At 34.3% G+C, this 57,671-nt stretch carries 63 protein-coding genes and 1 riboswitch (2 of these 64 only partly in view); of the genes, 62 read left to right on the top strand and 1 reads right to left on the bottom strand.

The genetic code is table 11. The annotated features are described in order from the left end of the window. The 20 genes from cobT to H1220_05360 form a co-directional block, all read left to right on the top strand. Positions 1–1,053: the 3' portion of a nicotinate-nucleotide--dimethylbenzimidazole phosphoribosyltransferase gene (gene cobT, locus H1220_05455; GenBank protein QMI86664.1), read on the top strand. 12 nt of this gene lie to the left of the window's left edge; the window shows 1,053 of its 1,065 coding nt (coding positions 13–1,065); its start codon lies off the left edge, out of view; the stop codon is at positions 1,051–1,053. Positions 1,054–1,130: 77 nt separating this feature from the next. Then, on the top strand, positions 1,131–1,739 hold the full coding sequence (locus H1220_05450; protein QMI85176.1) for a cob(I)yrinic acid a,c-diamide adenosyltransferase: 609 nt from the start codon (positions 1,131–1,133) through the stop codon (positions 1,737–1,739). Positions 1,740–2,047: 308 nt separating this feature from the next. Next, positions 2,048–2,177, bottom strand: a riboswitch (cobalamin riboswitch). Positions 2,178–2,531: 354 nt separating this feature from the next. Further along, positions 2,532–3,668 carry an iron-containing alcohol dehydrogenase gene (locus tag H1220_05445; GenBank protein ID QMI85175.1) on the top strand — a complete coding sequence of 379 codons (1,137 nt, stop codon included), beginning with the start codon at positions 2,532–2,534 and terminating at the stop codon, positions 3,666–3,668. A 71-nt stretch (positions 3,669–3,739) separates the two neighbouring features. Beyond that, positions 3,740–4,084 carry a BMC domain-containing protein gene (locus H1220_05440; GenBank protein ID QMI85174.1) on the top strand — a complete coding sequence of 115 codons (345 nt, stop codon included), beginning with the start codon at positions 3,740–3,742 and terminating at the stop codon, positions 4,082–4,084. 26 nt (positions 4,085–4,110) lie between these two features. Further along, on the top strand, positions 4,111–4,686 hold the full coding sequence (locus H1220_05435) for a response regulator (protein QMI85173.1): 576 nt from the start codon (positions 4,111–4,113) through the stop codon (positions 4,684–4,686). After that, positions 4,676–6,112, top strand: coding sequence for a sensor histidine kinase (locus H1220_05430; protein QMI85172.1), 1,437 nt, complete (start codon positions 4,676–4,678; stop codon positions 6,110–6,112). Before H1220_05435 ends, H1220_05430 begins: the two co-directional genes overlap by 11 nt. A gap of 108 nt (positions 6,113–6,220) precedes the next feature. Then, positions 6,221–7,648, top strand: a complete 1,428-nt coding sequence (gene eutA / locus H1220_05425) for an ethanolamine ammonia-lyase reactivating factor EutA (protein QMI85171.1) — start codon at positions 6,221–6,223, stop codon at positions 7,646–7,648. A gap of 27 nt (positions 7,649–7,675) precedes the next feature. Beyond that, positions 7,676–9,052 (top strand): ethanolamine ammonia-lyase subunit EutB, encoded by a 1,377-nt coding sequence (locus H1220_05420; protein ID QMI85170.1) that lies wholly within the window; start codon positions 7,676–7,678, stop codon positions 9,050–9,052. A gap of 12 nt (positions 9,053–9,064) precedes the next feature. Beyond that, on the top strand, positions 9,065–9,994 hold the full coding sequence (gene eutC, locus H1220_05415; protein QMI85169.1) for an ethanolamine ammonia-lyase subunit EutC: 930 nt from the start codon (positions 9,065–9,067) through the stop codon (positions 9,992–9,994). A gap of 19 nt (positions 9,995–10,013) precedes the next feature. Then, positions 10,014–10,667, top strand: a complete 654-nt coding sequence (gene eutL / locus H1220_05410; GenBank protein QMI85168.1) for an ethanolamine utilization microcompartment protein EutL — start codon at positions 10,014–10,016, stop codon at positions 10,665–10,667. A 13-nt stretch (positions 10,668–10,680) separates the two neighbouring features. After that, positions 10,681–11,241, top strand: coding sequence for a BMC domain-containing protein (locus H1220_05405; GenBank protein QMI85167.1), 561 nt, complete (start codon positions 10,681–10,683; stop codon positions 11,239–11,241). 17 nt (positions 11,242–11,258) lie between these two features. Next, positions 11,259–12,734, top strand: a complete 1,476-nt coding sequence (locus tag H1220_05400; protein ID QMI85166.1) for an acetaldehyde dehydrogenase (acetylating) — start codon at positions 11,259–11,261, stop codon at positions 12,732–12,734. Between the two features lie 47 nt (positions 12,735–12,781). Continuing rightward, complete coding sequence (gene pduA, locus H1220_05395) at positions 12,782–13,057, top strand: propanediol utilization microcompartment protein PduA (protein ID QMI85165.1); 276 nt, start codon at positions 12,782–12,784, stop codon at positions 13,055–13,057. A 99-nt stretch (positions 13,058–13,156) separates the two neighbouring features. Continuing rightward, positions 13,157–13,813: a hypothetical protein gene (locus tag H1220_05390; protein QMI86663.1), complete on the top strand. Its 657-nt coding sequence runs from the start codon at positions 13,157–13,159 to the stop codon at positions 13,811–13,813. 18 nt (positions 13,814–13,831) lie between these two features. Further along, the gene (locus H1220_05385; GenBank protein QMI85164.1) at positions 13,832–14,467 is read left to right on the top strand and encodes a phosphate propanoyltransferase; all 636 of its coding nucleotides are present in this window, start codon (positions 13,832–13,834) and stop codon (positions 14,465–14,467) included. A 57-nt stretch (positions 14,468–14,524) separates the two neighbouring features. Next, positions 14,525–15,157 (top strand): ethanolamine utilization protein, encoded by a 633-nt coding sequence (locus H1220_05380; protein ID QMI85163.1) that lies wholly within the window; start codon positions 14,525–14,527, stop codon positions 15,155–15,157. 21 nt (positions 15,158–15,178) lie between these two features. Then, the gene (locus H1220_05375) at positions 15,179–15,454 is read left to right on the top strand and encodes a EutN/CcmL family microcompartment protein (GenBank protein ID QMI85162.1); all 276 of its coding nucleotides are present in this window, start codon (positions 15,179–15,181) and stop codon (positions 15,452–15,454) included. A gap of 18 nt (positions 15,455–15,472) precedes the next feature. After that, a complete protein-coding gene (locus H1220_05370) occupies positions 15,473–16,561 on the top strand; it encodes an ethanolamine utilization protein EutH (protein ID QMI85161.1) in 1,089 nt (362 codons plus the stop codon). A 25-nt stretch (positions 16,562–16,586) separates the two neighbouring features. Next, entirely contained in the window at positions 16,587–17,039 is a 453-nt protein-coding gene (locus H1220_05365) for a DUF861 domain-containing protein (GenBank protein QMI85160.1), read from the top strand. A 531-nt stretch (positions 17,040–17,570) separates the two neighbouring features. After that, positions 17,571–18,470, top strand: coding sequence for a cation transporter (locus H1220_05360; protein QMI85159.1), 900 nt, complete (start codon positions 17,571–17,573; stop codon positions 18,468–18,470). Positions 18,471–18,690: 220 nt separating this feature from the next. Here H1220_05360 and H1220_05355 read toward each other — a convergent pair whose 3' ends face one another. Further along, positions 18,691–19,593: a PocR ligand-binding domain-containing protein gene (locus H1220_05355; GenBank protein ID QMI85158.1), complete on the bottom strand. Its 903-nt coding sequence runs from the start codon at positions 19,591–19,593 to the stop codon at positions 18,691–18,693. A gap of 346 nt (positions 19,594–19,939) precedes the next feature. Here H1220_05355 and pduB point away from each other — a divergent pair, with 346 nt between their 5' ends. The 42 genes from pduB to H1220_05145 form a co-directional block, all read left to right on the top strand. Next, a complete protein-coding gene (gene pduB / locus H1220_05350) occupies positions 19,940–20,641 on the top strand; it encodes a propanediol utilization microcompartment protein PduB (GenBank protein QMI86662.1) in 702 nt (233 codons plus the stop codon). Positions 20,642–20,665: 24 nt separating this feature from the next. Continuing rightward, a complete protein-coding gene (locus H1220_05345; protein QMI85157.1) occupies positions 20,666–22,327 on the top strand; it encodes a propanediol/glycerol family dehydratase large subunit in 1,662 nt (553 codons plus the stop codon). Between the two features lie 22 nt (positions 22,328–22,349). After that, positions 22,350–23,021, top strand: coding sequence for a propanediol/glycerol family dehydratase medium subunit (locus tag H1220_05340; protein QMI85156.1), 672 nt, complete (start codon positions 22,350–22,352; stop codon positions 23,019–23,021). 26 nt (positions 23,022–23,047) lie between these two features. Beyond that, on the top strand, positions 23,048–23,515 hold the full coding sequence (locus H1220_05335; GenBank protein ID QMI85155.1) for a diol dehydratase small subunit: 468 nt from the start codon (positions 23,048–23,050) through the stop codon (positions 23,513–23,515). A gap of 18 nt (positions 23,516–23,533) precedes the next feature. After that, complete coding sequence (locus H1220_05330; GenBank protein QMI85154.1) at positions 23,534–25,369, top strand: diol dehydratase reactivase subunit alpha; 1,836 nt, start codon at positions 23,534–23,536, stop codon at positions 25,367–25,369. A gap of 13 nt (positions 25,370–25,382) precedes the next feature. Further along, on the top strand, positions 25,383–25,763 hold the full coding sequence (locus H1220_05325) for a glycerol dehydratase reactivase beta/small subunit family protein (GenBank protein ID QMI85153.1): 381 nt from the start codon (positions 25,383–25,385) through the stop codon (positions 25,761–25,763). Positions 25,764–25,781: 18 nt separating this feature from the next. Next, positions 25,782–26,606 carry a heme-binding protein gene (locus H1220_05320; protein ID QMI85152.1) on the top strand — a complete coding sequence of 275 codons (825 nt, stop codon included), beginning with the start codon at positions 25,782–25,784 and terminating at the stop codon, positions 26,604–26,606. Positions 26,607–26,628: 22 nt separating this feature from the next. Next, on the top strand, positions 26,629–27,825 hold the full coding sequence (locus H1220_05315; GenBank protein QMI85151.1) for an acetate kinase: 1,197 nt from the start codon (positions 26,629–26,631) through the stop codon (positions 27,823–27,825). 207 nt (positions 27,826–28,032) lie between these two features. Then, complete coding sequence (locus tag H1220_05310; GenBank protein ID QMI85150.1) at positions 28,033–29,397, top strand: cobyrinate a,c-diamide synthase; 1,365 nt, start codon at positions 28,033–28,035, stop codon at positions 29,395–29,397. After that, positions 29,397–30,344: a cobalamin biosynthesis protein gene (locus H1220_05305; protein ID QMI86661.1), complete on the top strand. Its 948-nt coding sequence runs from the start codon at positions 29,397–29,399 to the stop codon at positions 30,342–30,344. The genes H1220_05310 and H1220_05305 overlap by 1 nt, the downstream gene beginning before the upstream one ends. A gap of 18 nt (positions 30,345–30,362) precedes the next feature. Further along, positions 30,363–31,046, top strand: coding sequence for a cobalt-precorrin-8 methylmutase (locus H1220_05300; GenBank protein ID QMI85149.1), 684 nt, complete (start codon positions 30,363–30,365; stop codon positions 31,044–31,046). A gap of 27 nt (positions 31,047–31,073) precedes the next feature. Next, positions 31,074–32,198: a cobalt-precorrin-5B (C(1))-methyltransferase gene (locus H1220_05295; protein QMI85148.1), complete on the top strand. Its 1,125-nt coding sequence runs from the start codon at positions 31,074–31,076 to the stop codon at positions 32,196–32,198. Continuing rightward, positions 32,189–32,803 carry a cobalt-precorrin-7 (C(5))-methyltransferase gene (locus tag H1220_05290; GenBank protein QMI85147.1) on the top strand — a complete coding sequence of 205 codons (615 nt, stop codon included), beginning with the start codon at positions 32,189–32,191 and terminating at the stop codon, positions 32,801–32,803. The genes H1220_05295 and H1220_05290 overlap by 10 nt, the downstream gene beginning before the upstream one ends. Next, positions 32,793–33,383 carry a decarboxylating cobalt-precorrin-6B (C(15))-methyltransferase gene (locus H1220_05285; protein QMI85146.1) on the top strand — a complete coding sequence of 197 codons (591 nt, stop codon included), beginning with the start codon at positions 32,793–32,795 and terminating at the stop codon, positions 33,381–33,383. The genes H1220_05290 and H1220_05285 overlap by 11 nt, the downstream gene beginning before the upstream one ends. Before the next feature lie 23 nt (positions 33,384–33,406). Beyond that, positions 33,407–34,180, top strand: a complete 774-nt coding sequence (locus H1220_05280; GenBank protein ID QMI85145.1) for a cobalt-precorrin-4 methyltransferase — start codon at positions 33,407–33,409, stop codon at positions 34,178–34,180. Beyond that, positions 34,170–35,231 (top strand): cobalt-precorrin 5A hydrolase, encoded by a 1,062-nt coding sequence (locus H1220_05275; GenBank protein QMI86660.1) that lies wholly within the window; start codon positions 34,170–34,172, stop codon positions 35,229–35,231. The genes H1220_05280 and H1220_05275 overlap by 11 nt, the downstream gene beginning before the upstream one ends. Positions 35,232–35,259: 28 nt before the next feature. Beyond that, complete coding sequence (cobJ, locus tag H1220_05270) at positions 35,260–35,985, top strand: precorrin-3B C(17)-methyltransferase (protein ID QMI85144.1); 726 nt, start codon at positions 35,260–35,262, stop codon at positions 35,983–35,985. After that, complete coding sequence (gene cobK, locus H1220_05265) at positions 35,982–36,731, top strand: precorrin-6A reductase (protein QMI85143.1); 750 nt, start codon at positions 35,982–35,984, stop codon at positions 36,729–36,731. The genes cobJ and cobK overlap by 4 nt, the downstream gene beginning before the upstream one ends. A gap of 16 nt (positions 36,732–36,747) precedes the next feature. After that, on the top strand, positions 36,748–38,193 hold the full coding sequence (cobA, locus tag H1220_05260; GenBank protein QMI85142.1) for a uroporphyrinogen-III C-methyltransferase: 1,446 nt from the start codon (positions 36,748–36,750) through the stop codon (positions 38,191–38,193). Between the two features lie 12 nt (positions 38,194–38,205). Then, a complete protein-coding gene (locus tag H1220_05255; protein ID QMI85141.1) occupies positions 38,206–38,973 on the top strand; it encodes a sirohydrochlorin cobaltochelatase in 768 nt (255 codons plus the stop codon). Positions 38,974–38,984: 11 nt separating this feature from the next. After that, on the top strand, positions 38,985–39,686 hold the full coding sequence (locus H1220_05250) for a cobalt-factor II C(20)-methyltransferase (GenBank protein QMI85140.1): 702 nt from the start codon (positions 38,985–38,987) through the stop codon (positions 39,684–39,686). A gap of 174 nt (positions 39,687–39,860) precedes the next feature. Then, positions 39,861–40,595 carry an energy-coupling factor ABC transporter permease gene (locus H1220_05245; GenBank protein QMI85139.1) on the top strand — a complete coding sequence of 245 codons (735 nt, stop codon included), beginning with the start codon at positions 39,861–39,863 and terminating at the stop codon, positions 40,593–40,595. Beyond that, positions 40,592–40,873, top strand: a complete 282-nt coding sequence (locus H1220_05240; protein ID QMI85138.1) for an energy-coupling factor ABC transporter substrate-binding protein — start codon at positions 40,592–40,594, stop codon at positions 40,871–40,873. Before H1220_05245 ends, H1220_05240 begins: the two co-directional genes overlap by 4 nt. After that, on the top strand, positions 40,860–41,525 hold the full coding sequence (gene cbiQ / locus H1220_05235; protein ID QMI85137.1) for a cobalt ECF transporter T component CbiQ: 666 nt from the start codon (positions 40,860–40,862) through the stop codon (positions 41,523–41,525). The genes H1220_05240 and cbiQ overlap by 14 nt, the downstream gene beginning before the upstream one ends. Before the next feature lie 20 nt (positions 41,526–41,545). Then, positions 41,546–42,343 carry an ATP-binding cassette domain-containing protein gene (locus H1220_05230; protein ID QMI85136.1) on the top strand — a complete coding sequence of 266 codons (798 nt, stop codon included), beginning with the start codon at positions 41,546–41,548 and terminating at the stop codon, positions 42,341–42,343. Positions 42,344–42,383: 40 nt separating this feature from the next. Continuing rightward, positions 42,384–43,880, top strand: a complete 1,497-nt coding sequence (locus H1220_05225; GenBank protein ID QMI85135.1) for a cobyric acid synthase — start codon at positions 42,384–42,386, stop codon at positions 43,878–43,880. 1 nt (position 43,881) lies between these two features. Further along, on the top strand, positions 43,882–44,496 hold the full coding sequence (locus tag H1220_05220; protein QMI85134.1) for a cob(I)yrinic acid a,c-diamide adenosyltransferase: 615 nt from the start codon (positions 43,882–43,884) through the stop codon (positions 44,494–44,496). Continuing rightward, entirely contained in the window at positions 44,471–44,902 is a 432-nt protein-coding gene (locus tag H1220_05215) for a bifunctional precorrin-2 dehydrogenase/sirohydrochlorin ferrochelatase (protein ID QMI85133.1), read from the top strand. The genes H1220_05220 and H1220_05215 overlap by 26 nt, the downstream gene beginning before the upstream one ends. A 12-nt stretch (positions 44,903–44,914) precedes the next feature. Continuing rightward, positions 44,915–46,153, top strand: coding sequence for a glutamyl-tRNA reductase (locus H1220_05210; GenBank protein QMI85132.1), 1,239 nt, complete (start codon positions 44,915–44,917; stop codon positions 46,151–46,153). A 3-nt stretch (positions 46,154–46,156) separates the two neighbouring features. Beyond that, positions 46,157–47,068, top strand: a complete 912-nt coding sequence (gene hemC / locus H1220_05205; protein QMI85131.1) for a hydroxymethylbilane synthase — start codon at positions 46,157–46,159, stop codon at positions 47,066–47,068. Between the two features lie 80 nt (positions 47,069–47,148). After that, positions 47,149–47,865 carry a uroporphyrinogen-III synthase gene (locus H1220_05200; GenBank protein ID QMI85130.1) on the top strand — a complete coding sequence of 239 codons (717 nt, stop codon included), beginning with the start codon at positions 47,149–47,151 and terminating at the stop codon, positions 47,863–47,865. A gap of 1 nt (position 47,866) precedes the next feature. Next, the gene (gene hemB / locus H1220_05195; GenBank protein ID QMI85129.1) at positions 47,867–48,832 is read left to right on the top strand and encodes a porphobilinogen synthase; all 966 of its coding nucleotides are present in this window, start codon (positions 47,867–47,869) and stop codon (positions 48,830–48,832) included. Positions 48,833–48,842: 10 nt separating this feature from the next. Then, positions 48,843–50,129, top strand: coding sequence for a glutamate-1-semialdehyde 2,1-aminomutase (hemL, locus tag H1220_05190; GenBank protein QMI85128.1), 1,287 nt, complete (start codon positions 48,843–48,845; stop codon positions 50,127–50,129). Continuing rightward, on the top strand, positions 50,122–50,706 hold the full coding sequence (gene cobU, locus H1220_05185) for a bifunctional adenosylcobinamide kinase/adenosylcobinamide-phosphate guanylyltransferase (GenBank protein ID QMI85127.1): 585 nt from the start codon (positions 50,122–50,124) through the stop codon (positions 50,704–50,706). The genes hemL and cobU overlap by 8 nt, the downstream gene beginning before the upstream one ends. Beyond that, positions 50,703–51,425, top strand: coding sequence for an adenosylcobinamide-GDP ribazoletransferase (cobS, locus tag H1220_05180; protein ID QMI85126.1), 723 nt, complete (start codon positions 50,703–50,705; stop codon positions 51,423–51,425). The genes cobU and cobS overlap by 4 nt, the downstream gene beginning before the upstream one ends. Then, entirely contained in the window at positions 51,422–52,012 is a 591-nt protein-coding gene (locus H1220_05175) for a histidine phosphatase family protein (GenBank protein QMI85125.1), read from the top strand. The genes cobS and H1220_05175 overlap by 4 nt, the downstream gene beginning before the upstream one ends. 1 nt (position 52,013) lies before the next feature. Next, complete coding sequence (locus H1220_05170; protein QMI85124.1) at positions 52,014–53,120, top strand: NADH-dependent flavin oxidoreductase; 1,107 nt, start codon at positions 52,014–52,016, stop codon at positions 53,118–53,120. A gap of 22 nt (positions 53,121–53,142) precedes the next feature. Further along, positions 53,143–54,777 (top strand): nickel ABC transporter, nickel/metallophore periplasmic binding protein, encoded by a 1,635-nt coding sequence (gene nikA, locus H1220_05165; protein QMI85123.1) that lies wholly within the window; start codon positions 53,143–53,145, stop codon positions 54,775–54,777. A gap of 70 nt (positions 54,778–54,847) precedes the next feature. Continuing rightward, complete coding sequence (locus H1220_05160) at positions 54,848–55,783, top strand: ABC transporter permease (GenBank protein ID QMI85122.1); 936 nt, start codon at positions 54,848–54,850, stop codon at positions 55,781–55,783. Beyond that, on the top strand, positions 55,776–56,582 hold the full coding sequence (locus H1220_05155; protein ID QMI85121.1) for an ABC transporter permease subunit: 807 nt from the start codon (positions 55,776–55,778) through the stop codon (positions 56,580–56,582). Before H1220_05160 ends, H1220_05155 begins: the two co-directional genes overlap by 8 nt. Then, positions 56,570–57,355 (top strand): ABC transporter ATP-binding protein, encoded by a 786-nt coding sequence (locus H1220_05150; GenBank protein ID QMI85120.1) that lies wholly within the window; start codon positions 56,570–56,572, stop codon positions 57,353–57,355. Before H1220_05155 ends, H1220_05150 begins: the two co-directional genes overlap by 13 nt. Next, on the top strand, positions 57,348–57,671 hold the start of the coding sequence (locus tag H1220_05145; GenBank protein QMI85119.1) for an ATP-binding cassette domain-containing protein. Its footprint extends 456 nt past the window's final position; the window shows 324 of its 780 coding nt (coding positions 1–324); its start codon is at positions 57,348–57,350; its stop codon lies beyond the right edge, outside the window. The genes H1220_05150 and H1220_05145 overlap by 8 nt, the downstream gene beginning before the upstream one ends.

Here is a 57,671-nt window from a genome sequence, read left to right as displayed (position 1 = left end):
GAGAATATTATCCAAAAAATAAAGCCCGTTAATCAAGTACTTCTTTGTGAAGGACAGCAATACTGTGATCGTTTAGCGAAACCGTTAGGTGCTCTTGGGAAAATGGAGACTATTTATGCTCGTTTGTATAGTATGTTTGACAAACATATTTCTTTAGAAAAAAAAGTAGTTGTCGTATATATAGCTGACAATGGCATTGTTGAAGAAGGTATATCAGCCAATCCTCAAGAAACGACTTATATTGTTGCGGAAAATATGTTAGAAAAGAAAACAGGACTATGTGCCATTTCGCATCATGTAGGAAGTGATGTTTGTGTTGTTGATATTGGTTGTAAAAAAGATGTTGGTTATCATGTAGATGCTAAAGTAATGTACGGTACTAAAAATATGGCAAAAGAGCCAGCAATGTCCAAAAAAATGTGCATTCAAGCCATTTTAAATGGATACGATAAGACAGTTTCTTTGATAAATCAAGGTTATACATTATTTGGTACAGGCGAAATGGGTGTCGGTAATACAACGACTTCTGCAGCAGTGATTAGTGCTTTGCTTGATAAACCAGCACATGAAGTGACCGGATATGGAGCAGGCTTAACAAAAACATCAATGCAACATAAAATCAATATTATTGAGCAATGTATTCAAAAACATGCACCCTATGAAGATGTATTAGATATTGTATCTAAAATTGGTGGCTTAGACATGTTAGGAATGGTTGGAACATATTTGGCTTGTGCGATGTATGAAAAACCGTGTGTGATTGACGGTGTGATTTCCATTACAGGATTATTGATTGCTTCTAAGATTGCACCACACGTATTAGATTACTGTTTTGCTTCTCACTGTTCAACAGAACCGGGATATAAAATTGTTGCAGATACTTTAAAACTTGAGCCTATGTTGTTAATGGATATGCGTTTAGGAGAGGGCTCTGGTTGTCCTTTAGCCTTTTTCTTAATGGAGAATGCTGTTCACACAATCACAAATATGCCAACGTTTGAGCAAGGAAAATTAAGTCGAGATGATTATGTAGATACACGGGATTATAAATAAAAAAATATGATTAGAAACGTTTACAAAATAGGTTGTTTAGGTGTAAACTATAGTAAAAGAAGTGAAAGGAGAAAATCATGCAGCTATATACAAAAACAGGAGATAAAGGGCTAACAAAGCTTGTTGGTGGACAAAGTGCAGCCAAAGATTCGGATCGCGTATGTGCATACGGTACGATTGATGAATTAAATTCTTGGATAGGATACACAATAAGTCAAATGGAAAATGGAGATCCTTTAATTGATGAATTACGTCAATTACAGCATTATTTATTTGATTGTGGTTCAGATTTATCTACACCACACGGTGTTTATCCTTACAAAGTGGATAAAAAATTAGTTGATTGGATTGAAGAACGTATTGATACATACGCTGATATTCCACCTGCACTAGAAACATTTATTTTACAAGGCGGAGATCCTATTGCTTCAATGATTCATGTTGCAAGAACAATTGCAAGACGTGCGGAACGTCATATTGTTGCAACAATGTGGACAAATGAAATAAATAATGAAGTAATGGTATTTGTAAACCGTTTATCAGATTATTTCTTTGCATTGGCACGTGTTATTAACTTTAGAAAAGGTGTTGCAGACGTTGCTTATGAGCGTAGTGCAAAAGTATTCCACAATAACATTACAAAAGCCGATGTTGAACGTTGGGCAAAACAAAGAGAAGGCAAATAATAACAAAAGACACTCAATATTGGGTGTCTTTTTGTCGTTTGTGATAAAAATAAAAAACCTTGTAGAAAAAATCTACAAGGTGTCTAAAATCAGATTAGAAAGCTAGATATACATCATTGTATCCAATACTAAACAGCTTCGGTTAGTTGTAGCTTTCCATAACATTGGCTCTGCATCTTTGCAGAAAGACGCTTATTGGCGCCTTTAGAAAATATCAGCACATACTGAACGTAGAGCCAAGTATGGAAAGCTACAACGATTGTCATGCAATCCAAAATGACGTCATATCCTTACATCGAGGAATGAAATCTACTAAAATTTGAGAATAAAGATCTGACTGAAAGCAATGCTTATCACAGTGGCGGGACCGTGTTGGAATTTCACCAAACTTCCATATTCACAAAAGTACTGAAATATTTATCTAGCAAGTAAATTATACCATATACATAGCGTGGTTACAACTGTTTTGTCGTATTTATTTAAGAAGAATTGATAGAAAAATTTTATAGGATAATAAGAGGATAAACATATAAAAAGTATGGGGGAGCATGTCTTTTATGAGATGAGATACAATATCTTAAAAATTAGAAGAGAAAAGGTGTTTTTAAAATGATAAGAGCATGAATTTTATTGACGAGAAAGCGTTATTATGTTAAAATTTCACCATAAGCACAAAGGCGTGTTTACTTCATAAAAGCAATGTTGCTATGTGGAAAAAATCCACCTATGAATGTGGTTGTTTTCGTGTAGCATTTTTTCATGCTTTTTATCTTAAAAGAAAGGAGAATGAATATGTATAAAATATATTATAAAACAGAATTGTGTATAGGTAGAGGTGCTTTGGAACAGTTAAGTACATATAAAAATGAATGTTTCTTAGTTGTAGCAGATCCGTTCTTACAAACATCTGGCCAAATCAATGATGTTTTAAAATATGTTGATAGCAGTAATGATGTGATTGTGTTTACTGATATTGTTCCTGATCCTCCAATTGAAACAGTTGTTTCTGGTATTAAGAGTGCAGAAGGAAAAAATGTAAGTATTGTGTTGGCAGTCGGTGGTGGTTCTGCTATTGATGCAGCAAAAGCGATGTATTATTTTGCATCTAAACAAGGTATTTTTTCAGGGGCAACCTTCATTGCTGTTCCAACAACAAGTGGAACTGGTTCAGAAGTAACAGATTTTTCAATTATCACAGATGCAGAAAAAGAAACAAAATATCCATTGATTTCAAGAGATATTTTACCTTCTGTTGCAATTTTAGATGCCGACTTAGTGTTAACTTTACCTGCGAATATTACAGCAGATACAGGAATGGATGTATTGACACATGCAATCGAAGCGTATGTTTCTAAAAATGCTACCGATTTTTCAGATGCATTAGCAGAAAAAGCTATTAAACTTGTTTTTGAATATTTGCCTAAAGCGTATGCAAATGGACATGATGTAGAAGCACGTGAAAAAATGCATGCAGCGTCAACATTAGCTGGTATGGCATTTAATACAGCATCTTTAGGATTAAATCATGGTATTGCTCATGCAGCAGGTGCTAAATTCCATGTGCCACATGGACGTTTAAATAGTATTTTAATGCCACATATTATCCAATATAATGCGAATATGACGAGCGTTGGTAAAATTGGATATGATAAATCAACAGCAATGCGCTATCAACAAATTGCAAAATTATTAGGTTGTAATGCCTCTAATCCTGCAATGGCAGTTAGACAATTAGTAAGTGCTATAAAACAATTACAGAAAAAATTGAATATGCCAACAACATTAAGAGAATATGGTGTGGCATCACAAGATTTTCTTGCACATAAAGATGAGATAGCTCTTGCGGCTATTAAAGATCGTTGTACAGATACAAACCCAAGAACACCTTCACCAGAAGATGTGGCTAAAATTTTAGAAAATGCATTTTAGATTGCTAGATATACCATTTTCTAATATAATAGATGAGCTACATAATCTAACAAAATGAAGGGTGTGACAAAATGGAAGAAAAACAAAGGATGATACAGGAATATGTACCTGGTAAACAGGTCACATTAGCGCATTTAATTGCCAATCCTGATCCAGTCATTTATGAAAAGCTTGGTTTAATTACTGAGAAAAAAGGTGCAATAGGTATTTTAACCATAACCCCAAGTGAAGCAGCCATTATTGCAGTAGATATTGCAACAAAAGCTGCAGATGTTCAAGTTGGATTTGTAGATCGCTTTAGCGGTTCTGTTGTGTTAACAGGAGATGTTGCTTCAGTTGAGGCTTCTCTTGTAGCTGTTTTACAAGGCTTAGAAGATATTTTAAGTTTTTCAAGTACAGTTGTAACACGCACATAATTTGAACAAATCTTAAGGAGAGCGTGATGAAGGGTAGAATACTAATTGTTGATGATGAACCTATGGCAAGATTAGACATTAAAGACATTTTGGAAGAAGCGGGATATGAAGTTGTTGGAGAGGCTGCAGATGGCTTTGAAGCAATTGATATGTGTCAAAAGTTTACTCCAGATCTTGTTTTAATGGATATTAAAATGCCGTTATTAGATGGATTAACTGCAAGTAAAAAAATATTAGATGATAAATTAGCATATAGCGTTATTTTGTTATCTGCATATAGTGATGAAGCATATACAAATAAAGCCAAACTATATGGAGCAAGTGCTTATTTAGTGAAACCACTAGATGTAAAATCTTTGGTACCAATGGTTGAAGTTTGTGTTGAAAAAGGAAAAGAGTTAAGAGAACTTTCACAAGATATGGAGAAATTAGCTAAAAAATTGGAAGATCGAATTATTATAGAAAAGGCAAAAGGTCTACTTATGGAGCAAGAGCATTTAAGTGAGCCTGATGCTTTCAAAAAAATTCGAACAATTAGTATGCAAAAGCGTGTTCCAATGGTTGAAATAGCTAAATTGTTAGTGTTACATGATGACTTATAAAGATGATATTATTCGTATTTGCAAAGAGCAAACAACTTTGGATGAGTTTGATATAGAGTGGATTTTATCTCAAGCAGATAGATTGATGCGAAGCTCAATGTATGCATTAGAAGATGTATTCATTGATGTGAAGGATGCTTATTCCGAAAATGCAATCGTTATTTTTCATAAAAAACCGCAAAAAAAACAAAGTTTATATGAAAAAAATGTTGTTGGAAGCATTGCTTATTTACATAATGAACCAGGTGTGATTCGAACATTACAAACGGGTGCAAAAACAAATGGATTGTCGGCCTTATCTCAAGAAGGTGTATCCATTCAGCAAAAAGTATTTCCGATAACAAGAGAAAGTAAAGTCATAGCTGTAATTATTATTGAAACGGATGTGACCGAAAAAATCTTGTCAACTTTTTCGATAGACAATGATAAAAATAGCGTTTATGAATTAACGAATGCTTTGCAAGTTTCTCAACTTGAACAAATTACATTATCAGATTATATAGATGATGCCATTTTAATTTTTGATGGGCAAGGTTATTTAAAATATTATAACCATGCAGCTAATAATTACTATCGTAAAAAATTAGGTTATCGAGATTCAATTACTGGTATGCACTATGATAATTTGGTTTTGGACAGTTTCCAGTTTAAAGCCATTCAAAAGAAAATTCTTAATGGACGTTGGGAAAATAATAAAATAGTAGAAATCAAGTATGGACAATATTATTTTTCAGTAAAACGACACTTTATTCAAGACAGTAATATTTTTGTGATGATTTTTAAAGACATTACAGAAATTAAGCAAAAAGAATCGAGGTTGTTAACTGAAGCAACTGTTATTCGTGAAATTCATCATCGTGTTAAAAATAATTTACAAACCGTTGTGTCATTGCTTCGTCTTCAAGCAAGACGAAGTAAAAATCCTGAAGTGAAAAAGACGTTAAATGATAGTGTAAATCGCGTTTTATCTATTGCGATGACGCATGAGTTGTTATCTTCACAAACTGAGGACGAAATTGTACTGGCTAAAGTCTTAGAAGAAACACTTGGAAATATTCAACGTTTCTTCATGGGCCAATCAGATGTTCGATTGACGTATAATATTGATACGAGCATTTTATTGGATAGTAATAGAGCAGTAGCAACTGCTCTTGTTGTGAATGAATTGGTCCAAAATAGTTATGACCATGCTTTTGAAAAAATAAATCGAAAAAATTTATATATTCATTTGCATGTTAGCCTAGAAAATGGTATGATACGTTTAGAAGTTGCCGATAATGGAAAAGGTTACAAAATTCAAGAGCATGAGGAAAGCCGATTAGGTTTAACGATTGTTAATCAATTTGTAAAAAGTAAATTATCGGGTAAAATTTCTGTTCAGTCCGACAGAAATGGAACGGTAACAACTATTACATTTAAAAAATAACAACTAACAATGATGTTAGAATAAAGCAATGACGCTTCAAGGTAAGGTAGTAGACTAGTAGTCTAACTATATGTCTTTGAGTGTCTTTTTTTTGGAGGTGTTACGCACATGTCGGATAAAATTTTAAGTGTAGGGATTGACTTAGGGACAGCAACTACGCAGCTAGTTTTATCAGAGTTAACCATTGAAAATATCGCATCTGTGTTTACCATACCGCGTGTGTATATTACAGATAAAAAGGTTCTATATAAAAGCGATATTATTTTTACCCCTATTTCTGAAAATCACTTGATTGAAGCTGAAAAAATTAAGCAGTTCGTGACAAGCGAATATGCAAAAGCAGGCATTGAAAAAAGTGATATTCAAATGGGTGCTGTTATCATTACTGGTGAAACAGCACGAAAAGATAATGCAAGTCATGTGCTTGAGGTTTTAAGTGGTTATGCAGGTGACTTTGTTGTTGCAACCGCCGGTCCTGACTTAGAAAGCATTATCGCAGCTAAAGGTGCATGTAGTCATATTTACTCAGAAGAGCACCATACATCAGTAGCCAATATTGATATTGGTGGTGGGACATCTAATTTAGCTGTTTTTAGAGAAGGTGACTTGATTGATACAGGGTGTTTTGATATAGGTGGCCGTTTAATTAAATTGGATCCTAAAACACATGTGATCAGTTATATCGCACCAAAATTACTTGATATTGTAGCTGAATTAAAATTAGATTTAGCTGTTGGAAAACCGGCTAATCGAAAAGATTTAGATACAATTATTCAAATTATGGTAACCGTTTTAGAACAGTCTGTTGGTATTGAAAACAATAGTCCGTACTACGAAATGTTGCAAACAAATCATGGTTTAAAATTAAACTATGAAATACGTTGCGTATCATTCTCTGGTGGTGTAGCCGATCAGGTTTATGGCACTGATGTTGATGAATTCGCTTACGGTGATATTGGTGTTTTATTAGGACGTGCTTTACAAAAATCTAAAATTTTCACAGAACGTAAAGTAATTGTTTCTGAAGAAACCATTCGTGCAACAGTGGTAGGGGCAGGAAGTCATACAACAGATGTGAGTGGTAGTACAATCACTTATATTTCAGATGTATTGCCAATTAAAAATATTCCTGTTCTAAAATTAGCTGTATCTGATGAAAAAGAATCAGCAATGGAAATGGCACAAATCATTCACGATAAAGTGAATTGGTTTACGTTAGAAAACGAAGTGCAACAAGTTGCTTTAGCTCTTGAAGGAGAGAAAAGTCCGTCATTTACAAGAGTTGTGGACATAGCAAGTGCTATTGTAAAAGGTATGGATGAAAGCATTCGTAAAAACATTCCGTTGATTATTGTTGTTCGTCAGGATATGGCAAAAGCACTGGGACAATGCTTATTTGCTCAGTTGCCAAAAGACTATCCATTTGTATGTATTGACTCTGTTGATGTACAAAATGGAGATTATATCGATATTGGTAATCCGGTCATCGAAGGCTCGGTATTGCCAGTCGTTGTAAAAACGTTAGTATTTAACTAAAAAAAGAAAACCAAGGAGGAATTTCAGATGATTCTGAAAACTAAATTGTTCGGCAGAAGCTATGAATTCAAATCAGTAAAAGAAGTAATGGCTAAAGCTAACGAAGAAAAATCTGGTGACCAATTAGCAGGAGTTGCAGCTCAATCTGCTGAGGAACGTGTTGCGGCTAAAGTTGTTTTAGCACAATTAAAATTATCAGATATCTTTAACAATCCAGCTGTTCCATATGAAGAAGACGAAGTAACTCGTATTATCGTTGACGATGTTAACTTACGTACTTATGAAAAAATCAAAAACTGGACAGTTGAAGAATTACGTGAATGGATTTTAGATACAAATACAACAAGTAATGATATTCACTGGTTATCTCGTGGTTTAACTTCAGAAATGGTTGCTGCAGTAACAAAACTAATGTCAAACATGGACTTAGTTGTTGGTGCACAAAAAATTATCATTACAAAAACAGCTAACACAACAGTTGGTGAACCTGGAACATTCTCATCTCGTTTACAACCAAACCATACAACAGATGATCCAGATGGTATCATGGCTTCTACAATGGAAGGTTTTGCTTATGGATGTGGAGATGCGTTATTAGGTTTAAACCCAGTTGACGATTCAACTGAAAGTGTTAAACGTGTTTTACATAAATTCAATGACTTTATTGAAGAATTTAAAATCCCAACACAACACTGTGTATTAGCACATATTACAACACAAATGGAAGCAATGAACCAAGGTGCTCCTTCTGGTCTTGTTTTCCAATCTATCGCTGGTTCAGAAAAAGGAAATACAGCATTCGGTTTAGATGGAAAAATTGTTCAAGAAGCATATGATACAGCACTTAAAGTAGGTACTGCTGCTGGTCCTAACGTGATGTACTTTGAAACAGGTCAAGGTTCAGAATTATCTTCTGATGCTCACCACGATGCTGACCAAGTAACAATGGAAGCTCGTTGTTATGGATTTGCAAAACGCTTTGATCCATTCTTAGTAAACACAGTAGTAGGGTTCATCGGACCTGAGTATTTATATGATGCAAAACAAGTTATCCGTGCTGGTTTAGAAGATCACTTCATGGGTAAACTAACAGGTATTTCTATGGGTTGTGACATTTGTTATACAAACCACATGAAAGCTGACCAAAATGATGCTGAAAACTTAACATTATTATTAGGTTTAGCAGGTATCAACTATATCATGGCTATTCCTCATGGTGATGACATCATGTTAAACTACCAAACAACTGGTTACCATGAATCAGCATCAATGCGTGAGTTATTAAACAAACGTCCAATTAAAGAATTTGAAATTTGGATGAAAAACATGGGCTTATTAGATGAAAAAGGTAACATGACTGAATTATTCGGTGATGGATCTGTATTCATGAAGAAAAATATTTAGGAGGTGTCTTTGATGAATGAAGCACAATTAAAAGAAATGATTCGCTCTTTATTAAGTGAAATGTCGTCTGATGATGCTAACACATCTAAAGATACTGTTGCATCAGAATCAAATGGTGGTACAGTAGTATTTAAACCTGCTGGGTCTTCACCAGTGAATACTAACGAAAGTGTTATTGAAGAAGGTTGTATTCCTGATATTTCAGAAGTAGATATTCAAACACAATTCTTAATTCCAAATGCTGCAAATAAAGAAGCATACTTAAAAATGAAAAAATTCACACCTGCTCGTTTAGGATTATGGAGAGCTGGTACTCGTTATAAAACACAATCTGTTTTACGTTTCAGAGCAGACCATGCGGCAGCTCAAGATGCTGTTTTCTCTTATGTTGATGAAGACTTCGTAAAAGAAATGGGATTTGTTCCAACTGAAACAAAATGTACTTCAAAAGATGAATATTTAACACGTCCAGACTTAGGTCGTTTCTTCAATGAAGATCAACAACAATTCATTAAACAAAACTGTGCACTTAACCAAAAAGTACAAGTTGTTGTTGGTGACGGATTAAGTTCTGCTGCTATTGAAGCAAATATTAAAGACTTGTTACCATCATTGAAACAAGGTCTAAAAATGTTTGGTTTAGATTTCAATGAAGTATTATTTGTAAAACATTGTCGTGTTGCTGCAATGGACCAAATTGCTGAATTGACTGGTGCTGAAGTAGTGTGCTTATTGATTGGTGAACGTCCAGGTTTAGTAACTGCTGAGTCAATGAGTGCTTATATCGTTTATAAACCAACTGTTGGTATGCCAGAATCAAGAAGAACAGTTGTATCTAACATTCATAAAGGTGGTACACCTGCTGTTGAAGCGGGGGCTTACATCGCTGAAATTATCAAAAAAATGTTAGAAAATAAAAAATCTGGTATTGAATTAAAATAATTTTTAGGAGGTAAACGTTGTGAAAAACGAACGTCTTGGAGCAAATGTTTTAAGTACACAAATTATTTCTAACGTAGACGCTGGATTGGCTGCATCATTAGACTTAAAGCCACATCACAGAAGTTTAGGGATTGTATCATCTGACTGTGACGATGTAACATACGTTGCATTAGATGAAGCAACAAAAGCAGCAGATGTAGAAGTTGTGTACGCACGTAGTATGTATGCTGGTGCAGGTAATGCATCAACAAAATTAGCAGGGGAAGTTATCGGTATTATTGCTGGTCCTAACCCAGAAGAAGTACGCAGCGGTTTAGATGTTGTTGTGTATGAAATTGAAAATGGTGCAAGTTTCTATAGTGCAAATGACGATAATTCAATTCCTTACTTTGCACATTGTATTTCACGTGCTGGTTCTTACTTATCAGCTGGTGCTAATGCAGAAGAAGGAACAGCAATTGCTTACCTAATTGCACCTCCAGTTGAAGCAATGATTGGATTAGATGCAGCTCTAAAAGCAGCAGATGTACAAGTTGGTGCTTTCTATGGTCCACCAAGTGAAACAAACTTTGCGGGTGGCTTATTAGTAGGATCACAATCAGCATGTCGTGCAGCTTGTGATGCATTCGCAAGAACTGTTCAAACAGTTGCAGACGATCCTAAAAATTATTAAGAGGATGAATTAAATGACAAAAGAAGCTCTAGGGTTAGTTGAGGTTCGTGGCTATATCGGTGCTGTTGTAGCTGCTGACGCAGCATTAAAAGCAGCTAATGTGTCATTATTAAATGTTGAACGTATCAAAGCCGGATTACATACTGTACAATTAGTGGGTGATGTAGGTGCTGTTAAAGCAGCCGTTGATTCAGCTGTTGCATCTATTTCAGACTTAGGTTGTTTGATGAGCAGTCATGTTATTCCTAGACTTGATTCACAGACCGAAATTTTATTTACGGATATTCGTAAAAAAGACATTCAAAAACCAGCTAAGGTTGTTGAAGAAGTTATAGAAGAGGCTGTTGTTGTTTCAGAAGTTGTTGAGGAAAAACCTTTAGTGGTTGAATCAATTTCAGAAGAAGTGATTGTGGCGCAAGAAGCATCTTCAAGCTATTCTTTAGAAGAATTAGAAAAATTAAAAGTTGTTGAATTACGCTCAATAGCATATCGTGAACCTAATATTGGCTTAACTAAAAAACAAATAAAATTTGCAAACAAAAAAACATTGCTAGACGCATTGTTAAAAAAATAGGAAGGGAGTGACATTTAGTGAAACTATTGGATAAAGACTTAGTGTCTATTCAAGAAACACGTGATTTAATTCGTGAAGCAAAACAAGCACAACAAGAATTAGCAAAAATGAGTCAAGAACAAATTGATACTATTGTTAAAGTTGTTGCAAAAGCATGTTATGATGAACGTGAACGTTTAGCTAAAATGGCGTCAGAAGAAACAGGTTTTGGACGCTGGCAAGATAAAGTATTAAAGAATGCATTGGCTTCTAAAGGCATTCTTGAAGAAATCAAAGATATGAGAACAGTAGGTATCTTGAGTGAAGATAAAGAAAATAAAGTGATGGAAGTGGCTGTACCAGTTGGTGTGGTTGCAGGTTTGATTCCGTCAACAAACCCAACATCTACTGTTATGTATAAAGCGTTGATTTCATTAAAAGCTGGTAACAGTATCGTCTTCTCTCCACATCCAAATGCTTTGAAATCTATTGAAGCGACTGTTGATGTCATCAAACGTGCTGCGAAAAGTGCAGGTTGCCCAGAGGGTGCTATTGGGGTTATCCATAATGTATCATTACAAGCAACAAATGAATTGATGAAAAATAAAGACACTAACTTGATTTTAGCCACTGGTGGTTCAGCAATGGTTAAAGCGGCTTATTCATCAGGTACACCTGCTATTGGTGTAGGTCCTGGTAATGGTCCAGCATTTATCGAAAGAACAGCTGATGTACCAACAGCAATCAGACAAATTCTTGATTCTAAAACATTTGATAATGGTGTTATCTGTGCTTCAGAACAATCTATTATCGTTGAAGAAGATATGAAAGCGACTGTTGTAGCAGAATTCAAAAAACAAGGTGCATACTTTGTTCCAGAAGAAGATGCTAAAAAATTAGGAGCATTCATCATTTTACCAAGTGGTGCAATGAATCCAAAAATGGTAGGTAAATCTCCACAAGTCATTGGTAAATTAGCAGGTATTTATGTACCAGAAGATGCTCGTGTGTTAATTGCAGAAGAAACAGGTGTTGGTAAACACGCACCTTATTCAATGGAAAAATTAGCACCAGTATTAGGCTTCTATACTGTTAAAACTTGGGAAGAAGCATGCGAATTGAGCATGAAAATCTTACACCATGAAGGTGTTGGTCATACAATGACAATTCATACACAAAACGAAAAAATTGTTCGTGAATTTGCATTGAAAAAACCAGTATCAAGATTATTGGTAAATACAGCAGCTGCTTTAGGTGGTGTAGGTGCAACAACTGGATTATTCCCAGCCTTTACTTTAGGTTGTGGTGCTGTTGGAGGAAGTGCTACTTCTGATAACGTAAGTCCATTAAACTTATTTAACGTACGTCGTATTGCTTACGGTACATCTGAATTAGCAGATTTACGTCGTGCTGAAAATCAACAAATAGAAGTAAATACTACTTCTGTAAGTAATACAGACGAAGAACAACTTATTAACTTACTTGTTCAACGTGTATTATCAAAATTAAACTAGGTTTGTTAAAATAAAAAACAATAACATATTTTAGGAGGAAATTTATTATGGCAAACACAAACGCATTAGGTATGGTAGAAACAAAAGGTTTAGTAGGAGCAATCGAAGCAGCAGATGCAATGGTTAAAGCAGCTAACGTTACTTTAATTGGTAAAGAACAAATCGGTGCTGGATTAGTAACAGTTATGGTTCGTGGTGATGTAGGTGCTGTTAAAGCTGCAACTGATGCAGGTGCTGCAGCTGCTGAAAACGTTGGTGAATTAGTATCTGTTCACGTAATTCCACGTCCACATTCAGAAGTTGAAGTTATCTTACCAAAATAATTGATACGATTATTTGAAAATAAAGGTAAAATAAACAGATAGAACGCAACGAGCGTTTTACTCGTTGCGTTGCCTGTCTGTATGCAAGGATGTGAAAGTGTGTCAGTTTTAACAGAATCCAAAGTTAGAAAAATGCTGAAAGAGTATAACTACTTAGAAAGTGGTATTTTTGAACTCCGTGCAGGAGAAAAATTGACACCGGCTGCAAAAGGCTTTTTGAATGACCGTCACGTCAAAGTTGTAAACTCTAACAAAAGTAAAAGTAGTAGTGCTGCATCGCATACAGCAAATGCTGTTGTGGTCCATAAATCTGTTACATGTGTTGAAGAATCAGCTGTTTTACCACACTTATCAAAATTGATGACTTTGTATCCTTTATTGTTAAAAAATCAACGTGAATTATATCAAGAGTATCAACCAGAAAAGTGTCATCAAATAGGACATTTATTAAATGTTATTGAAAGTATTGTTTCTCATCGTATTCACGATGATATTTGTGAATATCATGAAACATTACCAAATAATGTTGAATTACAAGCTATTCGAGTAGCTAAACAGTTGGACCAAACAAGTGTTATGTTAAATTACACTGCTGCTAGTTGGCAGCTTAGCTGTTATGAAACATATATTGCTTGTGTGGTGTTACGCAAAGAGTTAGAGGAAGCATTATCATCACAAGATGATTCATTTGCAATTCAAACAATTAACTTGTTAAAAGCTATTGAAGTCTTATTATGGCTTATCACAAGTGAATAAAAATAATGGAGGTATGAGATGTCTTTAAATGGATTAGATCAATTAGTGGATAAAGTTCTAGAATTGGTTCAAACAGAACTCACTGGAACTTTTGAAGTAGAAGCTAGTGGACGCCATGTGCATTTAAGTCAAAAAGATTTAGACGCATTATTTGGACCAGGTTATCAACTGACAAAATTAAAAGACCTTTCTCAACCTGGACAATTTGCATGTAAAGAACGTATTACAGTATTAGGCCCTAAAGGTGCATTACACAATGTTATTATTTTAGGACCAGTTCGTAGTGAATCTCAAGTTGAAGTATCATTAACGGACTGTTTAGCCCTAGGTACGCAAGCTCCAGTTCGTGAAAGTGGAGATATTGAAGGTACACCGGGTGTTGTTTTATTAAACGGTACAAAAAATGTTGTTTTAGACAAAGGTTTAATTGTAGCAAAACGTCATATTCACATGACACCAGAAGATGCTGCAAAAGCTAATGTTGAAAATCAAGAAATTGTTCAAGTTAAAGTTGAGGGAACACGTCCACTTATTTTTGATGATGTAGTGGTTCGTGTAAGTCCTAAATTTGCAACGTATATGCATATTGACTATGATGAAGCAAATGCGTGTGGCTTTAAAAAAGGTATGAGAGGACGTATTATTAAAAAATAATACGGTCTTGTATTGCAGTGGTGATACAATCATTTTATAAAGAAAGGCTGATGAAGAATGGAAAATTTAGACAAACTTGTTCAGTTAATAACCGATCGTTTGTTAGAAAACCTTCAAAATGAGCCTGAAAAAGAATCCATATTATTGATTGGTAAAGATAGTACGCGTTTAGCGTTAGAAAAAGCAGGTTATGATTTAGTAGATTGTAATAGTGATGTGGTTGACTTGGTTGTGGTAGATGATTTGTCTTTAGACGCTTTTTTAAGAGTAGCGTCTTTATGTCCAACTTCTGAAAAAGAATCAGCATTACTAAAACATTTATTGAATGGTAAAAAAGCTTTTGTATCTAAAGAAGCCTTTAATGTGGAAAACTATAAAGGTTCTGCAAGTAGTTTGTTGTACCGTCAATTAGTGCAACAAAAAGAAAAACTTGAAAAATATGGCGTAACATTTTATCAAGATGAAAACTTGTTGAATTGTCTGTCAAAAACAGATAATCGTCAAGTCGTAAGAGAAACTGTGACAAAACGTTCAGAAACAAGTGGAAATACAAAAACAAAGTTAATTACTGAGAAACGCTTTAAGGAATTAGGATTAACTGAGGGCGATGTGTTCCATATTGAAAAAGGTATGATTGTAACAGCTCTTGCAAAAGATTATGCTAAACGTCATAAAATTATTTTAAATTAAAATTAAGGAGTGGAATGAAAGATGTTTGTTGGGAAAGTTGTAGGTAGTTTATGGGCTACTAGAAAAGATGAGAATTTGAATGGGTTAAAATTATTAGTAATCGAACGTCAACTGAATGAACATCAAGTAGATCCAGCCCTTATTATAGCAGCAGACCGTATCGGTGCAGGTGAAGGTGATTTCGTATTGGTAACAACGGGTAGTTCTGCTCGTGTTAGCTTAAACAATACCGAAGTACCTGTTGATATGGTTGTTGTTGGTATTATTGATAAAGTTGAATATCCAAAAGATGAATAAATAGGAGAATATTGATTTATGAGTATCAATGAAATAATCATTTACATCATGGTTCTATTCATGCTCGTTGGTGCAGTTGATAAATGTATCGGTGGCAAATTAGGCCTAGGTGAAAAATTTGAAGAAGGTATTATGGCAATGGGTGCTTTAGCACTATCAATGGCTGGGATTATGGTTGTAGCACCATTATTGGCTGACTTATTAAAACCAATCATTGTACCATTATATGGTTTGGTTGGTGCTGACCCATCTATTTTTGCGACAACATTTATCGCAAACGATATGGGTGGTGCTCCACTTGCTTTAAAATTAGCTCAAGATCCAGCTGTTGGTAATTTTGCTGCTTATGTATTAGGTTCAATGATGGGACCTACTATTGTATTTACAATTCCAGTTGCATTAGGAATTATTGAAAAAGAAGATCGTCCATTATTAGCACGTGGTATTTTATACGGATTAGTAACAGTACCTATTGGATGTTTCTTAGGTGGATTATTCGTATTACCTTTTGGCACTTTAATTGTAAACTTAATTCCAATTATTATCGTTTCAGGTTTAATTTTTGTAGGTCTATTATTAGCACCAAATGCAATGATTAAAGGATTTGAAGTATTTGGCCAAATTATCGTTGTTATCGCAACTTTAGGTTTAGCATTCGGTGCTGCTCAATTATTAACTGGTAATGAATGGTTGAACAACTTATATCCAGTTGGTGCAGAAACATTACAAGAAGCATTCGGTGTTGTAGGTTCAATCGCTGTAACATTAGCAGGGGCATTTGGTTTAGTTGCTGTGTTTACAAAAGTAGCAAACAAACCATTATCAGCTATCGGTAAATCATTAGGTATGAACGAAGTTGGTGCAGCTGGTTTAGTAGCTTCTTTAGCAAATAATATTGCGATGTTCCAAATGTTAAAAGATATGGACAAACGTGGTAAAATCATCAACGTTGCGTTCGCTGTATCAGCATCATTTGTTATCGGTGACCACTTAGGATTTACTGCTGGGGCAAACTCAGAAATGATCGTGCCAATGATGGTAGGTAAATTAGTTGGTGGTATCACAGCTGTTTTATTAGCATTTGTGTTAACGAAAAAAGAAGCATAATCAATACACTTTGGAGGAATAGATTATGGCAGATGTAAATCGTTCAGAACTAGAAGCATTAGTTCGTAAAATTTTATTAGAAGAATTATTGTCAAAAGACTCAGCTAAAAAAATTAGTAAAGCAGGCGTAGCATCTATTGCTTTACCAACTTTAGATGTTCGTGCTGAAGATCGTTTAGATACAGGTAATCCAAATCACTGTGTATACACACGTGACTTGTTAACATTAGAAGAAAGTCCAAGATTAGGTCTTGGCTTGATGACAATGGAAAAAACAACTTTCCCATGGCATTTAGACTATGATGAAGTGGATTACGTGATCGAGGGTCAATTAGATATTATTACTGGAGATGAAGTAATGAGTGCAGGTCCAGGAGAAATTTTATTTATTCCAAAAGGAAGCGATATTCAATTCTCTGTTAAAGACAAAGCACGTTTTATCTATGTAACATATCCAGCTGACTGGCAAAATCAATAATAAAATGATGAATCGTATTGATGAATGAAATCATCAATACGATTTTTTTGGTTCTATGTCAAATGGTGTTGGTAGAGAGAAATAATGAGTATATTAGTAGTGAATGGCATGACCCATTCACTACCTTTTTCCCATTCTTTTTCTGCCACTGAGAATGGTGTTATATAATTAAAATACGTAATAAAATAAGAGTATCTATAATAAATTGTTTATAAAGGAATAGTTTTTCGTAAAATTATAGTTGTAAGCAAAAAAGTAAGTATTCCATTAGTAAGAAATATTGACTGTTTTTTATTTTTAGATTAAAAAGTGTGTCAATATTTTTTCTTTTGTAGATACTCTAACAGAAAAATAGAATAAATGATACAACAAATTGATATATTGATCTTTTAGTTCGTCATTTTTCTATTTAATTTAAATAGAAGATAAAATTTCTTAAAATTAAGTTAGTATATATCTCTTTCTTTTGAAAAAATAAAAAGAATTTGTTATACTGGATATAACATACTTATTAATAATAAGGAGGATGACATGCAAAAAGAAATAGAACGAAAGTCACTGAATGTTAATTTTATTATCAATTTTATTGTTGCTCTATCGGGTATTATTGCGTATTTTATGACAGAAATACAAGCCTTATTACTTGATGGATTTTTTTCTTTTATTAGTTTTTTATCGGCAATTATTGGTATTTATGTATCGAGAATAAGCCATAAAAAAACAGATATTTATCCAAATGGTTTACATTTTTTGGAACCTTTGTATGCCATTTTTAAATCTATTTTAATCTTGTTTTTGTTTTTGATTGCTTTTATAAATGCAACAGATAATGCACTTCAGTATGTTTTAAAAAGAGAGGGAGAACCTCTTGATATTGGTCCTATTGTGCCGTATACGATTTTTGTCGTTGTGTTATGCTTTGCATTAAGTTTGTATACACATTACCAAAATAAAAAAATAAATCATATTAGTACGATATTATCAGTTGAAGCAAAGGGTAGTCTTATTGACGGTCTACAATCGTTAGGAGCTGGATTGGCATTTTGTTTATTATATCTCATTGATATTCAAGGTCCACTCGGTTTTTTACACTATACAGGAGATTTTTTTATTACAACGATTTCTGTTATCCTATTGTTGAAAGAGCCTATTCAAATGCTACGCTCATCCTTTATTGAATTATCTCAAGGATTAGTGACAGATGAAGATATTACGGAACCGATTGATGAATTGATTGTAAAACATTTTTATCCTATTTTACCGGATATGCACTATCAAGTGATCAAAATTGGCATGGCAATTAAAGTAAGACTTTACGTTCAAAAAAATGAATTAAACTATGTAAAAGATTTACTTGATGTAAAGCAAGAATTTTTAAATGATTTACAAACACTTTATCAAACAGCTAGATTAGAGATTATTCATATATAAGTGTTAGAGAAGTTAAACATACTATAATTGTTTAGCTTCTTTTTATTTAGAAAGAAAACTTTGAATAATAGAGAGATTAATATGATTATAGAGAATAAAAAGTTAATCTAAAATTAAATGGATAAAGTTAGTGATGAATAAGAATTTTTTATTAGATAATTTCTATTTATCCTAAAAAATTATAGCCGGTTCCCTGTCGATAGGGAACCGGCGAATTTTTTTATAGTTGATTGCGATATTCAGATGGTGAGTATCCAGTAATTTTTTTAAATAGTTTACAGTAATAACTTGGTTGGCTATAGCCGAGTTCGTTGGCAATCTTTTCAATAGAGCGTTTTTTATCTTTTAGCATAGATAATGAACGTTCGATTTTTTTCTGATTAACATAGTCGATAAAGCTAAATCCGGTTTGTGATTTAAAGAGTTTGCTGAAATAATCAGGATTTAAATAAACATGTTCGGCGACTACTTTTAAATGGATATTATTGGTTAAATTTTTATCGATATAGCGAATAGCTTTAGCAATATCACTTCTAATTTCTTTGTGTTCGTGGATTTTTCTATTTGCATTGACTAAAGGTTTTTCAATTTCTTCTATGTCTTGAATATCGTACGAGATTTTTGGAGAATGTATTTGTTGACTAGGGAAGTGATATTGTGTCAAAATACGTAAAATTTCGGCGGCACTTTTAACTTGTTGCGCATTTACTTTGCGTATGTTTTTATATGCTTTTAATAATTCAGGATATAAGTGCCAATCGCTTTTTTGATAAATAGGAGGAAATTTTTGATCTGTCGTTAATACTTGTCCACTTAAAATAAAACCGACTAGTTGTTTATCAATAACGACAGGCATGGCTAAATCGGTTAATCCAGCATGACAAGTGTAAGGAATAGGTTTTTGTTCTTTGGCTGCTTCTAACCCTCCATATAAATCACATTTTTCGCAAATTTTTTTATATTCAGGTTTTGTTCGCATAATGGCACAAAATTCACTGAATTGATGCCATTCAGATATTTCTTCTCCATTGATGCCTACTAAAACGGTTGCCAAGCCTGTTGCTTGGGAAAATTCTTGAAGAATTTTGTTAAATTTTATTTTATTTTCTGTATTTTGAAACATAGCCATCAAGCTCCTTCACAAAGATTGTACTCTTTATAACAAATCCGTTAAATTTTAAGGTAGAAATATCAAAAAAATACTAATTTTAAAAAAGGATTTTCTTTGTTAAAATGTCGTTTTTTTAACAGTAATTCCTTTTGAAATACGGATAAAATCAATAAAATATAATTTTTAAGGCGTTTACATTTATTACATTATATCAAAAAAATACTAGTTTGAATACTATAAGGACTTATTTTTTATCCGTAAAATAACTGTTTTGGTGAAAAGGGATACAATATAATATAGATATCAAATGGTCAATATTATATCACTTGATTATTTAGAAAAATTAGGAGGAAAAAACATGCATGCAAGAGCAAATATTACAGAATTTGTAGGAGTAAATCCTATTGGAGAAACAATAGGTCTAGTCATTGCAAATGTAGATCAACAAATTTTAGATGCTATGAAATTGGAGAAAAAATATCGTTCTATCGGTGTTATTGGTGCTAGAACGGGTGCAGGTCCTCATATTTTAGCAGCAGATGAAGCCGTTAAAGCAACAAATACAGAAATCGTGAAAATTGAATTAGCACGTGATACAAAAGGTGGAGCAGGTCACGGAAATTTAATTATTTTTGGTGGCGACGATGTATCTGATGTGAAAAGAGCGGTTGAAGTAACATTACAAGAAGTGACACGTACATTTGGTGATGTGTATGGAAATGATGCAGGACATATTGAATTACAATACACAGCTCGTTCTAGTCAAGCGTGTGAAAAAGCATTTGGTGCACCTATTGGAAAAGCATTTGGTTTAATTGTTGGAGCACCTGCAGCGATCGGTGTTGTTATGGCTGATACAGCTGTTAAAGCTGCAAATGTTGATGTCATTGGTTATGCATCTCCTAGTGATGGCACAAGTTTTTCAAACGAAGTTATCCTATTTATTAGTGGAGATTCTGGAGCTGTTCGTCAAGCAGTTATTTCAGCAAGAGAAGTTGGTAAAACATTATTAGGTACATTGGGAGATGAACCAACAAATTCTCAACCGTCATATATTTAATAAAATGAGCATAGGAGAAAAATCATGAAATCAAAAAGATTTGAAGCATTAAGAAATAGACCTATCAATAAAGATGGTTTTGTGACTGAGTGGATAGAAGAAGGACTTATTGCAATGGAAAGTCCAAATGATCCTATTCCAAGCATAAAAATTGAAAATGGTGTTGTTGTCGAATTAGACGGCAAAAAACAAGCAGATTTTGACTTGATTGACCAATTCATTGCGACATACGGTATTGATTTGACAAGAGCCGAAGAAGTTATGCGTATGGATTCTAGAGATATTGCCAATAAAATATTAACACCAAGTGTTCCAAGAGAAGAGATTGTACCATTAACAACAGCAATGACACCTGCCAAAATTGTTGAAGTGGTTAGTCATATGAACGTTGTTGAAATGATGATGGCAATGCAAAAAATGCGTACAAGAAAACCAACGGCTACACAATCTCACGTAACAAATGTGAATGATAATCCTGTTCAAATTGCAGCAGATGCTGCTGAAGCTGCTTATCGTGGATTTGCAGAACAAGAAACAACTGTTGCCGTTGCACGTTATGCACCATTTAATGCTATTGGGATTATGATCGGTTCACAAGTTGGTCGTCCTGGTGTACTAACACAATGTGCCCTTGAAGAAGCAACAGAATTAGATTTAGGAATGCGTGGATTTACAGCTTATGCAGAAACAATTTCTGTATATGGAACAGAAGATGTCTTTACTGACGGAGATGATACACCTTGGTCTAAAGCCTTTTTAGCATCAGCTTACGCTTCTCGTGGATTGAAAATGAGATTTACATCTGGTACAGGTTCAGAAGTGCAAATGGGACAAGCAGAAGGAAAATCAATGTTGTACTTAGAAGCACGTTGCTTATATATTACAAAAGGTGCTGGAGTACAAGGTATTCAAAATGGTTCTGTATCTTGTATTGGGGTACCAGCAGCAGTACCGTCTGGTATTCGTGCGGTATTAGCAGAAAACCTAATTGCTACAATGCTTGATTTAGAATGTGCATCTTCTAATGACCAAACATTTACACATTCAGATTTAAGACGTTCTATTCGTACATTGATGCAATTTGCACCAGGAACAGATTTTATTAACTCTGGATATTCTTCTGTACCAAACTATGACAATATGTTTGCTGGTTCTAACTGGGATGCAGAAGACTTCGATGATTATAATATTTTACAACGTGACTTAAAAGTAGACGGTGGATTAAGACCAGTTAAAGAAGAAGATGTTGTTAAAGTAAGACATAAAGCAGCTAGAGTGATGCAAGCACTATTTAAAGGGTTAGGCTTACCAAAAATTACAGATGAAGAAGTGGAAGCAGCAACTTATGCACATGGTTCTTTAGATATGCCTGCACGTGATAAAGTTGAGGATATTAAAGCCGCTGTTAATTTATTAGAACGCGGTTTAACAGGTATTGATTTAATTAAAGCATTGGCAAAAAATGGCTTTAGCGATATTGCTGAAGAAATTTTGAACTTATTTAGACAAAAAACAGCCGGTGACTTTTTACAAACATCTGCTATTTTTGATAGTAAATGGCAAGTTATTTCTGCAATTAACTGTCCAAATGATTATGTTGGTGTTGGAACAGGACATCGTTTAGTTGGAGAAGAGTGGGAAAAAGTTAAAAATATTCCAAATGCCATTGATCCACGTGATATTTAAGGAAAAATAGGAGGAAAAAGATATGGTAGAGGTAAATGAAGCCTTATTAAAATCTGTTATTCGTGATATTTTACAAGATGTATTAAAAGAACAGGCTAATCAAAAACAAGATGTTGTAAAAACACCAGAAAAACCGGCACAAGTACGTTATGAAGATACAGTGTTAAGAACCATTGGAACAGCACAACCAAGTCATTCTGTTGATGAAGTTGTGATTGCTGTAAGTCCTTCTTTTGGACGTGCACAAACAAAAACAATGGTAGATATTCCTCATAAAGAAGTATTAAGACAAGTTATTGCTGGTATTGAAGAGGAAGGATTAAAAGCAAGAATTGTACGTGTTTATCGTTCATCAGACGTTGCTTTTGTGGCTGTTGAAGGAGATCACTTATCAGGTTCTGGTATTTCTATTGGTATACAATCTAAAGGAACAACGGTTATTCATCAGCGTGATTTACCACCTTTAAGCAATTTGGAGTTATTCCCACAAGCGCCATTATTAACAGCTGAAACATATCGTTTAATTGGTAAAAATGCTGCGAAATATGCAAAAGGTGAAACACCTAATCCTGTGCCTACATTAAATGATCAAATGGCACGACCAAAATATCAAGCATATTCTGCATTGCTACATATTAAAGATACAAAATGTGTCGTTAAAGGGAAAGCAGCAGAAGAATGTGAGCTACTTTAATAAAAAAAGAAAAGGAGCAAAGAAACATGTCAGAAATTGATACATTATTAAAAAAATTATTGGACAATGTTCAGAGTGAAGAAGTTGGAGTAGAGGATTATCCTATTGCACAAAAACATCCAGATTGGATAAAAATTGGAAAAGATAAAACGTATGCAGATATTACATTGGAAAATGTTTTAAATGATACAATTACAGCAAAAGAGTTAAGAATTTCTTCTGATATTTTAAAAAAACAAGGGGATATTGCTACAGCTGGCGGACGTCCAACGATTAAAAATAATTTTTTAAGAGCCGCTGAATTAGTAAGAGTTCCAGATGAACGTGTATTGGAAATGTATAATGCACTTCGTCCATATCGTTCATCAAAAGAAGAATTATTGGCGATTGCTACTGAATTAGAAACAAAATATGATGCACCTATTTGTGCAGGTTTTGTGAAAGAGGCAGCTTTACATTATGAACGTCGTAAAAAATTAAAAGGCGATAATTAGTCAGTTAGGAGAAAACGTATGAAAACAGTTATCGGTATTGATATTGGTAATTCATCAACGGAATCAGCTTTAGCGACTGTTGATGACACAGGAGTCGTACGGTTTGTTTCTTACGGAATTTCTGATACAACAGGTATCAAAGGAACAGTTGACAATGTTCATGGTATTTATCAATCCATTGAAAAAGTATTAAAAGATACACCATATACTTTAGAAGATATTGATTTAATTCGTATCAATGAAGCTACTCCAGTTATTGGTGATGTGGCAATGGAAACCATTACGGAAACGATTATCACTGAATCAAGTATGATTGGACATAATCCAAGAACTCCTGGAGGAATTGGGCTAGGTGTCGGTGAAACAGTGAACATTGTCGATTTGATTTCCAAACCAATGGATAAAGATTATATTGTTATTGCACAAAAAGAAATTGACTTTGATATGGTGTCTGAACTAATCAATGCATACGTGAAACGTGGGTATTCGATTGTTGGGGCTGTTTTACAAGCAGATGATGGTGTTTTAGTGAATAATCGTTTGCATAAAAAAATACCAATTGTTGATGAAATTGCGTTTATTGATAAAGTGCCTGTTGGTATGCTTGCTGCACTAGAAGTTGTTGAAAAAGGAAAAGTTATTTCTGAGTTATCAAACCCTTATGGGATTGCAACGGTTTTTCAGTTGAACTCAGAAGAAACAAAACATATTGTACCGATCGCAAGAGCATTGATTGGGAATCGTTCAGCAGTTGTTATTAAAACACCTGAAGGAGATGTTCAATCAAGAGTTATTCCAGCGGGAAATATTCAGATTATTGGAGAACATCGCAATTCTCAAGTGAATGTATCTAAAGGTGCACAATGTATCATGGAACATATTGTCGAAGTAGGTACGATTAAAAACGTCACTGGAGAATCTGGGACAAATGTTGGTGGTATGTTAGAAAAAGTTCGACAAACAATGTCTGAATTGACTGGGAAAAATTCTCAAGATATTTATATTAAAGATATTTTAGCAGTTGATACAGTTGTACCAATTGATGTTAAAGGCGGTTTAGCAGGAGAATTTTCAATGGAGCAAGCTGTCGGTATTGCTTCAATGGTTGAGTCTGACAAGTTACAGATGTCTTTGATTGCACGTGAAGTATCCGATACGTTAAAAATCCCAGTAGATATTGGTGGATTAGAAGCAGAATCTGCGATTTTAGGGGCATTAACGACACCAGGAACAAATAAACCATTAGCTATCTTAGATTTAGGAGCAGGGTCAACTGATGCGTCTATTATCAATGAAAAAGAAGAAATGGTATCGGTGCATTTAGCCGGTGCAGGTGATATGGTAACAATGCTTATTAATTCAGAACTAGGTTTAAATAATAAGCATTTAGCTGAAGACATTAAAAAATATCCATTAGCAAAAGTGGAAAGTTTATTCCATATACGTCATGAGGACGGTACTGTTGAATTTTTTGAACATCCGTTATCAGCAGATTTATTTGCACGTGTGATTATTGTAAAAGATAATAAAGAGTTTGTACCATTGATGCAAGATGATGTATCTATTGAGAAAATTAAGCTAGTTAGACAAAGCGCTAAACAAAGAGTTTTTGTAACAAATACTATTCGTGCGTTAAAAACAGTAAGTCCAACAAGCAGTATTCGAGATATTCCATTTGTTGTTATTGTAGGGGGCTCAGCCCTTGATTTTGAAATTCCTCAATTTGTAACAGATGCTTTATCACATTATGCTATTGTTGCTGGACGAGGTAATGTTAGAGGTATCTGTGGTCCAAGAAATGCTGTAGCAACAGGTCTTGTTCTAGCGTATGCCAAAGAATTGATGAAAAAATGAGAGGGTGATATTGATGAGTATTTATGCACAGAAAAAACCCACAATCAATATTTGGCTTGATGATAAAATTGATGAAAAAGATATTCAAGAGATTTGTTATGGCATTGAAGAAGAGGGCATTCCTTTTTCCGTTGCTTATAAATCATCGAATCATAATGCTGTGACATTGAGCTATCAAGCTGCTTTAGAATCTGATTTATTAGTCGGTATTGGTGGAACAGCAACAGAATTTGTTCTGCATTATAAACATTTACCAACAGAGCGCTTTTTGTATCGGTTAAATCGAAAACAAGAAACAACGCCTCGAGAGTTGAGAATTTTAGGAAGTAATGCAGCAAAATTAGTAAAAGGTGAACCTTTTATTGTATCAAGTGTTTTTGAAAAATCATTTTAACGTAAAGGAGATGACAATATGAATAACTTAAAAAGTAAGCAACTTTTGAAGCTATTGGTGATTTGTTTTAATCAATTATGCGATGAAGTGCATACGTCGTTTGGAAAAATAAGTTTGAAAAAAATTGCATCTACTTTGCAAAATGTCACGATTGATAATGTTGTTTCTGCCAGTGATGCTGCTTATTTGCATAAGATTCATTCAGAGTTATCGGCAAATTGCTGGCAAGAGATAACTGTATCAGGTGAAACGCTCTTGATGATAAAAGAACTTGTGGAAATCTTAGTACATGACTATAAAGACGATATATCGAATGATTTGTGTGATTATATACAAAAAGTTTATGAAGTTGCGGTGTTGTCTGAAAAAATAGATTATCAAGAGCATATTTATGAAAAAGTATTGCAAGAAGTTTGTCATACACAAACAAGACAAAGTATTGATTTGCATGAAAAAGCGACTGGGCTATTACGTAAGAGTATTGAGGTTGCGCATGAATTAGGTGTATTGATTGTTTTTAGTTTAGTGGATGCACATGGACATGTGATTTTAACATATTGTATGGAAAATGCTCTTTTAGTCAGTCAAGAAATGGCTTATAAAAAAGCATATTCAGCCGTTGCGATGAAAATGCCAACAAGACAGTTAGCACAGTTAACAAAAATAGGAGAACCTTTATATCAATTAGAAACGATGTCTGATAATACGCTTGTTAGTTTAGCGGGGGGAGAACCTATTTATTCAAATGGTCTGCTAATTGGTGGATTAGGAATTAGCGGTGGTTCATTGGAGCAAGACCAATATATTGCAGAGAAAGTGTTAACTTATTTGTATACAGAGTAATCATAACGTTGGAGGAGAGAATATGACGAAAAAAATATGTGCCATAAATGCTGGGAGTTCTTCTTTAAAATGCCAGTTATTTGAGATGCCGGAAGAAAAACTTATTATGAAATGTTTGTTTGAAAAAATCGGACAAGAACATTCTAGTTTGACTTTGACGTATGACAATCAAGTATTTAAAGAAGAACATACTTTTAATACACATCAAGATGCGATTAGTTGTTTGTTACAGTTGATGATAAAATTGGGTATTGTTGACAATTTATCTGAAATAAGTGGAATTGGACATCGAGTTGCACATGGTGGAGAGTTTTTCAAAGCCTCAGCTATTGTTGATGATCGAGCGTTAGAAGAAATAGAAGCTTTAGGTGCTTTAGCACCTAGTCATAACCCAGTAAATGCCAAGGGTATTCGTATTTGTCGTGAGTTGTTGCCTAATTCACTTCAAGTAGCTGTTTTTGATACAGCATTTCATCAAACATTGGAAAAGGAACATTTTTTATATCCTATTCCATATGAGTACTATAAAGATTTTAGCATTCGTAAATATGGGTTTCATGGAACCAGTCATCAATATATTTATCAAGTATTAAAACAACAAAAGGCGTATAAAACAGTGCCTTTAAAAGTGATAAATTGCCATTTAGGTAATGGATGTAGTTTATGTGCTATAAAAGATGGTAAATCTGTGAATACGTCCATGGGATTTACACCACTAGCTGGTGTAATGATGGGTAGTAGAAGTGGTGATATTGATGTTAGTATTCTACCGTTTTTACAAGAAAAAACCAATATGACACCACAAGATATGTTACAGATGCTTAATCAACAATCAGGTTTATTAGGTATTTCTACTGTGTCAAACGATATACGTGATATTTTAGCATTGGTCGAACAAGGAGATGAACAAGCTTGTTTAGCTATTGAGATGTTTACGAATCGTATTGCACAAACGATTGCTAGCTATATTGTTGACTTAGGTGGAGTAGATGTGATTTCTTTTACAGCTGGTATTGGAGAAAATGCAGCCTATATTCGTGAAAAAATCATTCAAAAATTAGCTTGCTTTTCTATTTTTGTAGATAAAGTGGCGAATGAAAAAAATAAATTATTTATTCACGCTGCAAAATCAAAAGTAAAAATTGCGATAGTACCAACAAATGAAGAACTAATGATTGTGAAAGATACTTATGCATTATTATGCAATGTGGATAAATAATCTAATTTATTAAACTAAAATGCTTACATTCTTTTGACAGTTTGAACATTTTGTAGTAGAATTTATTCGACACGACGATGTGTACTCGATTTTTTATGTTAGCAATGGAGCTACAAGAAACAGATAGAAAATGTTTTTTGTGGCTCTTTTTATTTTTTAAAAAGAGTATTTTTGCGTTGTGAACAAAAAAACATAAGGACTGATTGCATGAAACAATTTATGTTAGCAGGTGTATCAAGTGGTGTTGGAAAAACGACCATTACACTAGGTATTCTAAAAGCTTTAGCAAATAGAAACTTAGTCGTTCAACCTTATAAAGTCGGACCAGATTATATTGATACAGCCTATCATACACGTATTGCCAAACGACCTTCACGCAATTTGGATAGTTTCATGATTCCAGATGAAGATCGCTTGAAATGGTCTTATTCTAAATGGCATCAACAAGCAGATGTTGCTGTCATTGAAGGGGTTATGGGATTTTATGACGGTTTAGGCACTGATAAAGATTGTGCTTCATCGGCTGAAATTGCTAAAAAAATGGGTGTGCCCGTTATTTTAATTGTAGACGGAAAAGCGACTTCAACGTCTGCAGCAGCCATTGTACACGGTTTTGCTTCTTTTGATAAAGATGTCAATATCGCAGGTGTCATTATCAATCGTGTGGCCTCTCAAAATCACTACGAACTGATCAAAGGTGCTATTGAGCGTTATACAAATGTTGAAGTCTTAGGGTATTTCCCTAAAAACATCAATGTTGAATTACCATCAAGACATCTTGGATTAATTCCAGATGTTGAAATGGAAAATTTAGATAAAACATTTGATACATTAGGTGAATTAGCAGAACAATATATCCAATTAGATAGATTGTTAGAAATTGCTGATTTACCTAGAGTAGAACAAGTAAGCCCTTTTAAAACAAAAGATTATACTGGTTTAAAAATGGCTTATGCTTTAGACGATGCTTTTCATTTTTACTATGAAGATAATCTTGATCTGTTAAAAGATTTAGGTGTGGAACTTATTCCATTCAGCCCATTAAAAGATAAAAGCCTTCCTAAAGCAGATGTGTATTATTTTGGTGGAGGATTTCCTGAAATTTATGCAAAAGAATTGGCAGAAAATCAATCCTTTAGACAGTCTGTTTATCAAGCCTCTATAAATGGTGCCCCTATCTATGCTGAATGCGGTGGGTTGATGTATTTAGGTAAATATTTAGAAACAGACGGTCAAATATTTGATATGGTTGGTGTATTTGACGGAAAAAGCGTCATGACACCAAGACTTAAAAAATTCGGCTATTGCCAAGCAACAACGAAAGTAGATAGCTTATTTGGAAAAGCGGGTACACAAGTACGTGGACACGAATTTCATCATTCAACATTTGAAACAAATGAACCAACTGTTTTAGATATGGAAAAAACACGTGATGGAGAAGTTGTTTCTCGTTGGGATGGTGGCTACAAAGTACGTCGTACATTTGCAAGTTATCTACATGTTCATTTCTACCAAAATGAAGAATTATTGTTTAATTGGTTAGATGATGTGAAAGAGGCAATGAACAAATGATTGCCATTATATCAATTTTTATTGCAGTCATATTGGACTGGTTAATTGGAGATCCATATCATTGGCCACATCCAATTAAATGGATTGGTAACTACATTTATTTTTGTTTAAAACAACAAGAAAAATGGAAATTAAATGGCTATTTATTTGGGGCACTTTTATGGATAACAACCGTATCGTTAACCGGAGGTATAAGTTATGGTGTTCTATGGAGTGTACAGCAATTACATAGTATTGTTTATTGGATAGTGTGGACATATTTGGCTTATACGACACTAGCTGCTAAAAGTCTTGCTTTTGAAGCAATGAAAGTTTATCGAACATTGGTTTATGGAACGATTGAAGAAGCACGATATCAAGTTGGTATGATTGTTGGAAGAGATACAACTGAATTAACGAAAGAAGAAATTCGAAATGCTACCATTGAAACAGTGGCAGAAAATACGAGTGACGGTGTTATAGGACCACTTCTTTGCCTATTTATTGGCGGACCGGTATTGGCAATGATTTATAAAGCCATTAACACATTAGATTCTATGGTGGGATACAAAACAGAAAAATACAAACAAATGGGATTTGTATCTGCCAAAATAGATGATATTGTCAATTTAATACCGGCACGTTTGACATGGCTTTTGCTTATGCTTGCCAGTGTTGTGTGTCAATTAAATGTGAAGCAAGCAATAATGATTGGCATTAGAGATCGTTATCAACATGCCAGCCCAAATAGTGCTTTTCCAGAATCTGTTGTTGCAGGTGCTTTAGGCATCCAATTAGGCGGAACACATGTATATCATGGACAAGTCATTGAAAAACCAATGATTGGAGAAAAACAAAGAGAAGTCGACAATCAAGATATTTTATCAACCATACAATTATTATTTATCAGTAATGCACTTGCTTTAATGTTATTTACAGTAACGGCATTATCAATCTATATTTTTTAACATTAGGAGATTAACAAAATGAGTTATATTAAAGACCCAAGTTCAATCGAAGCAAAAAGCTTCCAAATTATTCAATCTATTATTGACGAAGAACATGCAGGATATACATTTAAAGATGGTATGGAAGAAAGTATTATAAAACGTGCTATCCATACATCTGCTGACTTTGATTATTTATATAATTTAAAATTTTCAAATGATGGCGTTCAAAATATTATTCGTGCTTTAGAAGAAAAAGGAACGATTTTCACAGATACAAATATGGCATTAAGCGGTATTAACAAACGTATTTTAGATGAATTAGGCGTGAAATACAGCTGCTTAGTCAACGATGAAAATGTTGCGAAATATGCAAAAGAACATGGTATTACACGTTCAATGGCAGCTATTGAATATGCTGCTACAGTTGAAGGGCCAAAAGTCTTTGTATTAGGAAATGCACCAACGGCTGTTTATAAAGTGATTGATATGGTTAATGAAGGTAAACTTGTTGCTGATGCTGTTGTTGGTGTACCAGTAGGATTTGTTGGTGCTGCTGAATCTAAACAAGCATTACACGACAGTGATATTCCAGCTATTTCAGCTTTAGGTAGAAAAGGTGGAAGCAATGTTGCGGCAGCCATTATCAATGCGATTTTATATCAATTACAATATAAAACAGAAGACTATCAACGCTACTATACACCAGACAAGAAAGACTAGTAGTTTTAGAAAGAAGGCTTTATCAAAGTGGAAGAGTATGCTTACGTTAATGGTAAGAAATTAAAAAAAGGGTATACAACAGGAACGTGTGCAACAGCTGCAACGGTTGCTGCCCTTTATATGATATACAATCAAGAAATTGAAGATAAAGTAACGGTTCATACAGCTTCTGGTGTAAAAGTAACCGTGTCTTTACACGATCAATCCTTTGGAGAAAACACAGCAACAGCAGCCGTTGAAAAAGACGGTGGTGATGATGCAGACGCAACACATGGTATGTTGATTTACTCAACTGTTACTTTATTACCAGACCAAAAAGAGATTATCATTGATGGTGGTGAAGGTGTTGGTCGAGTGACTAAAAAAGGTTTGGCAATCAGCGTTGGAGAAGCTGCTATCAATCCAACACCAAGACGTGTCATAGAAGAAGCAGCAAGGGAGATTATTGGTGAAAACTGTGGTGCAAAAATTGTTATTTGGGCACCAGAAGGTGAAAAACGTGCTTTATTAACGTACAATCCAAGATTAGGTATTGTTGGCGGTATTTCTATTTTAGGAACAACAGGGATTGTTAATCCAATGTCAGAAGATAGTTGGAAAGCAGCTATTACAGTGGAATTAACAATGCTGTATAAAACAGGCGCAACAAGTGTTGTTCTAGCACCGGGAAATTATGGTGAAGATTTTGCGACAGGTACAATTGGTATTAATAAAGAACGTATTGTGAATATGAGTAATTTTATTGGGCATGTTCTAAAAGAAGTACAACGTATTGGCTTTACAAAAGTATTGATGATTGGGCATATGGGCAAACTTGTAAAAGTTGCAGCAGGTATTTTCTCAACGCATAGTAAAGATGCTGATGCACGTATGGAAACATTGATTGCTAATTTAGCATTATTAGGTGCACCAATCGAGTTATTACAAGAAGTTGATAAATGTTTAACGACAGAATCAGCAGGTGAAGCTATAGAAAGATATGGATATACGCATGTGTATCAAGTGATTGCCGATAAAATTAAAGGACGCAGTGAACGTTTATTAAAATATAAAGAACCAAAAGTCGAAGTGGATGTTGTGATTTTTTCTTCTGATACAGGCTATTTAGCATCAACAAAACCATTAGAAGATATTAAGGAGGAATGGGTATGATTTATGTCATTGGTATAGGTCCTGGAGATACACGTTATGGATTATTAGGACATGAAGATTTATTTAAAAAGGCTGATTACATTATTGGAAGTGATCGTCATTTAGAAATTTTACCTGAAGAATATGCACACAAAGGTGTTGTACCTCCTAAAAAATTATTGGCTTTAGAAGAATTATTACGTAGTTATGATGAAGATAAAACACTTGTGTATTTAGCTTCAGGAGATCCTCTAATTTATGGATTAGGAAAATGGTTATCCGAGAAATTTAAAGGTCAAGTAGAAATTATGCCAGGTGTTAGTGCTATGCAATATTTGGCAAGTAAAGCATTTATTCCAATGAATGATGCCTATTTGACAAGTAGTCATGCCAAAATCCCTAATTTTGATTTGATTATGAGTTTATCAAAAGTGTTTATGGTTACAGATGATCATGTTGGTCCGTATCAAATTGCTCAAGAAGCTGTACAACGTGGTTTAAACAAACGTGTGATTATAGGTGAAAATTTAAGTTATGACGATGAAAAAATAACATCATGTCTTGCACAAGATGTTGAAGATAGAGAATATAAAATGAATGTGGTGGTGATCATGGATGAGAGATAATGAATTTATTCGTACAAAAGTACCTATGACAAAAGAAGAAATTCGAGCTATTAGCATAGATAAATTACAATTACACCGTGCAAAAAGAATGCTAGATGTTGGTTCAGGTACAGGAAGCGTGACTATTCAAGCAGCACATATATATCCAGAGTTAGATGTTGTTGCCATTGAAAGAAATCCAGATGCCGTAGCATTAACATTAGAAAATATTGAAAAATTCAACTGTAAAAATGTTACCTTACATGAAGGGCTTGCCCCTATCTCATTAGAAGGGCAGTTTGATGCTATTTTTGTAGGTGGTACAGGTGGCAATATGCGTGAAATTTTTGACTGGTGTCATGAATTACTCGTGCCGGGTGGACGTTTAGTCTTAAACTTTATCTTATTAGAAAATGCCATTGAAGCAGCAGAAATCGCTGAAGAAATGGACTGGCAAGAATTGGAAGTAACAAGTATTCAAGCAGGTCGTTGGACAGGTTTAGGCAAAGGCCATTATTTTAAACCACAAAATCCAACGATTATCGTATCGTGTGAAAAGGCATTAGAAAATCAAGAAGCACAAGAGAGTGCACAAGCATAAACGGATTAAAGAGGAGAAAAACTATGTCAAAAGTACATTTTGTTGGTGCAGGACCAGGAGATGTGGATTTAATCACATTAAAAGGATATAAACAATTATCACAAGCGGATATTGTTATTTATGCCGGTTCATTAGTTAATCCAGCATTATTAGAATACTGTAAAGAAGGCGCAGAAATTTATGATAGTGCGAGCATGCATTTAATGGAAATCATTGATGTCATGGAAGCAGGTGTTAAAGCAGGAAAAGATGTTGTGCGCTTACAAACAGGAGATTTTTCTATTTATGGTTCTATTCGTGAACAAACAGAAGAAATGAAAAAACGTGGTATTGAATTTGATTGCACACCAGGTGTTAGCTCATTCTTAGGAGCAGCCTCAAGTATTGGAACTGAATATACAGTACCAGAAGTATCACAAAGTGTCATCATTACACGTATGGCAGGTAGAACACCAGTACCAGATCGTGAATCATTAAGAAGTTTTGCACAACACAGAACATCTATGGCGATTTTCTTATCTATTCATGGTGTTGAAAAAGTTGTTGAAGAATTAGTAGAAGGTGGGTATCCAGTAACGACACCGGCAGCTGTTATTTACAAAGCAACATGGCCTGAGGAAAGAAAAGTATTTGGTACATTAGAAACAATAGCAGACAAAGTAAAAGAAGCAGGTATTACAAAAACAGCTTTGATTTTAGTTGGTGATTTCCTAGGAGAAGAATTCTATTATTCAAAACTATATCATGAGGAATTTGAACATGAATTCCGTCACGGGAAAAGTAGCCATGCAAAATAATCATCAATCAACCTATGCTATTGTTGCTTTAACAGAGGTTGGAAAAAAAACCGCACTCACATTACAAGAAAAATTAGATAAAAAAAGTACGGTATATACAATGCCTAAAATTTCTGATGAAAGAACGGTTGCTCTACAAGGAAGTCCTGTTAAAGCTATCGCAACACTTTTTACAGAAGTTGATGTATTAATTTGTATTATGGCGACAGGTATTGTCGTGCGTTCTATTGCACCAGTAGTTGCTGATAAAGCAGCCGATCCAGCTGTTATTGTTATGGATGAAAAAGCAACAAATGTCATCAGCTTATTAAGTGGGCATTTAGGAGGAGCAAATACGATTGCTACACAAATTGCTGAATTATTAGGTGGTAATCCGGTGATTACAACAGCAACTGATGTTCAAAATGTGGCAGCATTAGATACTTTAGCCCAATCTGTTAATGGTTGGCGTAGTGAATTACGTCCATTCATTAAACCGTTTAATAGTTATTTAGGTAGTAAAAAAACCGTTTATTTCTATCAGGAAAAACCATGGGTTAGTGATTTTCGTGGTCTAACAGTCATTGGAAAAGATGATTTAGAAAATGTGTTACAAGGAAGCGATCCTATTATTGTGATGACAACAGAACAGATGGATGTTTTTAGAGATGATGTAGCCGTTATTTATCCTAAACCATATATTTTAGGTGTTGGTGCTAGAAAAGATGTAGCTGCAGATGTTTTTGCACAAGGATTTCATCTATTCTGTCAGCAAGAAGGCATTCATCCAAATGAGATTTCTAAAATCGTGAGCATTGATGTAAAAAAAGAAGAGCATGCCATTTTAGAACTTGCTAAAACATTGTCATGTCCTTTTGAAACATTTACAAAAGAACAATTATTAGTCGTAGCAGACAAATACCCACAATCTGAATTTGTGAAAAAAACAGTGGGTGTTGGAAGTGTTGCTTTAGCAAGCGCTGATGTTGCAAGTGGTGGTCAAGTATTAACCGATCGCTTTGCAAAAGACGGATGTACGTATGCTTTAGCAAAATATCCAGTACAAAGATAAAAAAGATGCACATATGAAGGAGAAAAATATGTTATACGTTATTGGCTTAGGACCAGGTAAAGAAGAATTGATGTCACGTGAGGCATTACAAGCTATTGAGGATTGTGAAATTATTGTTGGTTATTCAACATATATGCGTTTAATCCGTGATTTAGTAAAAGATAAAGAGCATGTTGCAACAGGTATGCGTCAAGAAATCGATCGTTGCCAAAAAGCGATTGATTTAGCGATTGAAACAGGTAAAAATGTTGGTGTTGTATCAAGTGGAGATGCCGGTGTATACGGTATGGCTGGATTGATTTTAGAATTAATTGGTGAAGATTCTGATTTAGAAGTAAAAGTTGTTCCTGGTATTACAGCAAGTTTAGGTGCTGCTGCGGTAATGGGTGCTCCATTGATGAATGACTTCTGTCATATTAGTTTAAGTGACTTGATGACACCAATGCCTATTATTGAAAAACGTCTACATGCGGCTGCACAAGGAGATTTTGTTATTTGCTTGTACAACCCAAGAAGTAAAGGTAGACCAGATCATTTATCAAAAGCATTATCTATTATTTCTCAATATAAATCTGAAGATACTATTGTTGGTATTGGTAAAGATATTGGTCGTAAAAAAGAAGAGTATGTTTTAACAACAATTAAAGACTTAGATGAGTCATTAGTAGATATGACAACTATTGTTATCATTGGAAATAAAGAAACATACATTAAAAATGGCCGTATGGTGACACCAAGAGGATACACATTATGATGAAGTTATTATTTGGTGGAACATCAGATAGTACTGCTATCTTAGGATTATTAAATGAATTAAATATTTCGGTTACCACATCTGTGGTAACCGACTATGGTAAGCATTTAGCTTCTAAATATGGACAACCCGTTATCCAAGGAAGATTGACTGCTGAGGATATGGTGTCTTTTATTAAAGAAAATAATGTCGATGAAATCATTGATTCGACACATCCATTTGCCGATATTGTATCAAGGGAAGCAATGCGTGCTGCAGAAATGGCTGGTGTAAAATATATGCGTTTTGAACGTGTTGCAACATCAGATTTAAGTGGTGCGATTGTTGTTTATTCAACACAAGAGGCGATTGAGGTTATCAAAGATTTAGGACATGTCGTTTATTTAGGCACAGGAAGTAAAACATTGCCTTTATTCGTTGATGGTTTACCAGATAAACGCATTATTGCTCGTGTGTTACCAACATCAGAGGTATTACTTGCTTGCGAAAAAATCGGTATGGTAGCCGATCAAATTGATGCTATCAAAGCACCATTTACAAAAGAATGTAATAAAGAATTATTAAAACGTGCGAATGCCAATGTTTTTGTCACAAAAGAAAGTGGCGATGTTGGTGGGGTGCGTGACAAGATTGATGCATGTTTAGAATTGGGTATTGATTGTGTGGTTATTTCACGTCCAAAAGTTGAATATCCAGCAATGGTATCAACAATTGATGAATTACGTGATTATTTGGTAAAACAATAATCAAAAGGAGAATAAAATGTCTGGATTAGTAACATTACTAGGAGCAGGTCCTGGAGATGAAGAATTAGTAACTGTCAAAGGACTTAGACGATTAAAAGAAGCAGATGTTGTTGTGTATGATAGATTAGTCAATCAAGCACTTCTACAACACGTAAAACCTACAAGTGAAAAAATTGATGTTGGTAAAGCACCAAACATGCCTTGTGTGAAACAACGTGATATTGAAGCAATTTTAATCGAAAAAGCAAAAGAAGGAAAACATGTTGTCCGTTTAAAGAGTGGCGATCCTTATGTTTTTGGTAGAGGTGGAGAAGAAGGCATTGCTTTAAAAGAGGCAGGTATTCCTTTTGAAGTTGTACCAGGTGTGACATCTGCTATTGCAGGATTAACATACGCAGGTATTCCAATTACTTATCGTGATATAGCAACAAGTTTCCACATAATTACAGGTCATTTACAAGATGAAAATGAAGCATTGAACTGGGATGCTATTTCTCAATTAAAAGGAACACTCGTCTTTTTAATGGGAATGAAAAATTTAAACAATATTGTAACAGAACTTGTGACAAGAGGATTTGATAAAGAAACGCCTGTTGGTATTGTTGAATGGGGAACACACCCACAACAACGTTCTATTAAAGGAACGCTGGAAACAATTGTATCCCTTGTATCAGAGCATCAATTTAAAGCACCAAGTGTTATTGTGATTGGTCAAGTTGTTGCGTTTAAAGATGATTTGAATTTCCATGAAGCACTCGCTTTATTTGGTAAACGTGTGTTAATTCAACAATCTGAAACAGGTAAATTGCCAAAATTATTAAAAGATGCGGGTGCTAGTGTTTATACGTTCCCAGCAAGAAATACGTTCTTAAAACAACACTTTACATTACCTGATTTAGACAAAGTTAATGGTTTATTCGTCACAGACGCACATAGTTGGAAATATTTCTTAACTGAATTAGTATCGCAAGGTAAGGATATTCGTTCATTACAAGACAAACATATTTATACATTAGGACATCATACATTAAAAGCTGTCAAAGAAACAGGTGTTTTAGTGGACTTATCTGTTAATCAGTTTGATGATGCAATGCTAGTGGATGCTCTAAACAATAAACAAGAACAATTTATTGCACTTGTTGATAAAGAAAAACATGAAGCAATGACTGAAGTATTCAAAGACATTATAGCTTTAGAAACACATGATGTGACATTTGATCATGCCGTTCTATCTGATAATTGGCAAGACCTTGATGTTATTTGTTTACCAAATTCAGTTGCAGCACAAACATTGGTTGCTGTAAGTGAACAAGTTGATGTTTCTTTAAAAGAAAAACCAGTGATTGTTATGGGAGAAATGACAAGAAAAGTGGTTGAGAAAGCAGGATTTACAACAATTGTTGAAACAGATGAACCGACTATTTTATCTATTGTCAAAACATGTGAACGTATTTTAAATTAGGGAGGGATAGACATGACTAAAGCCATTTTAGTTGTGAGTTTTGGGACAACATTCCCAGAAACAAGAAAAAAAACAATTGAAGCTTGTGAAAATGCCATTCAACATCAATTTTCTGAATATAAAGTATATCGTGCATTCACATCAAATATTGTTATTAGACGTATTTTAAAACAAGAAGATTTGCACATTGATACAGTGGCACAAGCATTGGAAAGAATGTATCAAGAAGGTGTTACGGAAGTTTATGTACAACCATTGCATATGATTTTAGGTGATGAATATGAAAAAGTATTGGTACAAGCGATTCAATTTGAAGATAAATTTGATGTATTAAAAATTGCCAAACCTTTATTAAGCAGTATTGAAGATTATGAAGCTATCAAACGTATTTTATTAGATAAATATGGTCAATTTGGAGAAGAAACGGCAACGGTGTTAATGGGACACGGAAGTCAACACTATGCTTTCACATCTTATGCTGCCATCGATCACATGTTAATGAATGAACCTGTTTATGTAGGAGCTGTCGAAAGTTATCCTGATGTTGAATTGATTGAAGAACGATTAAGACAAACAAATGTAAAACACGTTCATTTAGCACCATTTATGTTAGTTGCTGGGGATCATGCAACAAATGATATGGCTTCTGATGAAGAAGATTCATGGTATACATATTTTAGTAAAAAAGGATATACAGTCACAGCCCACTTGATTGGTTTAGGTGAATATAAAGAAATACAACAATTATATATTCAACATTTATTAGATGTGATTGCATAATAGGAGAAAATATGGCGAAATTTTACGGAATTGGTGTTGGACCAGGAGATAGTGAATTAGTGACAATAAAAGCAAGTCGCTTAATTCATGATTTAGATATTTTATACACACCTGAAGCAAAAAAAGGTGCAAAAAGTTTAGCATTAACAATAGCTGAACCATATATTAAAAGTGATTTAGAAATTAAACAAAGACATTTTCCAATGGTTCGAGCAAAAGAAGAAAAACAAGGGCAGTGGGAACAAATTGCCCAAGAAATTGTGGAAGATGTGAAAGCCGGTAAAAATGTAGGTTTCATTACATTGGGTGATCCAATGGTATACAGCACATACAGTTATTTATTGGATATTGTCAAAGATGATATTGATACACAAACGATACCTGGAATTACGTCTTTTTCAAGTATTGCGTCATTCTTAGGGCAACCATTAACAATGGATGAAGAATCTTTTGCCGTTGTTCCAGCAACAGCAGGACATGACAAAATAGAAGCCGCATTACGTCATCATGAAACGATTGTTTTGATGAAAGTGGCAAATCATTTATCCGTAGTTTTACCATTATTGGAAAAATATGAGTTATTGGATAATACATTTTTAGTAAGCAACGCAACAATGGATAAACAAACAGAGTTAAAAGGTGTTAGAAATCTTTCTGTGGATGAAAAACTAAGTTACTTTACAACAATGATTGTAAAGAAAAATCCACTTTAATGATATATACAAAAGAATAGATAGGTCATTTATCTATTCTTTTGTTCCATGTGTTTATTATTTAACACATTATGTGTTAAACATAAAAAAAGTTGTGGGATGTTTCAATTTTTTCAAGAAAGGAGTGTAACCGTTTTTTTAGAAATGTTCTGTGACAAACAAAGGAGAAGAAGTATGAAAAAATCAGTAAAAAACATTGTGATGTTTTCCGCCTTGATTGTTTTATTTATGTTGATTTCATCACAATCAGCTCATGCAATGCATATTATGGAAGGCTATTTACCACCTTTATGGGCAGGTATTTGGTTTATTGTATTTATTCCATTTTTCATTTTAGGTTTAGTTCAAATGAAAAAAATTGTAGCAGAAAATCCGAAAAATAAAACAATGTTGGCATTATCTGGAGCATTTATTTTTATTTTATCAGCCTTAAAAATTCCCTCTGTTACAGGCTCAACGTCACATCCAACTGGTGTTGGATTAGGAACAGCGATGTTTGGACCTAGTGTTATTAGTGTTTTAGGAACGATTTGTTTATTATTCCAAGCGCTATTGCTTGCTCATGGTGGGTTAACGACATTAGGTGCAAATGCATTTTCAATGGCGATTGTAGGACCTTTTGTTGGTTATGCTGTCTATAAATTAGCGTTAAAAATGAATGTATCAACACGTATATCTTTATTTTTATGTGCGTTTGTTGCAGACATCGCAACATATTTTGTTACATCTGTTCAATTAGGATTAGTTTTCCCTGATGCAGAAACAGGTGTTGTTGGTGCTATTGTGAAATTTATGGCAGTCTTTTTGACAACACAAATTCCAATTGCGATTGTTGAAGGTTTATTAACAGTTGTCCTATACAACTTAATTACATCAGCCGATGTTGAAAAAGCGGGGGTATTCAAATGAAAAAACAAAACATTCTTTTACTTTTAGCTGCCGTTTGCGTAATGTTAGGTGCTTTTGTGTTTGCACCTAAAGATGCTGAATATGGTGGTACCGATGATGCAGCAGAAACAGCCATTAAAGAAGTTCAACCAGACTATGAGCCATGGTTTGAATCTTTATATGAGCCAGCTGGTGAAGTTGAAAGCTTATTATTTACATTACAAGGAAGTATTGGTGCAGGGATTATCTTCTATGTGATTGGTTACAATAGAGGAAAATCTAAAAATGCTAACGCTTGATAAATACGCACATGAAAATCGTTTAAAACATGTGTCGCCAGAAAAGAAATTGTGCATCTATATTGGATTATTACTACTCAGTTTTTCTGGTATAGCGTGGGTTCAATTAGCTGTTATAGGAGTAATTGCTCCTATAACAGTCTATATTGCCCGTGTGAAGTGGACAGTTTATGCCAAATGGCAACTTGTTATTATTCCTTTTATTTTTATTAGTTTATTGACATTTGTTTTAACGTACGGAAAAAATATGCATACTTTTGTTTTCTCTATCCCTGCGTTTCATGGATACATTGGTATGACTGAAAAAAGTATTCGTTTAGCTTTGGAGATTTTATTACGTGTGTATAGTTCATGTGTGTCAACTTATTTTTTCGTGTTGACCGTTCCCTTTTCTCAACTCATTCAGTTGATGAAAAAATGTAAAGTGCCCACATTTTTATTGGACATTATTGTCTTAATGTATCGCTTTATTTTTTTAGTTTTATATGAATTTATCACAATGAGAGATACGCTAGATCTGAAATTTTCGTTTAAAGGCTTTAAAAATAATTATCATGCATGGGGGATACTATGTAATACTTTGTTTATAAAGTTATTACATGATAATGATGTATTAAATGATGTATTGGCGTTGAAATTTGAACAGGAGTAATACAGAAAGGATTGACAATCATGTTGCAACTAAATGATGTTACATTTGCTTATGATAAAGTTCCAACCATTCACCATGTGTCTATGGCATTCCAAGAAGGTAAAATAACAGGTATTTTAGGCATGAATGGAAGTGGTAAATCAACGATTATGAAATTGATTATGGGACTACTCAAGGCCGAATCAGGAGAAATCATTTTTGATAATCAACCCATTACAATAAATAAAAAGGCATTGTACGATTATCGTCAAAAAGTGAATATGGTTTTCCAAAACCCTGAACAACAAATTTTTTATACGATTGTTAAAGAAGATATAGCAATGGCATTAAAAAATTTAGGATATGACAAACATGTCATTGATGAACGTGTTTCTAAAGTGCTTGATATAATGGATATTACGCATTTACAAGATAAACCAGTTCAATATTTAAGTTATGGACAAAAAAAACGGGTTGCGATTGCAGGGATGCTTGCTTTACAACCAAGATTTTTACTATTGGATGAACCAACAGCTGGATTAGATCCAAAAGGACGTGACAAAATGAATGAAACAATGCAGCGATTAGTTCAAGCAGGAACAAGTATTATTTTATCCAGTCACGATATGGATTTAATGTATGATTGCTGTGATTATGCCTATGTGATTAAAAAAGGCTCGGTTCTTACTCAAGGAGAAAAATATCAAGTATTTCAAGAAGCAACGTTATTAAAAGAAGCAGGTTTGTCTGTTCCATGGATTGTGAAATTACATCAAACTATTGGAACGCCACTTGCAAAAAATGAAGCATTGTTCTTTGAACATTTTGCACAAAAATAGTAAAATAAAAGAATATGTATTGAAAATAAAGGAGAACATCATGGCAAAATCAATTATGGTTCAAGGGACAGCATCTGATGCAGGAAAAAGTATTATTGTTGCTGGATTATGTCGTATTTTTAAACAAGATGGTTTATCTGTTGTTCCGTTTAAATCTCAAAATATGGCATTGAATTCATTTATTACAAAAAAAGGTGCTGAAATGGGAAGAGCACAAGTGTTTCAATCTGAAGCGGCAGGTGTTGACCCAGATGTACGTATGAATCCTGTTTTATTGAAACCAACATCTGATAGAAAATCCCAAATTGTCTTTATGGGTGAAGTATTAACAGATATGGACGCTGTGGAATATCATGAATTTAAGCAACAACTATTACCAAAAATCAAAGAAGTTTATGAACAATTAAGTGATGAAAATGATGTCATTGTTTTAGAAGGTGCAGGTAGTCCGGCTGAAATCAATTTGAATGACAGAGATATTGTGAATATGGGTATGGCAAAATTAGTAGATGCTCCTGTTATCTTAGTTGCGGATATTGATAAAGGTGGTGTGTTTGCCTCTATTTATGGTACCATTCAACTTATGCCAGAAGAAGATAGAAAACGTGTCAAAGGTGTCATTATCAATAAATTTAGAGGAGATGTTGCCTTACTTCAATCAGGTATTGATATGATTGAATCTTTAACAAATGTAAAAGTATTAGGTGTTGTACCATATGCACATCTAGATATTGATAGTGAAGATAGTGTTGCATTGGTACAAAAAAGTAGACGTTTTGATACGAAAAAAGATTTAGATGTTGCGATTGTTGGATTAAAACGTATGTCTAATTTTACAGATTTCCATAGCTTAGAAATTCAACCAGACGTATCTGTACGTTATGTGATGCCAGGAGATGCCATTGGTTTGCCTGATTTATTGATTTTACCGGGTAGTAAAAATACGATTGAAGATATGCATTATTTAAGAGAATCCGGTTTAGAAAAAGAAATTTTACATTGTTTAGAAAAAGATGTACATATTTTTGGCATTTGTGGTGGTTATCAATTACTAGGTAAAAAAATGACAGATCCTCTACATGTTGAATCCTCTATTGAAGAAATTGAAGGATTAGGATTATTAGACGCATGTACCACTTTTAAATCTGTGAAACGTACAACACAAGTTAAAGCAGACCACGATGGACATGTATTAGAAGGATACGAAATACACATGGGTGAAACGACGATTGCAGACGGTGTCACACCATTTTCAACAATAACTGTCCAAAATGGTGAAGAAACAAGTCGACTAGATGGCGCGATTGGGCATAATGGGCAAGTGCAAGGAACATATTTACATGGTGTATTTGATAATTTAGATTGGACAAGAGATTATTTGAATGGTATCCGTGTAAAAAAAGGTTTAGAGCCAATTACAGAAAAACCAGTGACGATAAAAGAATTTAAAGATAGAGAATATGATAAACTTGCCACTATTTTGCGTAATAGTTTAGATATGGAACAAATTTATAAGATTTTAAATAAGGAAGATTAGCATGAGAATTTATACAAAATACGGAGATAAAGGTTTTACAAGATTATATGGAGGCGACCGTGTGTCTAAAACACATATTCGTGTTGAAGCATATGGAACTATGGATGAATTATGTTCCTTTTTAGGTTATTTAACAGCAGAAATGAAACAATACGAAGTGTTGAATGACTTAACAGAAGAATGTGAAGAAATTCAACAACATTTATTCGACTGTGGAAGTGATTTAGCCACTCCTCGTGAATTACGACCATATAAACAAAAAATAGAAGATGTTACCTTTTTAGAAGAAAAAATTGATGCTTATATGGGTATCCCTCCTAAATTGGAACATTTCATTATTCCAGGAGGACATTCTTTAGCAGGTTTATTCCATATGGCAAGAACGATGACAAGACGTTTAGAAAGATGTATTGTTGCTGTTATTGAAGCCGATGAAGCGGTAAACGAGATTGGATTACAATATATCAATCGTTTATCAGATTATTTCTTTGTAATTGCACGTTTAGTAAATTACAGATTAGGAGTAGCTGATAAAAATTATATACGTAGTGCTAAAATTTTCCGTAGTAAAAAACAGGAGGAAGACAAAGATGTATCCAGTCATGATGAACATTAAAAATAAACGTGTTGTAATGATTGGAGGGGGCAATGTCGCAGCTAGAAAATTAAAAAAATTATTACAAGAAGGGGCACATGTCACGATTGTTAGTCCTACATTGCATGAAAGTATTCCAAAGGAATGCATTACATGGATTGAACGTCGTTATGAAACAGGTGATTTAAACGGTGCAAAATTAGTTTTTGCGTGTACAGATGATCAAGAAGTTAATGTACAAATTATGAGAGATGCCGATACGTGTCAATTAGTGAATAATACAGGGGATAAACATTTTTCAGACTTCTATAATGTATCTATCGTTGAGAAAAAAGATTTTTCTATCAATATTTCAACCAATGGTGTTTCTCCTATGAGAGCAAAAGAAATCAGACAAAAATTAGAAAAACTATTAGACGAAATATAAGAGGAAAGCATTATGTATTTATTGTATGTTGGGTTAACACATAAAAATACGCCTATTCATATTCGTGAGGCGATTCATTTCTCTGATGACACATTAGAGAAAGCATTAAAAACATTATACAAAGAAAAAAGTATTTTAGAAGATTGCATTGTATCCACATGTAATCGTACAGAATTATATCTTGTCGTTGACCAATTACATACAGGACGTTATTATGCAAAACATTTTTTAGCAGATTGGTTCCAAGTAGATGTGACAGAATTGGAAAAATATTTAGTCATGAAAGAAGCCGATGAAGCATTACGACATCTTTTAAAAGTATCTGTTGGTTTAGAGTCTAGAATACTAGGTGAAACACAAATTTTAGGACAACTCAAAAAGGCTTTTGAAAAAGCCAATGTAGTTGGAACAACAGGAATTATATTAAATAATGCATTTCGTCAAGCTGTTTCATTTGCTAAACGTATGCATGAGCAATATAAAATCAATGAACGTCCAACATCAGTAAGTTTTGCAGCCATACAACTCTTAGATGCCTTAAATTTAGAAACATCAAACAAAACGGTTGCGTTAATTGGATTAGGTGAGATTGGACAATTATTAGCTAATTATTTATTAGAACGTTCTTTTAAACAAATTCTCTTTTTTAATCGTACACTTGAAAAAGCAGAAAAATATAATAGACATGAGCATATTTGTATTTGTCCGATTGATGCCTTAGAGAAAGAGTTACCAAGAGCGGATATTGTCTTTTCTGCTGTTAGTACACAAACGTATTTAGTACATCCAACAATGTTAAAAGAACAAGCGATTGTTTTTGATTTAGGGGTACCAAGAACGGTGCATCCAACATCCAAGGTAGATTTGTATGATATTGATACACTGACACAAAAATTAGATAGTTATCAAGCACAAAGAGAACAAATTGCACATCAAATTGTATTAAAGATTGATGACGAGCTAATAGCTTTTGATGAATGGCGTAAAAATTTAGGAATTGTACCTCTTATTAAGCAATTAAGAGAAAATGCTCTGAATGCACAAGCCTCTGCTTTAGACAGTTTGGAAAGAAAATTACCACATTTATCAGAAAGAGAACACAAACTTATTCAAAAACACATGAAGAGTATTGTCAATCAACTATTAAAAAATCCGATTTTACAATTAAAAGAAATGTCTGTTGGAGACAATTCGGAGTATGACATTGCACTTGTTGCAAAGATTTTTGGATTAGATTTAACACAGGAGTAATATATGATTATTAAAGTAGGAACACGTAAAAGTCAATTAGCGTTAACACAAACAAAACAAGTGATTGCTTTATTAGAAAAAGCAAATCCTGATGTGACGTTTGAATTAGTGACCTACCAGACAACAGGCGATAAATTAGTACATGCCAGTTTACAAGAAATTGGTGGAAAAGGTGTCTTTGTCAAAGATATTGAAGTTGGTTTACTAAACAAAAAAATTGATATAGCTATTCACAGTTTAAAAGATGTACCGTCTATTTTGCCAAATGGTTGTGTTATAGGCGCTATTCCAAAACGTGAAGATGTAAGAGATTGTATGATTTTTCATCAGCCAAATATGACATTAGATACATTACCGCAAGGTGCAAAAGTTGGTACAAGTAGTTTAAGACGTCAAGCACAATTATTAAAATTAAGACCTGATTTAAACATTGTTGCATTAAGAGGAAATATTGATACACGTATTCAAAAAGTGTTAGACGGAGAATATGATGCCATTGTTTTAGCAATGGCAGGTTTATCGCGTATGGGGTGGTTAGAAAAAGAAACTTTATCCTTACAACCACTAGATACAAAAGTATTTTTACCTGCTATTTCACAAGGTGCTTTAGCGATTGAATGTCGTGAAGAAGATACGTATGTTTTAGACATTATTCAACGTATACACGATGAAAAAACGGCACAAGAAGTAACCATTGAGCGTGACTTTTTAAAACAAATGGATGGTGATTGTACTTTTCCTATTGGTGCCTATGCCACTGTACAAGATAATATATATACACTACAAACGATGTTGGCAACAGAAGAAACAATGACATGTGTATATGCAACTGTTTCTGATGAACAAGCACATACATTGGCAAAAAACGCGGCAGATTGTTTAGAGGCACAAGGTGCTTTTGGTCGGAAAAAGTAGTTAAGAACAAGAGATAGTAGAACATGAGATATGATGATAAAACATACGGTATCGTCATTATAAAATAAGGAGTGATGCCAATGGGAAAAATTGTATTTACAAGAGAGCATCCTTTAGAAAAAGATTGGACAAATGCATTAAACACATTGGGATTAGATATTGTTCATGCACCATTGATACATTGTACAGCAAATGATATGCCAAAGATGATTTTAAATAATTTGCATAAAGCCGACTGGGTTTTCTTTACGAGTGCAGTGGCGGCAGAGTGCTTTGCACCTTATATGCGTGATTTAAATGTCCGTATTGCAACGATTGGGCATAAAACAACACAAAGTGTAGAGGATTTAGGGTATACAGTTGATTTTGAAAGTGTTAGTCAATACGGTGTTGATTTTGTAGGAGAGTGGTTGACACTTGGTCTGTCACATCAAACAGTATTATTGCCACAAAGTAGTTTATCTAATCCAATTATTGCACAAACACTAAAAGATAATGGGCATACAGCATTAGCTTGGGCAATGTATGACACAAAACCAAACAAAAAAGGACAATCTATGATTGATGCATTGTGTAAAGAAAAAGATGTGATTTGGACATTTGCTAGTCCATCTGCTTGGGAAAGTTTGATACAGGTTAGAGAACAATTACCAAAACATCATCAAGTTGCTGTTATTGGTACGACAACACAACAAGCTGTGATGAATAGTCATCAAATTGTTGATTTTATGCCAGATACACCGGCCATTGATAATATGATTGAAACCATTATTCAAAATAGAGAAAGAGGTGAATGACATGTTTGCCAGACATAGACGTTTAAGACAAACAAAGGCATTTAGAGATTTAGTAAGAGAGACAAGTTTGTCTGTCAATGATTTTATTCAACCAATTTTTGTAAAAGAAGATTTACAAGAACCAAAAGAAATTCTGTCAATGCCTAATGTATATCAATTACCATTAACGCATGTGTTAGATGAAGTCAAAGAGATTGTTTCTTTGGGGATACAAGCTATTATTGTTTTTGGTATTCCAAAGCATAAAGATGAGATTGGTTCAGCCGCATGGGACGATGATGGGATTGTGCAACAAGCTATTCGTTTAATCAAAAAACATTATCCAGACTTAATTGTAATTGCTGATACATGTTTATGTGAATTTACAAGTCATGGACATTGCGGTTTATTAGATAGAGGTCATGTTTGTAATGATATATCTCTTGAAAAATTAACCCAAGTAGCTATTTCACAAGCAAAAGCAGGTGCAGATATTATCGCTCCGTCAAATGCAATGGACGGGTATGTCATGTCTATTCGCAAAGGATTAGATGAAGCAGGTTTTGCTTATACACCAATTATGTCGTATTCTGTTAAATTCGCCTCTAGCTTTTATGGACCATTTAGAGATGCGGGAGAAAGTGCACCAGCTTTTGGCGATAGAAAAACATATCAAATGGATCCTGCTAATCGTTTAGAAGCACTAAGAGAAGCAAAAAGTGATGAAGAAGAAGGTGCAGACTTCTTAATGGTTAAACCTGCACTTGCCTTTTTAGATATTTTAAGAGATGTAAAAGAAAGAACGCATTTACCAGTTGTTGCGTATAATGTAAGTGGTGAATATGCCATGGTGAAAGCAGCCGCACAAAATGGTTGGATTGATGAAAAATTAGTCGTTCTAGAAATGTTAACAGGTATGAAGCGTGCTGGAGCAGATTTAATTTTAACATACTTTGCCAAAGATGCCGCAACATATCTTCAGCAGTAAGGAGTAAACAATGAAAATAGAACAGTCAGTAAAATCTTTTGAGGCATCTCAAAACGTATTTCCAGGTGGAGTAAATAGTCCAGTAAGAGCATTTAAAGCTGTGGGAGGTATACCTTTATTCATTGATAAAGCAAAAGGAGCCTATCTTTATGATGTTGATGGTAATCAATACATTGATTATGTGTTGTCATGGGGACCAATGATTTTAGGCCATGCACAAGATGATGTGATTGATGCTGTTCAAAAAGCTGTGTTAAAAGGAACAAGTTATGGTGCTCCAAGTCCAACAGAAACACGATTGGGTGAATTATTACAAAAACGAGTACCTTATTTGGAAAAATTACGTATGGTTAGCTCAGGAACAGAGGCAACTATGAGTGCCATTCGTGTGGCACGTGGTGTAACAAAACGTGATAAAATTATTAAATTTATTGGCTGTTATCATGGGCATAGTGATGCGTTTTTAGTTCAAGCGGGTTCGGGTGTGGCGACATTTGGATTGCCTAATTCTCCGGGTGTACCGGCTTCTACGGCACAAGATACACTAACATTACCTTATAACGATATAGAGGCATTAAACGCATGTTTTGAACAATGTGGAGATGATATTGCATGTGTCATTATCGAAGCAGTTGCAGGCAATATGGGTTTGATTAAAGCCGATGAAGCATTTATACAAGCCATTCGTTCATTGACAAAAAAACACGGCGCATTGTTTATTATTGATGAAGTGATGACAGGTTTTAGAGCAAGTTATACAGGCGCAACAGGATTATATGATGTTGAACCAGATTTAATTTGTCTTGGTAAAGTCGTGGGTGGTGGTTTCCCAGTTGCTGTTTTTGGTGGTAAAAAAGAATATATGGACGAAGTAGCCCCTTTAGGTAGCATCTATCAAGCAGGGACATTATCTGGTAACCCGATTGCCATGACGGCAGGTTATGAAACAGTTAACCGTTTAACACCCGATTTATTTAAACAAATGGAAAAACATGTTGATATGCTGTGTACAGGATTGAAAGAGTTGGCAAACAAATACACTATACCTTTACAAGTCGTGAGTGCAGGGACAATGTTTGGATTCTTCTTTAACGAAAATGCAGTAAAAAACTTTGAAGATTCTAAATCAAGTGATCAAGATTTATTTGCTAAAGTGCATCGTTTATTACTTGAAAAAGGGGTGTATATTGCACCTTCTCAATATGAATCGAATTTCATGTCAACAGCACATACGACAGAAGATATTGAGCGTACATTGAATGTATTTGACGATGTATTTGGTGAGCTATATGGGTAAGATTGTATTAGTCACGGGAGGTGCTAGAAGTGGCAAATCTTCCTTTACCGAAGAACAGCTGTGGGATAAAGACAATGTTTGCTATATTGCCACAGGGGTGATGAAACAACCAGATGCAGAATGGCAAGAGCGTGTACGGTTGCATCAAGAACGTCGACCAAAATCATGGGGAAACCATGAACAATACGATCATATTGGTGCATGGATACAGACACAATCGTACGATTATTATTTATTAGATTGTGCAACGATGTTAACGACGAATGTTTTGTTTGATACGGTAGAAACATTATTTCCTGAGAAAATTATGATGGAAGATACGAATTTTTTAACGAAAGAACAACAAAGTATTGTGACAGCACATATTCAAAAAGAATGGCAAGCCGTGATGGATGCTGTTAGAGAAAAAGATACAACAATGTATATTGTGACGAATGAAATCGGATTGGGTATTGTCCCTGATACAGCATTAGGGCGCTATTTTAGAGATGTTCTAGGCAATATCAATCAACATTTAGCAAAGGAGGCAAGTGAAGTCTACTTAGTCATTTGTGGGCTATCACAACGATTAAAATGATAAAAGCATTGATTATTTACACACAATTTTTTAGTCGCATTGCTATTCCTAAAACGATAGATATATCTTATGTGCGAAAAGGAATTCCATTTATTACATTATTTGGTTTTTTGATTGGTCTTATATCTGGAGCATTTTACTTTATTACCCAATTATTTTTACCAAAGCTAATTGCATGGATACTTACCTTTCTGTTTGATGTTTTATTAACAGGAGGATTTCACTTAGACGGTTTGGCAGATATGGCAGATGGCTTGTTTTCCTCACGAAAAAAAGAACGTATGTTAGAAATCATGAAAGACAGTCGCATTGGTAGTAATGGTGTGCTCGCCTTAATTTTGTATTATAGCGTAATGTTTGTATCTTTTTCGTATTTACCAGAACCTAAATGGTTTATTGTTGTTTGTCTATCCATGATAGGTAAAGCCGGCTTATCGTTACAACTTTATGAAATGACTTATGCACGAGCAACAGGAGGTTCTGGTCAATTTTTCTCAGGAACGACTTTAACCCAAATTGCTTTGGCACAAATATTACCGATTGTATCGTTAACGTTGGTATTTGGTATAAAAGGCTTTGTAGGATATATGCTTGTGTTATTAGGAGCAGTGGGATATAGATGGTTTGTCTACAAAAAAATAGATGGGCATACAGGAGATACATTAGGAGCATTTGTTGAAATTGCTCATATCTTATTATTGTTAGGACTGATGATATGAAAGTTTATATGATGCGACATGGCGAAACGGATTATAATAAAGCAAGATGTTTTTACGGGAGTGCAGATGTGTCTATCAATGACACAGGTAAACAACAAGCACATCGCATAAAAGACATTATGGCAGATTATCCAGTCGATAAAATTTACATCAGTACATTAAAAAGAACTTATGAAACAGCCAGTATCATTTTTGAAAATCAAGTATTTGATACAGTAAAAGGCTTTGATGAAAAAGGATTTGGTCAGTGGGAAGGGTTAAATGCTGATCAAATTCAAGCAACATATCCTGAGGAATGGCAAGCGTGGTTGGAGGCACCTTTTGAGGTAACTCCACCACTAGCTGAACCATTTACTCAGTTTCAACATCGTGTTTGGGAAGCATTTGACAGAATTTTGAAAGCCCATCAAAACGACAGTATTGCGATTGTGGCACATTTAGGCGTGTTACGGTTGCTCTATCAATCAGTGATTGATAAAGATGCTGTTTTTTGGAACATTGATTTTCCACAAGGCACTGTCACATGCTTTGAAAACACCCATTCTAATGAATGGGAAAGCTATTTAATAACTAGGAAGGAGGCATAAAATGGGGAAACATATTCAAGATAAAGTAATATTTGAAAATGGGGTAGAATTAAGAAATAGAGTTGTCATGGCCCCTATGACCATTAGTGCATGTGAACCAGGAGGCTATGTGTCACAAGCAGATATTGATTATTATAAACAACGTGCAAAAGGAGTAGGTATGATTGTCACAGGTTGTGCTTATATTGATCCTTTAGGACAAGCATTTGAAAACAGTTTTAGCGTCGCTGAAGACGATAAAATTGAAGGATTAAGCCGATTAGCAAAAGCCATTCAAGAAGAAGGTAGTTTGGCAATTTTACAAATTTATCATGGAGGTAGAATGGTCTTTCCTGATGTGATAGGTGGCAAACAGCCTGTTGCACCAAGTGCTGTCAATGCGATTAGAAGTTTTACGGTTACACCAAGAGCACTAACAGCACCCGAAGTAAATGAGATGATGGATCTGTTTTTACGTGCAATTGAACGTGCAATGGAAGCAGGATTTGATGGGGTTGAATTGCATGGTGCAAATACTTATTTACTACAACAATTCTATTCACCACATTCAAATATTCGTCGTGATAAATGGGGTGGAACACCAAATAATCGAATGCGTTTTTCAAAAACATTAGTGAAAAAGGCGAAACAGCTTATTAAAGAAAAAGCAACAAAACCATTTTTACTAGGCTATCGCTTTTCTCCAGAAGAAATTGAAAATCCAGGTATTACACTGTTTGATACATTACAGTTGATTGAGCAACTCATTCGTAATGGTATAGATTATTTGCATACTTCAGTATCAAATGTATGGCGTTCATCTCTTAGAGAAACCAATCAAACAGAACCAATTATGCATAAAATTGTTGAGAAAATTGACAATCGAGTACCTTTTATTGCTGTTGGAAATATTCGCACAGGTGAAGATGCTCAAAAAGTATTGGATGCCAATATTCCATTGTTTGCATTGGGAAAACCATTATTACTAGATCCTGAATGGACCCAAAAAGTTGCTCAAGGAAGAGAAAACGAAATTATCACTGTTTATAAAGACGAGTTACAAAATATTTTAAAACTGCCAACAACGTTTGTTGAAGAGTTAAGAGATTATTTAGAAGGAAAATATTAAATTCAAGGGAGATTTTATTATTATGAAAAAAAGCAAATTATGGCTTGGCTTAGCAGGATCAGTGCTGATGTTAGCAGCTTGTCAACAAAAACAAGACGCAACATCAGAAAATAAAATGGATAAAACAGAAATGGCGTCCGATAAAGAAAAATTAACAATTGCATGGAGTCAAGATGTTGGAGATTTAAATCCGCATCGCTACAATCCGGATCAATTTGTGACACAAGATATGGTCTATGAGGGCTTAGTACGTTATGGGGACAACGGTGTTATCGAACCTGTTTTAGCAGAATCGTGGAAAATTAGTGAAGACGGTAAAACATACACATTTAAATTAAGACATGCTAAATTCTCAGATGGATCTGAATTTAATGCTAAAAACGTTAAGCGTAATTTCGATACAATTTTTTCAGAAGCAAATAAATCAAATCATTCATGGTTTAATTTCACACAACAATTAGACACATATAAAGTTGTTGATGACTACACATTTGAATTAACATTAAAACAACCTTACAGTGCAACATTGTATGATTTAGCCATGATTCGCCCAATTCGTTTCTTAGGAGATGCAGGATTTCCAGAGGGTGATGATACAACCAAAGACAATGTAAAAATGTCTGTTGGAACAGGACAATGGGTTTTAAAAGAAAAGAAAAAAGACGAGTATGCAACTTTTGTTCGTAATGAAAATTATTGGGGAGAAAAACCAAAATTAAAAGAAGTTACGATTAAAATCATTGCAGACCCACAAACGAGAGTATTAGAGTTTGAGTCTGGTAATTTAGACTTATTATACGGAAATGGATTGATTAGTTTAGATACTTTTGCACAATATGCAAAAGATAGTAAATATAAAACAGGGGTATCTGACCCACTATCTACACGTTTATTATTATTGAATGCTAAACAGCCTGTTTTCCAAGATAGAGTCGTTCGTAAAGCAATGAATCATGCGATGAATAAAAAAGAAATTTCAGAGAACTTATTTAGAGGAACAGAAAAACCAGCAGACACTATTTTCTCTAAAAAAACACCTCACTCTGACGCAGGATTAACACCTTATGAATATGATGTCAAAAAAGCAGAATCACTATTAGATGAAGCCGGATGGAAAAAAGGTGCAGACGGCGTTCGTGAAAAAGATGGTAAAAAATTAACAATCAACATGCCATATATTTCAACTAATGCCGCAGATAAAGATTTAGGTGAATATTTCCAAGGTGAATGGAAAAAATTAGGAATTGATGTGCAATTACAAGCAATGGAAGAAAATGGATACTGGACAAATGCAAAATCAGGTAATTTTGACATGATGCTAACGTATTCATGGGGAGCACCATGGGATCCACACGCATGGATGACAGCACTTGCTGAAACAGCAGAACATGGACATCCTGAAAGTATTTCTTTAGAAGCATTGGCGGTTAAACCTGAATTAGACAAAGTCATAAGAGAAACATTGGTAGAACCAGATGAAGCAAAAGTTGATGCAGGTTATAAAAAAGCACTGACAATCTTACACGAAGAAGCAGTGTATATTCCAATTACGTATCAATCTGTTGTATCTGTTTATCGTGCAGGTGAATTAGAAGGTGTACGTTTTGCACCTGAAGAAAATTCTCTACCACTACGCTACATTAGTAAAGCAAAATAGTACATTTATAAAAGAGAAGAGGCCCCACACGCATAAGTGGGGCTTTCATTTAGAAAAGGATGAAGAAGATATGTTAAAAAAATGCCTATCATTTTTTGTTGCTTTATTACTAATCTCGATATTGACCTTTTTGCTAACAAAACTATCCTCTCAAGATCCCGCTGAAAGTTACTTACGCATTTCCAAAATTGGTATTACAGCAGAATCTTTAGCCAATGCAAGAGAGTATTTAGGATTAAATAAATCATGGCTTGAACAATATTTAGATTGGTTATCTAAAGCGATTGTTGGTAATTTTGGCAACTCCTACTTATTAAAATTACCCGTTTTACCACTTGTAGCGACAAGTTTTTTATCGACTTTATATTTAGGATCTATTTCATTTATATTAGTTATTGTCATATCGTTACCATTAGGTGTACTAACAGGTATACGCAAACACTCTATTTTGGATAGAGTAATACAATTTTTCTGTTTTTCAAGTGTTTCCGTGCCTACGTTTTGGTTAGGTTATCTATTGATTATTCTTTTTGCCGTTCAATTAAAATGGCTACCCGTTTCCGGTAAAGGAGATATAACAAGTGTTATTTTGCCAAGTATTACATTGAGTATTCCAATTATTGGGCAATATACAGCACTCATTCGTAAAGTGATTAGTGAACAAATGGACAGTGTCCACGTCCAAAATGCAATGTTACGTGGTGTCAAAATGTCTTATATCATTAAACATCACTTATTACGAAATGCTCTACCAGCTATTGTAACAGGACTTAGTTTGACCTTTATTTATTTAATTACAGGGTCATTGATTATTGAAGAAGTATTTGCATTTAATGGTATCGGAGGATTATTTGTTCACGCTTTACAATCAACAGATATTCCGATTATTCAAGCGTGCATGCTCTTATTTGGTTCCTTATTTTTAGTCAATAATTTAGTGGTACACGACATTACATTATGGATTGACCCACGTATTAGAAAAAGAGGTGAAACCAAACATGTCTAAACGTTTTATTTTTTCACTGACCATTTTATCTATTTTACTTATTTGTGCGATTTTTGCCTCTATGATTGCTCCATTTGATCCGCAATATGTGGATATTACGCATAAATTACTTGCACCCGAGCAATCTCATTTATTAGGAACAGATCAATTAGGTAGAGATGTTTTGTCTAGATTGTTGTATGGGGCTAGATTTTCTTTATTTTTAGCATTTTTAATTACCGTACTAGAAGTAACAATAGGGGTTACTATTGGTTTAATCATTGGCTGGTATCAAGGAAAAGTGGAACAAACATTTTTATGGTTTGCCAATGTCATTTCTGCTTTCCCAAGTTTCTTGTTGTCTTTGGCAACCATTGGTATTTTAGGGCAAGGAATGAGTAATATGGTCATTGCGGTTGTCATTGTAGAGTGGGTTTACTATGCTCGTTTAGTTATCAATCTTGTAAAAAGTGCCAAAGAAGAATCATTTGTAACAGCTTCACTCACAATGGGAATGCCTATTATACACGTGCTAAAAGTACATATTTTGCCATTTATTTATAAACCTATTTTAGTTGTAGCTTTAATGAATATTGGGAACATTATTTTAATGATTTCAGGATTTTCATTTTTAGGTATTGGTGTTCAACCCAATGTGTCAGAATGGGGCATGATGTTACACGACGCACGTCCATATTTCAGAACAGCTGTTTGGACGATGATGTCCCCTGGTCTTGCCATTTTCTTAACAGTTATTTCTTTTAATTTATTAGGAGAACATTTTGATGAGAAAGGGTGGAAACAATTATGGAAAAATTAGTTGTAGATGCTCTATCTGTTCAAATTGGTGATACTGTTTTGCTCAACCATATTGATATTGACTTAACAATAGGTAAGTCTTTAATCATTATTGGGGAAAGTGGTTCTGGTAAGACTCTTTTAACCAAAATGATTATTGGACAAGTACCAAAGCAAGCAATCATTAGTGGAAAGATATTGTATAAAGGCCTATCATTATTGGATTTGTCAAAAAAAGAATGGCAAGTACTTCGTGGTACAAAAATTGCTTATATGGTGCAAAATCCAATGGCAATGTTCAATCCATTCCAAAAAATAAAAGTACACTTTTTAGAAACCATTTTAAGTCACGACAAAATGTCTAAAGAGGGTTGTTTGGACAAAGCTATTCAAGCTATGAAAGATGTTCGCCTAGGACATCCACAAGACGTATTAGAAAAGTATCCATTTGAGTTAAGTGGTGGAATGCTTCAACGTGTCATGTTAGCTATTTTGTTATGTTTAAATACGGATACAATTATTTTAGATGAACCGACCTCTGCATTAGATGCTTATAACCGAGATAATATCGTTCGCCTATTGAAAATGTTACTTGAAAAAGGAAAAACATTGATTACCGTCACACATGATTACGACTTAGCACATGCATTAGGTGGCGAAATGTTAGTCATGTACAAAGGCGATATTGTCGAGAGGGGCTTTGTAGAAGACGTATTAGAAAATCCTCAACATCCTTATACACAAGAATTGGTATTAGGCAATCCTTATGAACGGTTGGTGAATGAACATGATTGAATGTCAGCATATTTATAAAAGTTTTCAAGGCAAAGAGATATTAAAAGATTGTCATTTTCATATCAAAAAAGGTGAAATTATTGGTATTATGGGTGAGAGTGGCAGTGGTAAAAGTACACTGGCAAAAATTCTTATTGGACTTGAAAAAGCAACAAAAGGACAAGTATTATTAGACGGAAAACCATACTGTGTTAAAAAAGATGGAGTTCGTATTCTTCTTGTGTTTCAAGATGCATTTCATGCGGTCAATCCATTATTTACTGTGAAGCAAATTTTATGTGAAGCATTAAAAGAAACCATTCAAATGGAAGAAATT

This window comes from Carnobacteriaceae bacterium zg-84, from assembly GCA_013874835.1.
Taxonomy (GTDB): domain Bacteria; phylum Bacillota; class Bacilli; order Lactobacillales; family Aerococcaceae; genus WM01.
Note: the sequence above shows the minus strand (reverse complement) of the source record. Positions and strands in the feature narration are given on the sequence as shown.

Coding starts and splice junctions, on each gene's coding strand:
- eutC (QMI85169.1), top strand. CDS start 9,065: ATGAATGAAGCACAATTAAAAGAAATGATTCGCTCTTTATTAAGTGAA.
- H1220_05290 (QMI85147.1), top strand. CDS start 32,189: ATGGGTATGATTTATGTCATTGGTATAGGTCCTGGAGATACACGTTAT.
- H1220_05370 (QMI85161.1), top strand. CDS start 15,473: ATGAGTATCAATGAAATAATCATTTACATCATGGTTCTATTCATGCTC.
- eutA (QMI85171.1), top strand. CDS start 6,221: ATGTCGGATAAAATTTTAAGTGTAGGGATTGACTTAGGGACAGCAACT.
- cobS (QMI85126.1), top strand. CDS start 50,703: ATGATAAAAGCATTGATTATTTACACACAATTTTTTAGTCGCATTGCT.
- H1220_05285 (QMI85146.1), top strand. CDS start 32,793: ATGAGAGATAATGAATTTATTCGTACAAAAGTACCTATGACAAAAGAA.
- H1220_05430 (QMI85172.1), top strand. CDS start 4,676: ATGACTTATAAAGATGATATTATTCGTATTTGCAAAGAGCAAACAACT.
- H1220_05310 (QMI85150.1), top strand. CDS start 28,033: ATGAAACAATTTATGTTAGCAGGTGTATCAAGTGGTGTTGGAAAAACG.
- H1220_05250 (QMI85140.1), top strand. CDS start 38,985: ATGGCGAAATTTTACGGAATTGGTGTTGGACCAGGAGATAGTGAATTA.
- H1220_05175 (QMI85125.1), top strand. CDS start 51,422: ATGAAAGTTTATATGATGCGACATGGCGAAACGGATTATAATAAAGCA.
- H1220_05210 (QMI85132.1), top strand. CDS start 44,915: ATGTATTTATTGTATGTTGGGTTAACACATAAAAATACGCCTATTCAT.
- H1220_05315 (QMI85151.1), top strand. CDS start 26,629: ATGACGAAAAAAATATGTGCCATAAATGCTGGGAGTTCTTCTTTAAAA.
- H1220_05420 (QMI85170.1), top strand. CDS start 7,676: ATGATTCTGAAAACTAAATTGTTCGGCAGAAGCTATGAATTCAAATCA.
- H1220_05335 (QMI85155.1), top strand. CDS start 23,048: ATGTCAGAAATTGATACATTATTAAAAAAATTATTGGACAATGTTCAG.
- H1220_05445 (QMI85175.1), top strand. CDS start 2,532: ATGTATAAAATATATTATAAAACAGAATTGTGTATAGGTAGAGGTGCT.
- cobU (QMI85127.1), top strand. CDS start 50,122: ATGGGTAAGATTGTATTAGTCACGGGAGGTGCTAGAAGTGGCAAATCT.
- H1220_05435 (QMI85173.1), top strand. CDS start 4,111: ATGAAGGGTAGAATACTAATTGTTGATGATGAACCTATGGCAAGATTA.
- H1220_05355 (QMI85158.1), bottom strand. CDS start 19,593: ATGTTTCAAAATACAGAAAATAAAATAAAATTTAACAAAATTCTTCAA.
- H1220_05360 (QMI85159.1), top strand. CDS start 17,571: ATGCAAAAAGAAATAGAACGAAAGTCACTGAATGTTAATTTTATTATC.
- H1220_05280 (QMI85145.1), top strand. CDS start 33,407: ATGTCAAAAGTACATTTTGTTGGTGCAGGACCAGGAGATGTGGATTTA.
- H1220_05255 (QMI85141.1), top strand. CDS start 38,206: ATGACTAAAGCCATTTTAGTTGTGAGTTTTGGGACAACATTCCCAGAA.
- cbiQ (QMI85137.1), top strand. CDS start 40,860: ATGCTAACGCTTGATAAATACGCACATGAAAATCGTTTAAAACATGTG.
- H1220_05365 (QMI85160.1), top strand. CDS start 16,587: ATGGCAGATGTAAATCGTTCAGAACTAGAAGCATTAGTTCGTAAAATT.
- H1220_05325 (QMI85153.1), top strand. CDS start 25,383: ATGAGTATTTATGCACAGAAAAAACCCACAATCAATATTTGGCTTGAT.
- H1220_05450 (QMI85176.1), top strand. CDS start 1,131: ATGCAGCTATATACAAAAACAGGAGATAAAGGGCTAACAAAGCTTGTT.
- hemL (QMI85128.1), top strand. CDS start 48,843: ATGAAAATAGAACAGTCAGTAAAATCTTTTGAGGCATCTCAAAACGTA.
- hemC (QMI85131.1), top strand. CDS start 46,157: ATGATTATTAAAGTAGGAACACGTAAAAGTCAATTAGCGTTAACACAA.
- H1220_05385 (QMI85164.1), top strand. CDS start 13,832: ATGTCTTTAAATGGATTAGATCAATTAGTGGATAAAGTTCTAGAATTG.
- H1220_05380 (QMI85163.1), top strand. CDS start 14,525: ATGGAAAATTTAGACAAACTTGTTCAGTTAATAACCGATCGTTTGTTA.
- pduB (QMI86662.1), top strand. CDS start 19,940: ATGCATGCAAGAGCAAATATTACAGAATTTGTAGGAGTAAATCCTATT.
- H1220_05340 (QMI85156.1), top strand. CDS start 22,350: ATGGTAGAGGTAAATGAAGCCTTATTAAAATCTGTTATTCGTGATATT.
- H1220_05345 (QMI85157.1), top strand. CDS start 20,666: ATGAAATCAAAAAGATTTGAAGCATTAAGAAATAGACCTATCAATAAA.
- H1220_05240 (QMI85138.1), top strand. CDS start 40,592: ATGAAAAAACAAAACATTCTTTTACTTTTAGCTGCCGTTTGCGTAATG.
- H1220_05230 (QMI85136.1), top strand. CDS start 41,546: ATGTTGCAACTAAATGATGTTACATTTGCTTATGATAAAGTTCCAACC.
- H1220_05220 (QMI85134.1), top strand. CDS start 43,882: ATGAGAATTTATACAAAATACGGAGATAAAGGTTTTACAAGATTATAT.
- cobJ (QMI85144.1), top strand. CDS start 35,260: ATGTTATACGTTATTGGCTTAGGACCAGGTAAAGAAGAATTGATGTCA.
- H1220_05275 (QMI86660.1), top strand. CDS start 34,170: ATGCAAAATAATCATCAATCAACCTATGCTATTGTTGCTTTAACAGAG.
- H1220_05150 (QMI85120.1), top strand. CDS start 56,570: ATGGAAAAATTAGTTGTAGATGCTCTATCTGTTCAAATTGGTGATACT.
- H1220_05170 (QMI85124.1), top strand. CDS start 52,014: ATGGGGAAACATATTCAAGATAAAGTAATATTTGAAAATGGGGTAGAA.
- H1220_05375 (QMI85162.1), top strand. CDS start 15,179: ATGTTTGTTGGGAAAGTTGTAGGTAGTTTATGGGCTACTAGAAAAGAT.
- H1220_05405 (QMI85167.1), top strand. CDS start 10,681: ATGACAAAAGAAGCTCTAGGGTTAGTTGAGGTTCGTGGCTATATCGGT.
- H1220_05215 (QMI85133.1), top strand. CDS start 44,471: ATGTATCCAGTCATGATGAACATTAAAAATAAACGTGTTGTAATGATT.
- H1220_05245 (QMI85139.1), top strand. CDS start 39,861: ATGAAAAAATCAGTAAAAAACATTGTGATGTTTTCCGCCTTGATTGTT.
- H1220_05440 (QMI85174.1), top strand. CDS start 3,740: ATGGAAGAAAAACAAAGGATGATACAGGAATATGTACCTGGTAAACAG.
- H1220_05320 (QMI85152.1), top strand. CDS start 25,782: ATGAATAACTTAAAAAGTAAGCAACTTTTGAAGCTATTGGTGATTTGT.
- hemB (QMI85129.1), top strand. CDS start 47,867: ATGTTTGCCAGACATAGACGTTTAAGACAAACAAAGGCATTTAGAGAT.
- pduA (QMI85165.1), top strand. CDS start 12,782: ATGGCAAACACAAACGCATTAGGTATGGTAGAAACAAAAGGTTTAGTA.
- H1220_05300 (QMI85149.1), top strand. CDS start 30,363: ATGAGTTATATTAAAGACCCAAGTTCAATCGAAGCAAAAAGCTTCCAA.
- cobA (QMI85142.1), top strand. CDS start 36,748: ATGTCTGGATTAGTAACATTACTAGGAGCAGGTCCTGGAGATGAAGAA.
- H1220_05160 (QMI85122.1), top strand. CDS start 54,848: ATGTTAAAAAAATGCCTATCATTTTTTGTTGCTTTATTACTAATCTCG.
- H1220_05155 (QMI85121.1), top strand. CDS start 55,776: ATGTCTAAACGTTTTATTTTTTCACTGACCATTTTATCTATTTTACTT.
- H1220_05200 (QMI85130.1), top strand. CDS start 47,149: ATGGGAAAAATTGTATTTACAAGAGAGCATCCTTTAGAAAAAGATTGG.
- H1220_05330 (QMI85154.1), top strand. CDS start 23,534: ATGAAAACAGTTATCGGTATTGATATTGGTAATTCATCAACGGAATCA.
- nikA (QMI85123.1), top strand. CDS start 53,143: ATGAAAAAAAGCAAATTATGGCTTGGCTTAGCAGGATCAGTGCTGATG.
- cobK (QMI85143.1), top strand. CDS start 35,982: ATGATGAAGTTATTATTTGGTGGAACATCAGATAGTACTGCTATCTTA.
- H1220_05225 (QMI85135.1), top strand. CDS start 42,384: ATGGCAAAATCAATTATGGTTCAAGGGACAGCATCTGATGCAGGAAAA.